We start from the raw sequence: 50,695 nt of genomic DNA on the forward strand, positions 1-50,695 counted from the left end.
GAAAACAACGTGCACAGAGTCTTTTAACACGTTTAGGGATGCGTGATCGAATGGGACATTATCCCAATCAGCTTTCGGGGGGGCAGCAGCAACGTGTTTCAATTGCTCGTGCTTTAATGAATGATGCTGATATTATTCTTGCAGATGAACCAACCGGTGCTTTAGACAAAAAAAGTGGTCAAGAAGTTTTGCATATTTTAGATGAGCTTCATCAAGAGGGAAGGACTATTATCATTGTAACTCATGATATGCAGGTGGCCGAAAGGGCAGATCGTATTATTGAAATCAGTGATGGAGAGATTATTTCTGATAACGTTTCAAAAATTAAAAAAATAAACAGTAAGGAAAAATTTCTTCACAAAGAAGATAATCTAAAAAGCACTCAACAGTTGGGAATTTTCCGTGCTTTTATAGGACGTTTTTGTGAAGCGTTTGTTATGGCTTTATTGGCTATGAATGCCCATCGAATGAGAACTTTTTTAACAATGCTTGGGGTAATTATCGGTATTGCTTCAGTTGTTGCGATGATTGCTTTGGGAAATGGTACCCAGAAAAAGATTCTTGAAAATTTAAATAGTTTAGGGGTCAATACATTAACAATTATGCCAGGTAAAAGCTTTTCTGATCCACAGTCAGGCAAAATAACCAGTTTAGTGGAGGCAGATGCGGAAGCACTATCTGAATTACCTTATGTTGCTGGTGTTACTTCTCAGATTTCAGTAAGTTCGATGGTGTATTATAATGCAATTGAAACAAAGGCTGTTGTTGTTGGTGTAGGAGAACAATTTTTTCAAATACAAGGGCTAAAAGTAATTAAAGGAAGGTTATTTGATCAATCAAGTGTGCGTGATCGAGCCGTTGATTTGATAATAGAAAAAGAGGCACTTTCTGTTCTTTTTCCTCATAGTCAAGAAGATCCCATTGGAAAAATTGTGCGTGTGGGTAATGTGCCAGCTCGTATTATTGGTGTTGTGGATTCGCAAAACAACGGAGGCGTATCAGATACAATACAGATTTATTTGCCTTATACGGCGGTGCAAATGCGCTTTCTTGGTAGGACAGATGTTCGTTCTATTATTCTTAAAGTTGCTGATAATGTCGATTCGCAATTGGCAGAAACTATGATTCGGCGTTTGTTAATTATGCGGCATGGACAAGAAGATTTTTTTATTAGAAATTCAGAATTGTTTCGTGCAAAAATTATGAATAGTACAGAAATTTTATCGCTTTTAGTGACTTCGATTGCGGCAATTTCGCTCATTGTAGGCGGAATTGGAGTGATGAATATTATGTTAGTCACTGTTTCTGAGCGGATTAATGAAATTGGAGTACGTATGGCGATTGGTGCACGCCAGAGTGATATTTTGCAACAATTTTTAATTGAATCGATTTTGGTTTGTGTGATTGGTGGAAGTTTAGGGGTTCTCTTTGGACTTGCCATTGGAGGTTTATTTATATTGGGGAATTCTCCTATACAATTGATTTATACTGTTCGTTCAATCATAATGACTGTTCTTTTTGCAGCTTTTATTGGGGTGTGTTTTGGTTTTTTTCCAGCACGAAAAGCTTCACGCCTTGATCCTGTTGTTGCTCTTGCACGTGATTAAGAATCCTTATTCAAAAGGATGATGTCTCTTTTCGTGATTGTGAGACTAAAGGGCGATATCGTTCAGAATGAAAGATCAGATTATTGAGTAGTTTTTGGGATGTTAAGAGTTAACAATATCTATGATTCAGGGGAATATGGAAAAAAGATTAATTGTCTAAAGTCAAAAGACATTTGAAATTTTTTTACAAAGAAGACAGTATTATTCTTATTTTTACACTAATATTTTTGACATATTCAAGGGCAAGAAGACGTATTTGATTGGCTTGTTTTATCCAGCTATCCGCAACATCTTGTTTTATAGGATAGGCAATAAAATTGACGTTAGGCATTAAATATTTAAACTCAAGTAAAGAACGGATCATATGATAATCATGAGTAACGATATAAAGTGTTTTATAGCGATGCTTGTTGATCCAATGAGCACTTTCTTTAGCATTCCCTTGAGTGTTGACTGCTTGATGATCAATATCAACACAACAAGAAAAGAGTCGAGGATTGATATTCATTATACGGACCAGTTTATGAGGATGTGTTGTTGTGTTTACTCCGCTGATTAATAGCCGCGAACCAAGCTTTTTTTGTAAAAGCTCTAATCCTGTTTCTATTCTGTTTTTCCCTCCTGTAAGGACAATAATTGCATCGACTTTCGGTAAGGGATGCGGAGGGATAAGTTGCCCAACTTTTTCAGTAAAAGCAACAAAAGTAAAACAAAAAATTAGAATGATGATCAAAATAAAGAGGACTGTTGGTGGCAAATAGTAAAAAAATCGTTTACGCTTTTTCGTAACACTTATTTTGTGCTCAAGAAGAGAGTTTTGCTGCCTATCATGGGCAAAATTGGAATCAGGGGTGTTTTGGGTCATAAAATTAGAATAGGCCGTTTTCGCATTGATCGATTTTTTTAAGTTGTGCTAGAATAGTAGTTCGATTGGTTAGCGTCGTGACGATAGCGACACAAAAAATAAGAATGAGAATTTTTCCATAGGTGCTGAAACTAATGGAAAAGTGTCCAAATAAAGCGGTAATTTGACGCGTTTTTTCTAACCCTAAATTGTAATTTGTCCAAAGGATAAAAGCATTAAAGAGCAGTGTACTTATCACACCGCCGTACAATGCACCGCGGAATGCAGTTTTAAAAAAATGCCAATCAAACTGTTGGGCAATGAAAACGGTTTCAGTACCGAGAAAATATAAGACATTAATGATATGCCTATTTTCTGCTAGTGCGTTACGTGTAGCAAAAATAATTGTAAGGATCAGTGAGCCAAGAATGAGGGCTAGAATTGTAAAACCAATAAAAACGGTTGTTTGTGCCATAGTGATAAATCGCTTTACCCAAAAGCTGTGATCATCAAATTGACCACCTGGAATTTGTGTTTTAATAGCGTGACTGATTGCTTGAAAGTCAGCTTTTTCATTTTCTTTCAAAGTGACAATGATGAGTCGGGGAATGGGAAATTCTTTGAAGGATATACCTGTTCCAAGCCATGGTTCAAGTAATTTTTCAGTGGCTATTTGATCAATAATTTTGGCGTTTTGTACACCTTGAAATGTTTTCACCAATTTAACAGCATCAGAGAGAGCTTTTTCAATATCAACATTTTCAATTGGACGAATTTGAATTGTTGCTTCATAGCTAATTTCGCTGCTCCAATTATTTGCAGCGTGTTGTACTAGATCAACGCTGATTAATGTTAAGCTTGAAAGGAATGTCATGATAGCAATGACTGCAACTAATGCTTGCCCAGAGATATTATTACTCGGAATAATAGGCGTTCTTTTTTCTTGATTAACTGTAAAAATGCGTTTTGGAATGTAGAACATGAGCGAAGATTTATTCATAAATTGTCATCCGTCCCTGGTGAAGAATTAGACGCCGCGCTGCAACTTGCTCCATCAATGAGATATCGTGGGTGGCAATGATGACAGCTGTGCCAAAACGATTTAATTCAATAAATAAACGAAGTAAACGCGATGCTAAAGATGGATCAACGTTTCCTGTAGGCTCATCTGCGAGAAGAATTTCGGGTTGATCAATAAGAGCACGTGCAATTGCTACTCTTTGTTTTTCTCCACCTGAGAGTACGGGTGGTAAAACGTGAATATAATTTCCAAGACCAACCCATCGCAAAAGATCTTCTACTTCACTGCGATAGGTTGCTTCTTCTTGGCCCTTGATGCGTAAAGGCAAAGAAACATTTTCATAAGTTGTCATATGATCAAGCAGTCGAAAATCTTGAAAAACAACCCCAATACGTCGTCGTAAAGCAGGAAGTTCTTGTCGTTTAAGTAATGCTGTATCATTTCTAAATAAATCAATGTGACCACGAGTTGGTTTGATTGCGAGAAACATAAGACGCATCAATGATGTTTTTCCTGATCCAGAAGCTCCAGTTATAAATTGGAACGATCCTTCGGGAATGTGAAAGCTGATATCGTGGAGGACTTCAGGTCCCATTCCATAGCGCAAACCAACATTTTCAAAACGAATCACTTTTAAGTACCACTTCTATTTTGGGAGTGAATATGATAAAAATTCTCTCTTAAATACATAATATTTTTACTTTTTTTTTCAGTATTATTGTTCTATTGAATAATCTCAATTATTTTCTATATTTTGCCGATTGGCAATAAGGTCATCGATGACTTGTGGCTCGGCAAGAGTTGAAATATCTCCTAGGGCATCAAGATTATTTTCGGCAATTTTTCGCAAAACACGTCTCATAATTTTTCCTGATCGTGTTTTGGGCAATTGGGCAGTAAATTGAAGTTTATCTACTGTCGCAATAGCTCCAATTTCTTTTCTTACATGTTGAATAAGACTTTGGTGTAACTTTTCACTTGATGTTATTCCTTCCATTAAAGTTACAAAACTATAAATTCCTTGTCCTTTAATAGAGTGAGGATATCCTACAATAGCCGCTTCTGAAACAGAAGGATGTGAAACAAGGGCTGATTCAAGCTCAGCAGTTCCTAGCCTATGACCGGAAACATTAAGTATATCATCAATTCGTCCTGTAATCCAATAATAGCCATCGCTATCACGTTTACAACCATCGCCTGTAAAATATTTTCCTTTATATGTGGAAAAATATGTTTGGATAAAGCGCTTATGATCATTATAAAGGGTACGCATTTGACCAGGCCATGAATCAGCAATACAAAGATTTCCTTCTGCTTCTCCTTCCAAAACATTTCCTTGAGCATCAATGATTTGTAAATGGATGCCAAAAAATGGATGTGTAACCGATCCCGGTTTGAGTGTTGTAACTCCGGGAAGAGGAGTGATTATATGTCCTCCTGTTTCTGTTTGCCACCATGTATCAATAATGGGACAATGGCTGTTTCCGACAGTATGATAGAACCATTCCCATGCTTCCGGATTGATCGGTTCGCCTACTGTTCCTAAAAGGCGTAGAGATGTTCTTTGAGAGCGTGTGACATATGAATCTCCTGCTCCCATTAAAGTACGAATGGCCGTTGGTGCAGTGTAGAGTGTATTGACTTTGTGTTTATCGACAATATCCCAGAATCTGCCTTTATTAGGGAAAGTTGGTGTGCCTTCGAACATTAAGGTGGTTGCACCATTACATAAAGGCCCATACACCAGATAAGAATGGCCAGTGATCCAGCCAATGTCAGCTGTACACCAATAAATTTCATGGGGATGGTAATCGAAAACATATTGGTGTGTCATCGATACATAGACAAGATATCCGCCTGTTGTATGCAGAACACCTTTTGGCTTTCCTGTTGATCCTGAGGTATATAGAATAAAAAGAGGATCTTCTGCATTCATTTTTTCGGGGAGGCAATCAGTTGAAGCATGAAGGGCCTCTTCATGATACCAGAAGTCACGTTCTGTAACCCAGCTAATTTTTTCATTTGTGCGTTGTATAACCATAACATGGTTGACATGCACATTGTGGTGCGCTGCTATATGAATGGCTTGATCAATATTCTCTTTTAAATTAATTGTCTTTCCTCCACGTAAAGCCTGATCAGCAGTAATGATAAAAGTTGATTCACAATCAATGAGACGTCCTGCAATAGCTTCAGCAGAAAAACCAGCAAAGATAACTGAATGAATAGCTCCAATACGAGCACATGCGAGCATAGCGTAAGCTGCTTCAGGAATCATTGGGAGGTAGATGGTGACTCTATCCCCTTTTTTAATTCCATATTTTTTTAAAATGTTTGCAAAACGACAGACTTTTTCATAAAGGGCGTTATAAGTTATTTTTTGATCAATATTGGGATCATCGCTTTCCCAAATGAGTGCGATTTGATCACCACGATTTTTTAAATGACGATCAATGCAATTATAGGCCACATTTGTAATTCCATCTTCATACCATTTAATCGATACAGAGTCATTAAATGAAGCGTTTTTTGCCTTTGTATAGGGTTTAAACCATTCAATACGTTGACCGTGTTTTGCCCAGAAAGCTTCTGGATTGTTAATGCTTTCTTGGTATTGTTGTTGGTAGACTTCATAATCAATGAAAGCTGTTTTTTTGAGATGCATTGGTACGGGATAAATTTTTTCAGACATTGTTTTCCTCCTCTTTAATTGATGTCAAAAAAGTTGCTGTATTGCTATCTTATTATTTTATTAGGGACCACTTTTTCATGAGTACTTTGATAAGAATGAAAGTATTATGTTCAACGTAGGTTAAGTCGTAAGCTTGAATTGTTAATTTTATGCAATGAATGTCACAAAAAAAGCTTTTTTATATAAGTTCGTAAAAGATGGAAAGGCTAAAAAAAGACAATTCTTAAAAGGAGCGAGCGCCAAATAAAGCTGATCCAATACGAAGAACATTTGCGCCAAATTGGAGAGCAATTTTAAAGTCATTGGACATGCCCATAGAGAGTTTTGGAAGACCAGTTTCTTTTGCAAGTTTTGCTAAAAGAGCAAAATAAGGGCCAGGATTTTCTTGAATAGGGGGGATCGCCATCAGCCCAATGATATCAAGTCCATAATTATTTTTGCATTGAGTAACAAAGGCTTTTACTTCTTGTGGAAAAATGCCACTTTTTTGTGGTTCTAATCCTATATTGACTTGGATATAGCAGGGAAGATGCTTTTTCTGTTTGTGCATTTCTTCTGCTAGGTTTTTAGCTATTTTTTCTCGATCAACAGTTTGAATGACATCGAAGATTTTAACAGCTTCTGCTGTTTTATTGGATTGTAAGGGACCAATGAGATGAAGTTCGATTGTGTTAAATTTTTGTCGTAAGGAAGGCCATTTTTCGGCTGCTTCTTGCACACGATTTTCAGCAAAAAGGAATTGTCCTGCCTGCAGAAGAGGGACAATATTGTTTGCGGAAACAGTTTTTGAAACAGCAATGAGTTGAATATTCTCCATGGGACGATGATAATCCTGACATGTTTTGGCAATGTCTTGTTGAAGGTTTCTCCATGCGTCAATAGAGGAAATATTAGGTGTATTCATAGGGCTATGCTTTCTGTTTTTATGCAGGAATTAGATAATTTTTTATAAAAGCTTTAAAATAATTCATGAAAAGGTTGACGATAAGGTTAATCCGTGGTGAATCTTGATGAGAATTTTAAGGTTAATTTTATAAAGAGTATAACGGGAATGATAAGCGAGCGCTATAATCCACGTACACAGGAAAAAAAATGGCAAGCGATTTGGGATGAAAAGAAAATTTTTCAAGCTGCTGATGATAGTGAGCGGGAAAAATATTATGTTTTAGAAATGTTTCCCTATCCTTCTGGACGCATTCATATGGGGCATGTGCGCAATTATACTATGGGGGATGTTGTTGCGCGATATAAGCGGGCAAAGGGATTTCATGTTCTTCATCCAATGGGATGGGATGCTTTTGGAATGCCTGCTGAAAATGCTGCCATGCAAAGTAAAGTACATCCTAAAGTATGGACCTATGAAAATATCACGGTAATGCGAAAGCAGTTGCAAAAACTGGGTTTTTCTTTGGATTGGTCCCGTGAATTTGCCACATGTGATGTAGAATATTATCATCGTCAACAAATGCTGTTTCTGGACTTCTATCAGAGGGGGCTTATTTCACGTCAGGTGGCTAAGGTCAATTGGGATCCTGTTGATCAAACAGTTTTAGCTAATGAACAGGTTATTGATGGTCGTGGTTGGCGTTCTGGTGCATTGGTTGAACAACGCGAATTAACACAGTGGTTTTTTAAAATTAGTGATTTTAGTAACGACTTATTGGCAGGACTTGAAAAGCTTGATCAGTGGCCGGAAAAAGTACGCATTATGCAAAAAAATTGGATTGGCAAATCACAAGGACTTCTTATTCGTTGGTCTTTGCATAAAACCAATACGGAGGATGATGTACGTGATGCATTTGATGAAATTGTTTGTTATTCGACTCGTCCTGAGACTCTCTTTGGTGCTTCTTTTTTAGCACTTTCTTTTGATCATCCAATTGCGAAAGCTTTAGCACAAAAAGATAAGGCTCTTGATACTTTTATTGAAAGCTGTCGGTGTAATGGTACTACAGAAGCGGCGTTTGAGACAGTGGAAAAAAAAGGATTTCGTACGTCACTTTTTGCTATTCATCCTTTTGATCCGACACTGCATCTTCCTGTTTATATCGCTAATTTTGTTCTCATGAATCACGGCACAGGGGCTATTTTTGGATGCCCTGCTCATGATCAGAGAGATTTGGATTTTGCTCGAAAATATAATCTTGCTGTGCGTCCAGTAATTGTACCAACAAAAAGTGATGCTGAGAATTTTGTCATTGCTGAAACAGCTTATATGGGCGATGGCGTGATGATTAATTCAGGCTTTTTAGATGGTTTGACAGTGCAGGAAGCTTTTCAAATGGTTGCTGAACGGCTTGAGAAACAATTGCTCAAGGATCAGCCTCAGGCACAAAAAACAGTGCAATTTCGATTACGTGATTGGGGAATTTCGCGTCAGCGTTATTGGGGCTGTCCGATCCCTATGATCCATTGTACGGATTGTGGTGTTGTGCCTGTCCCACGTGCTGATTTGCCCGTTGTGTTACCCGATGATGTTACTTTTGATCAGCCTGGTAATCCACTTGCGTGCCATGATGAGTGGCAAACAGTAGTTTGTCCTTGTTGTGGTCAATTGGCAAAACGTGAAACCGATACAATGGACACTTTTGTTGATTCTTCTTGGTATTATGCACGCTTTACTACACCTCATGCTCAAGAACCAATAGATCAGAAAATAGCAGCACAATGGTTACCTATTCAGCAATATATTGGTGGTATTGAGCATGCAATTTTGCATCTTTTATATGCACGTTTTTTCACACGTGCGATGAAGATGATAGGCTATGTTTCGGTAGATGAGCCTTTCGAAGGTTTATTTACGCAGGGTATGGTTGTTCATGAAACTTATCAAGATGAAAAAGGGTGGGTTTCGCCAGCAGATGTCGTAATTGTTGAAAAGGATGGAAAGCGTTGCGCTTATAAGCTCACCGATCAAAGTGAAGTGATGATTGGTTCAATTGAAAAAATGTCAAAATCAAAAAAGAATGTCGTTGATCCTGATGATATTATTGCTTCCTATGGAGCGGATACTGTACGCTGGTTTATGTTGTCAGACTCTCCTCCTGAGCGTGATGTCATTTGGACGGAATCTGGAATTGAAGGTGCGCACCGTTTTGTGCAGCGTGTTTGGCGTTTAGTGGCTTTAAGTGCCCCAGTTTTAAAGGAGGTAAAGCCATGTGCAGGACAGCAAGGAGCTGCTTTAAAGCTTTCCAAAGTAGCTCATCGCACACTTTGTGCTGTAGAAGATGATTTAGAAAAACTTGCCTTTAATCGAGCTGTTGCGCGCCTTTATGAATTATTGAATGTGATAGCTTCCTCGCTAAATAATATAGAAAATGCTGAAGATGAAATGAAGTCTGCACTGCGTCAAGCAGTGGATTTTTTCATCGCAATGATTGCCCCTATGATGCCTCATTTAGCAGAAGAATGTCATGCTGCTTTGGGCGGGAATACACTGATGTCGCAGTGTCCTTGGCCTTCTTATGATTCTGCATTAACGGTTGAAGAATATATTACTTTACCGGTGCAAATTAATGGTAAAAAGCGGGGTAATGTAACTCTTGCTGCGGTCGCTGATAATGTGGCAATTGAAGAAGCGGTTTGTGCTCTTGATTTTGTGCAAGCACACTTGGCTGGAAAATCTATTAAGAAAATGATTATTGTTCCAAAAAGGATTGTTAATGTCATTATTTAATGGATTTATTGCTACTGTTTTTTCTTGTTTGTTTGCTTTTCTTAGTGGATGTACCATTGAACCACTTTATCGTCAGGTCTCACAGGGATCGACATCCACGATTTCTCTTTTGCATACAGGAACATCAGAAAAGATTTCTAGAGGGCTTTCTGAGAAATTTGCAGCTATTGTGATTGAAGAACCCTCTGATCATTTCAGTCAAATGGTCCGTAATCATTTATTGTTTCTCCTTTATGGGCGTGGAGGAAAGCCTTCTATGCCAATTTATCAATTGTCACTGCAAACATCGGTTTTTACACGAACATCTTTCGAGATAGACGGTGACCTGGAAGAGGATGGAATAGGATACCCTTCTGTTGGAACAATCGTGAGTAAAGCTTCTTATATTTTAAAGAATATGAAAAATGAACTTATTGCGAAAGGGACAGGAACAATGAGTGCTTCTTTTGATCGACTTCGTCAAGAATATGCAACAGTGCAAGCTGAAAAAAATGCGCAAAAACGCGTTGCTGAAGAATTGGCTGAACGCATTTTTATGCTGCTTGCAAAAGATCTTGCAAAAAATTCTCCTTTTTAAAAGCTCATATTCTTCGAATATTAAAATAAGTTGCATATTTTTATGAAGAAGTTTTGGATATGATATAGCCCAGTGAGAGTAAAATTTTATTTTATTAAATTTATATCTCTTGTCTGTTTAGAATCATCTTAGTTGAGATGTTTGAAGAAGAAGTACCCTATTTGTAGGGTTTGAAATACTTTTTAAGCGATATTTTGTCCCGTTTTTGCCCAGTCTGCCGCAAATGTCTCTAAGCCTTGGTCAGTTAGAGGATGTTTAACCAGATTTTTTAAGATTTCTGGGGGAACAGTTGCAACATCTGCACCGCTCAATGCTGCTTCTTTAACATGATTGACAGAGCGTATAGAGGCAGCCAAAATTTGAGTCTTGAAATTATATTGGTCATAAAGAGTGCGAATTTCGTGAAGCAGTTCGATACCATTGTATCCACAATCATCAATTCTTCCGATAAAAGGTGAAATAAATGTTGCACGCGCTTTTGCAGCTAACAAAGCTTGATTAGCTGAAAAACAAAGGGTAAGGTTTGTTTTTAGTCCTTGTTCAGTGAGGGCTTTACAAGCTTTTAATCCATCAAGTGTTAAGGGGAGCTTGATGCAAATATTGTCAGCAATTTTTGCTAAAACAGCCGCTTCTTTCATCATATTATTGAAGTCAGTTGCGACAACTTCAGCGGACACTGGTCCGTTGACGAGAGCACAAATTTCTTTGATGGTTTCTAGAATATTACGTCCAGATTTGAGAATGAGAGAAGGATTGGTTGTGACACCATCGATCAATCCTAAATTTTGTAATTCTTGGATATCTTTTTTATGCGCACTATCCACAAAAAATTTCATTTCAAATCTCCTTGGGTTTCTAAAAGTTTGTTTTTTAATACTTCTCTTGGTTCTTCTTGTATATGTTATGCGCTATTCTTTATAGCAAAAGCAAGGGACCAATTGATGGATAGAGGAATGGTACAAAAAGTCTTGAGAAGAAGGCAAGTAAATGAAAAAAGTATATTATTGCATTGTTTCATTCTGGGATAGTTATTGTATTGGTTATATAAAGAACAGGCCAGAGAAAAATGGGGTACAAGAATAGAAAAATGCAACAATAAGACCAAAGCACTATCGATAAAAAGGTGACGTCAATTGTGACAGAAATGCAAATTGTTTCGGTTGTGGTACCGATCCCAGTTTTTCAGGCTTATAGCTATGGGGTAGAGCCGCATATAGAGATAAAAGTTGGTTCTTTTGTACGTGTTCCTGTTGCAGGACGCGAGATTTGTGGTTTTGTGGTCGCTATTGGTGAGCCGATATCTGAGGAAGAACAAAGAGAGAGTTTAAAGAGAGTAACCGCTGTTCCTGTGGCGCGTGATAAATTGCGCTTTGTGACGCATGTTTTTGATTGTCCGCCATTAAAAGCTGAGATGATCGCATTTTTGCGTTTTTTCAGTCAGTATACCATGACGCCTTTCGGTCTTGTTGCAGGGTTGGTTTTACGTGTGCCGACAGCTTTAGATCCAGAAGAGAAGATGGTGGGGTTGCGTTATTGTGGAGGGAACGTAGAACGATTAACACCAGCGCGATCGCGCGTTTTAGACTTGGCACGTGATGGAATTATTCGGACTCGTTCTGATCTTGCTCATGCTGCGAAAACTTCTTCTTCAGTGATAGATCTTTTAAAATCACTTGGAGTTTTTGAAGAGGTTTTGGTTCCAGTCCAGGCAGTGGTTGCTCTGCCTGATCCTGATTTTTGTCCACCTGTTTTAGAAGGAGCACAGAAATCGGCAGCAAATTTGTTGCGAGAAGGCGTTTTGTCTTCTCAATTTCAGGTTTTTTTGCTTGATGGAGTCACGGGATCTGGAAAAACAGAAGTTTATTTTGAAGCAGTTGCTCAAGCACTAAGGGGCAACAAACAGGTTTTGATTTTATTGCCAGAAATTGCTTTAACACAGCAATTTTTAGACCGTTTTCATGCACGTTTTGGAGCTTCAGCAGCTGAATGGCATTCTGATTTAACACCACGTTGTCGTGAACGTGTGTGGCGGCAAGTTGTAGAAGGAAAGGTGCGGGTTGTTGCAGGAGCGCGTTCAGCGCTTTTTTTACCTTTTCTGGATCTTGGCTTAATCGTTGTTGATGAAGAGCATGATGGTGCTTATAAACAAGAAGAACGTATTTTTTATCATGCGCGGGATATGGCTGTGGCGCGGGGATCTTTTGAGTGTTGTCCTGTTATTTTATCGTCAGCGACTCCTTCAATTGAAAGTCAGGTGAATGTTCTATGGGGGCGTTATCAGCGGGTGCATTTGCCTTCACGGTTTCAAGCAGTAGCGTTGCCGCATTTGCACGTGATTGATATGCGTAAAGGGGGCGTAGAAAAAGGACGCTTTATTTCTCCTGTTCTTGAACACGCTTTGAAAAAAAATTTAGAAAAGGGTGAGCAGGCGCTTTTGTTTCTCAATCGGCGTGGATATGCGCCTTTAACACTTTGTCGGGTGTGTGGATATCGCTTTCATTGTACGGATTGTTCGAGTTGGTTGGTTGAGCATCGTTTGCGAGGACAGCTTAAATGTCATCATTGTGGTTATTATGAACCTTTGCCAGAAGCTTGTCCAGAATGTGGGACATTGGATCATTTAGTGGCTTGTGGGCCAGGGGTGGAAAGAATTGCTGAGGAAACACAGATACTTTTTCCACAGGCACGGTTGCTTATTCTATCTACTGATTTAAAAGGAAGAATTAGTCAATTACGACGAGAATTAGAAGCAATTGCAAGGGGGGATGTGGATATTATTATTGGAACACAGTTAGTTGCTAAGGGGCATCATTTCCCTAGATTGTCTTTGGTTGGGGTGATTGATGCTGATTTGGGTCTTGCCAATGGTGATTTACGTGCAAGTGAACGCACCTTTCAGCTTTTGTCTCAAGTCACAGGGCGAGCCGGGCGTATGGGATTAGAAAGTTTAGGATTGTTGCAAACTTATCAACCAGATCATCCGGTTATAAAAGCTTTACTTTCACAACAGCGTGAGGATTTTTATGAACGTGAGATTGCAATGCGTCAGCATGATGTTTTGCCTCCTTATGGACGATTTGCAGCTTTGATTGTTTCTTCAGAAAAACGTCAAGTTGCAGAAAATTATGCTCGTGCATTGCGCCAAGTTGCACCATCGGTGAAGGGTGTATCAGTGATGGGACCTGCAGAAGCACAGTTGGCACTTGTGCGGGGTCGTTATCGTTTTCGGCTGTTATTTCATGGGCAGCGTTCTTTTGATTTGCAAGGATTTATTCGTGTCATCCTATCTCGTGCACCAAAGAAGCCTAGTTCGGTTCGGGTTCAGATTGATATTGATCCGCAAAGTTTTCTTTGAAAAGGCAATGAAAAGGCAAATAGAGACATTTGTTTGTTAAAAGCATATTTTAAAAGGGGAGTAGTTTTGAAAAAGATTGGATTTATCATTTTTATTTTTACTTGGTTTATCGGGACAGGAGCACAAGCATCGATTTCTGATGTGATTAAAAACAATGAAAAAAAGGAAATGCAAAGCATCGATGCGACTGTTTTTATTTTTACTTATCGCTTAATGAGAGAAGTGGAAAAATTTTTTCAGCCAATCATTGCTTCTCCACAACAAGCAATGCGGTCTCTTTGTGGTTTTCCAGTTATGCATTCCCGCCAGTTGGTTTATGCTTATGCAGTCTTTTATGATGATATAATTTTGCAAGATATTATGGCCTTTAATAAGGCATTGAATATTTATCATAGGACTGTCATTGGACCATTGACAGCACAGATTTTGCAGCATTTACAAAATCATCGCAAATTGATGGAAAAAGCACGTATATTGGATCTTTCGGTAGATGTTGTGGCAGCTCTTTTGATGGATGAAAGTTTTAAAATGGATATTTTATTATCTAGAGTTGGAAAAGAAGTTTCCTCTTCAGTGTTTGATACATTTCATGAAGGCGATATGAAAAAATTAAATCAGGTATCAGCTAATATCAAAAATGGACTCAAAAAAAATTGTGTTCCTCATCCGTCAATTGAAAAGCCATTTTAGTTATTTTATCTAAAAAATTTCAAAAAGCATTGCTTTGTGGTGTTGCGAGTCGATTATGTCTATGCTAGAGATTGGGAAATTTTTTGTTCTGAGTTTCAAGAAAAAGATTTTTGCAATTTGAAATATGTGATCCATTTTTTCTGATCAAAATCAGAGGATCCCTTAAGGAAAAGAGGCGGTATTTCGTGTCAGATTCAGTTTCTCTTGTCCCATTGCCGCTAGTGAGCCAGCGTTATGCAAAAGCATTTTTTGATTTGGTTCAAGAAGCAGGTTGTATTGAACATGTTGAAAAGGAAGTGGCATCTTTCTTGAATATTTTGGAGCGAAATGAGGATTTAAAGTGCTTTGTGCATAATCCGTTTTTTTCAGTAAAAGAGCAGAAGAAAGCGTTAAATGTTCTTTGTGAAAGTATAGAGTTTGTTCATGGAGAGGCAGGCCGCATTTTTCGCAATTTTTTAGGTGTTATTGCAGCTAATCGTAGGCTTTTTGCATTGCCCAGTATTTTGCGTGCTTTTCAGCGTCATCTTGCTCTTTTCCGTAGAGAGTTTTTTGTGCAAATTATTTCTGCACATCCGTTAAATGCTTATCAGAAAGAAATGTTGCGTGTGGCATTGGAGAGTGTTGTCAGAGGAAAAATTATGTTACAACTTTCCGTTGATCCAATAATTCTTGGTGGGTTTATCATTCGTTTAGGGTCATGTCAAATTGATGCGTCCCTTATGACAAAATTATCTTCACTTAAGCTTGCATTGAAAAAAGAGGTCAGCTGATGGATATTAGACCGTCTGAAATTTCAAAAATTCTAAAGGAACAAATCAAAAACTTTGATCAAAAAGCTGAAATTTCAGAAGTTGGTTGGGTTTTATCTGTGGGTGATGGAATTGCTCGCGTTTATGGTTTGGATAATGTCCAGGCAGGTGAAATGGTCGCTTTTCCCAATGGTGTGCAGGGGATGGCGCTGAATTTGGAAACGGATAATGTTGGGATTGTGATTTTTGGATCAGATCGTGATATTCGTGAGGGCGATACCGTTAAACGGCTCGGGGCTATTGTGGATGTCCCTGTAGGACCTGCTTTGCTTGGTCGTGTTGTAGATGCACTAGGTAATCCCATTGATGGAAAAGGTCCTATTAAGACAAAAGAGCGTCGCCGTGTTGATGTTAAGGCTCCTGGTATCATCCCACGTCAGTCTGTGCATGAGCCAATGTCAACTGGATTAAAGGTTATTGATGCCTTAATTCCCATTGGACGTGGACAACGTGAATTGGTGATCGGTGATCGTCAAACAGGAAAAACAGCGATTTTGCTCGATACATTTTTAAATCAGAAGCGTTTTCATGAAAATGGCACTGGGCAAGATCAAGACAAAATATATTGTATCTATGTGGCAATCGGTCAAAAACGTTCAACGGTTGCGCAATTTGTTAAAATTTTGGAAGAACGTGGAGCGCTTGACTATTCAATTATTGTTGCAGCTACAGCGTCTGATCCTGCTCCGATGCAATTTATTGCTCCCCTTGCTGGTTGTGCAATGGGAGAATATTTTCGTGATAATGGTCAACATGCGTTGATTGGTTATGATGATCTTTCCAAACAGGCTGTTGCTTATCGTCAGATGTCTCTTTTGTTGCGCCGTCCTCCTGGTCGTGAAGCTTATCCAGGAGATGTTTTTTATCTGCACTCTCGTCTTTTGGAGCGGGCTGCAAAGCTTAATGCTGATAATGGTTCTGGATCTTTAACAGCACTGCCAGTGATTGAAACACAAGCCAATGATGTCTCTGCTTATATTCCAACCAATGTGATTTCGATTACCGATGGTCAGATTTTTCTGGAAACAAATTTATTCTATCAAGGGATTCGTCCTGCAGTGAATGTTGGTCTTTCTGTTTCACGTGTTGGTTCTGCTGCCCAAATTAAGGCAATGAAGCAAGTTGCTGGTTCTATCAAGGGTGAATTAGCCCAATATCGAGAAATGGCAGCTTTTGCGCAATTTGGTTCAGATTTAGATGCGTCAACGCAGCATCTTTTAAATCGTGGGGCACGTTTGACAGAGCTTTTAAAGCAGCTGCAATTCTCACCACTTAAAGTAGAAGAACAAGTTGTTGTTATTTTTGCTGGTGTAAATGGTTATCTTGATTCATTAGCTGTTTCTGATGTTGGGCGATTTGAACAAGGGCTTTTAACACTCCTACGCAGTAATCATGAAGAGCTCTTAAATGCGATCGCTGAACAGAAACAAATAACGGATCAAATTAAAACTCAGATGGTTGTTATTCTTGATAATTATGCAAAGAATTTTTCTTAATTGATTGGTGGAATGCTTAAATGGCGTCGCTAAAGGATCTTAGAGACCGTATTGCCTCGGTTAAGGCAACGCAGAAGATTACCAAAGCTATGCAAATGGTTGCAGCAGCGAAGTTGCACCGTGCGCAAGAAGCAGCTAAATCTGCGCGACCTTATGCTCAGCATATGGCTACTCTTTTAGCACATGTGTCTGCTGATCTTGATCCAGTGGATGCCCCACCTTTAATGTGCGGTACAGGGCGAGATGATAAGCATCTTTTGGTTGTGTGTACAGCTGAACGTGGTTTGTGTGGTGCTTTTAATACGCAGATTGTTCGTCGTGCGCGTGAGCATATTAATGACCTTCTTTCTACAGGTAAAACGGTTAAAATTTTAACTGTTGGAAAAAAGGGAGCAGATATTTTACTGCGTGATTTTAAAGCTCTAATGATTGATCATATTGATTTGCGCTCTGTAAAACAGATCAGTTTTGCAGAAGCAGCTAAAGTGAGTCAATGTATTATTGATCTTTTCAATGAAGGGGTGTTTGATGTTTGTACGCTTTTTTATTCTGAATTTGTATCAGTCGTTAATCAGTGTCCAAAGGCTATCAATTTAATTCCAGTAGATACTCAAAAGGAGTTTTCTGATGAGGTTGGTGGTATTAGAAAAGAAAAAGAAAGTGAGATTGTACAATCGGCTGTTTATGATTATGAACCGGATGCAGTTTCTCTTGTGGATGAACTTGTTTCGCGTAATCTCTCTATACAAGTCTTCCATGCTTTGCTTGAAAATGTTGCAGGTGAAATGGGCGCAAAAATGAGCGCTATGGATAATGCATCACGTAATGCCGGTGAAATGATTAATAAATTGACTGTAAGGTATAATCGTCAGCGTCAGGCACAGATTACAACGGAATTGATTGAAATTATTGCGGGCGCTGAAGCGCTTTAAAGTGAGAAGGTAAAGATTAATGATGAAAGCAGAAACGTCCAAAAAAAGAGCAGAAAAAGGTGAAGAAAAAAAATCAGTTGCTCGTTCAGGCGTAAAAAAGATTTCCTCAGCAAAGTCGGTGAAAGGTACACAAAAATCTTCTAGTTTTGCGGATGTTGATTCTAAAACTGTCCGTCCAAAGGGATCTGTTGGTGAAATTAGGCAGGTTATAGGAGCTGTTGTTGATGTGCATTTTGAAGGAGAATTACCTAATATTCTTAATGCGTTGGAAACAGAAAATTTGGGAAATCGACTTGTTCTAGAAGTAGCTCAACATTTAGGTGAAAATACAGTTCGTACCATTGCGATGGATACAACAGAGGGTCTTGTTCGTGGTCAAAAGGTTTATGATACGGGGGCGCAAATTTGTGTGCCTGTTGGAGAAGCAACTCTTGGTCGTATTATGAATGTGATTGGGGAACCCGTTGACGAATTTGGACCAATTATGGCGACTAAAAAACGTTCAATTCATCAAGAAGCTCCTACATATATAGAACAATCAACCGAATCAGAAATTCTTGTTACAGGGATTAAAGTGATTGATTTGCTCGCACCTTATTCTAAGGGAGGAAAGGTTGGGTTGTTTGGAGGAGCTGGTGTCGGTAAGACCGTTTTAATTATGGAGCTTATCAACAATATCGCAAAAGCACATGGAGGTTATTCAGTGTTTGCCGGTGTAGGAGAGCGTACACGTGAAGGCAATGATTTATATTATGAAATGATTGAAAGTCGTGTGAATGTAGATCCGAGAGAGCATGATTCAACTGCAGGTTCAAAATGTGCACTTGTTTATGGACAGATGAATGAGCCACCAGGGGCACGTGCACGTGTAGCGCTTTCAGGTTTGACGATTGCAGAAAGTTTTCGTGATGAAGGGCAAGATGTGCTTTTCTTTGTGGATAATATTTTTCGTTTTACACAAGCTGGTGCGGAAGTTTCAGCTCTTTTGGGACGTATTCCTTCTGCCGTGGGGTATCAACCAACCTTGGCGACGGATATGGGAGCTTTGCAAGAACGTATTACAAGTACCAAAACGGGTTCTATTACGTCTGTTCAAGCTATTTATGTTCCCGCTGATGATTTAACTGATCCAGCGCCTGCTACGTCTTTTGCGCATTTAGATGCAACAACGGTTCTTTCTCGCTCAATTGCGGAAAAAGGAATTTATCCAGCAGTGGATCCGCTCGATTCTTTTTCGCGAATGCTGGATCCATTGATCGTGGGTGAGGAGCATTATGCTGTTGCTTGTCAGGTTCAAAATATTTTGCAACGTTATAAATCTTTGCAAGATATTATCGCTATTCTTGGTATGGATGAATTATCTGAAGAAGATAAATTGTTGGTTGCGCGGGCGCGTAAAATTGAACGTTTTCTTTCGCAACCTTTCCATGTAGCAGAAGCTTTTACTGGTGCTCCTGGAAAGTTGGTTTCTTTAGAAGAAACTATTGAAGGATTTAAAGGGTTGTGCGCCGGCGAGTATGATGATTTACCAGAAGCAGCTTTTTACATGGTTGGTTCGATTGATGAAGCAATTGAAAAAGGAAAACGTTTGATTGTAGAAGCTTCTTCATAAAAGGTGCTCTGTAATGAATGTTTGTCTTAGAAAGACAAGGGGTTCCCGTGGAAAATAAAAGAACAGAATCTTTCTTGTTTGAGCTTGTATCACCTGAAAAACTTGTCTTTTCAGAAAAAGTGATATCTGTTGTTTTGCCTTCAGTATCGGGATATTTAACGGTTATGGCTAATCATGCTCCTTTAGTGGTGAATCTCGCTCCAGGTGTTATTAGGGTTATATCTTCCTCGGGAGAAAAGGTATTTGCTCTTTTGGGAGGTGTTGCAGACATCACATCTTCGGGATGCTCTCTTTTGGCTGAAACTGTTGTTGCCGTTAACCATTTATCTCTTCATGATCTTGAGCAGCGCATGGCAGAAGTTCGAGTCATGGTGGAAGAAAATTCAAGCGGTAAGACTCATCATAAAATGGAAGAGTTGTTTCAGAAACTAATATCTGTGGATGGTTCCTCAACAGTAGCATAATGAAAAATGCGGGAATAGAAAAGATGAGTAACGAAGGGAATGATGCGGTATCTGCTGCAGAAGTTGGGCCTTTCCCTCATACGGATGCTATTTTTTCCGGACCTTTGCCAAAGTGCTTCACTTATATTTTTGCTTCTTTTATTTTACAATGGGCTTATGGTTTAGGTGCCAATATGGTTCAATCCAATATTATCGAGCTCACAGGAGATTTCAACACAACGCTTATTGAAACTACATGGTTGGTCGCTGCTTATATGGCACCCAATGTAAGTATTACAATCATGTTGATTAAGATTCGTTATCAATTTGGCTTACGGAATTTTGCTGAACTATCGATTCTAGGATTTGTTGTAGTGTGTGTTTTGCACTTGTTTGTTACAGATTTACGTTCGGCTTTGATTATTCGTTTTTTCGCTGGTATCGCTGCTGCACCAATGGCTTCTCTAGCCTTTCTTTATATGATGGAAGCTTTTGCACCGTCAAAGAAATATACTATTGGTCTCAGTTTAAATTATATGAATGCGGCTTTAGCAGTTCCTTTGTCTCGTTTGATTTCACCAAATCTTCTTGAAAATGGTGGATTTTCTAGCCTTTCAGCAATGGAAATGGGGCTTGTTTTGATTGGTTTAGGATGTATTTTTTCTCTTCCACTTAAGCCAATTGTTTACGACAAGGTGATTAAGAAATTAGATTGGGTAAGCTATAGTTTGATTGCGCTTGGACTTGGTTTAAATGCTATCGTGATGTCTATTGGCAAATGGTATTGGTGGACTGAAACGTTATGGATTGGTTGGGGACTTACACTTGCGGTTTTTTCTTTGACGATTGCCATTATAATTGAGCTGAATAGAGCAACTCCGTTGGTTGATTTACGTTGGCTTTTTAGCAAAGAAATGATCCAGGTTGTTTTGGTTTTATTGGTATTTCGAATTCTCTTGTTAGAGCAATCAATTTTAGCTGCAGACTTCTTTAATCTTTTTGGTTTGTTGAATCGTGATATGGCTCCTATGTATCTTGCAGTTACTTTCGGTACCTTTTTAGGGGGTGGTATTTGTGTATTTTTTTTACGAATGGGTCGTGAAGATTATTTTTATCTTTTATCTTTGGGCTGTTTAGCACTGGGATCTTATTTAGATAGTCATGTGAGCCAGTTAACCCGTCCGGTGGATATGATTATAAGTCAAGGGTTGATCGGTTTTGGTTATGCTCTTTTTTTGCCTCCTGCTTTATGTAATGGTTTTGTTAAAGCGAGTGCACGAGGACCTAATTATATTTTAAGTTTTATTGCGATTTTTTTATTGGCACAAGTTACAGGAGGGCTTGTGAGTGCAGCTCTTTTTGGCAGTTTACAATTTTTTTTCGCATGTCATCATTTTGAAGATTTAACACAAGAAATTACAACGACAAGCACACTTGTTTTCGATAAGATAAGTAACTTATCTTCTCCTTATAGTGCTTTAGTATCTGATAATTTGAAGGGTGAGAAAACGATACTAAGTCTAACAGATCAGTTGAAATTGACAGCAAATATTTTGGCTTATAACGATGTTTTTCGGCTTTATTGTTATATGTCAATGGTTGTTTTAATTATTTTTCTTCTCAAAATATTTTATAAATCATATTTTTATAAGAATTCTATGATGCTTTTCAAAAGTAAAGTATGATCAGTAAGGGTGAGTAAAAAGCAATGATCAAATTTTTGCGATCAAAATCAACAATTGTTGCATTCTTATCCGGTATAATGGGCATTGTATTGATTTTATGGGCTTGGCAATTGCCGCCATTTATGAGCACCCTTCAAAAAACCGATAATGCTTTAATTAAGGGAAATATTACTCTGATAAGCCCGCAAATTTCTGGTATAGTGACACGGGTTTATGTTCAAGATTATCAAAAAGTTGAAAAGGGAACGGTTTTATTTGAACTGGATGACACCCTTTTCCGGCACCAGCTTGTGCAGGCGCAAGCAATTCTTGAGGCAAAAAAGGCGAAACTCGCGAGCGTTTTGTTACAGATTCAACTTTTAGAAAAGGAAATTGATACGTTAAGAACTGAAATGGTTCATTCTCAGAAATTATCTAAGAATGAATTGTCTCACTCTAAGAATTTAAATTCTCAAGAAGCTTTGCCATTATCTTCATCTTCTGCTTCTCCACATTTATCAGAAACATTTGAAACAAAAAGCCAGTTGCAGAAGAAATTGGAATTTGAACGACAAGGTTTGCAATCGGATATTGCGGGAGCAAAGGCGGGTGTTGAAGTAGCTGAGCTGAATTTAGCGCACACTAAAATTATCTCTCCTACTGTAGGACATATTGGATCGGTTGGCGTACAAATAGGCCAATATGTAGTGCCTGGTATGCGGTTGGTTGCTGTTGTTCCTGAGGATATTTGGATTATTGCTCATTATAAGGAAACACAGATTGCTGATATGCGTATTGGACAACCTGTTATTTTTTACGCTGATGCTTTAAACAATCAAAAATTAACAGGCCGTGTGGTACGTTTTGCTCCTGCGACGAGATCAGAATTTTCATTATTAGGGACAGAAACTGCAAATGGTAATTTTATCAAAATTGCGCAACGTATCTCTATTCGTATTGCCATAGATCAAGGGCAGGAAGGAGTTAAGAAACTTATTCCTGGAATGTCGGTAGTGACGTATGTTGATACAGCATCGCACCATTCTAGGGATTGAAATGTTCTCTTTATTTTGCGATCAGCGGATTTTTAGTTTAGAGGATTTTGTTGGGTTTATTTTTTCATTCTTATGGTTTTTTGTTTTCAAGAATGGTGTAGGATTCTTATCTTATTTCAAGAGAAGATGACAGAATGCTGATTTTGGGTGGGCGGTAAAAATGATTCAATGAATCATGCCAAAAGCGATATTGGTGCGTTGTTAGTTTTTGCGCATTAGAAAATAGCTGGTTAAAACGAGTCCAGCAGTTAATAAGAGAGTTGTTTTAGGGTTGTCTTTTGCTTTCTTTTTTAGCTCTTCGGCATGGTTGTTGATGTGGTAAAGAGCCCGGTGTCCTTTTAGTTTCCATTTTTTCAGCATTTTGGAGATGCTATCAAAATGATGGTTCTGAAGGGGCTGACGGTTGATAGTTGTGAGCTCTTCTTGTAATTGCGCAATGCGTTTTTTGATGTTATCATTTTTTTTGCAAGGGCTTTGAAATATATACATGGGTTTACTCCTTCTTATTTTTAATGTTTTATAGTAAATGTGCAAGATGGGAATTGTCTGTGGAGTTTGGTATAATGGATTGAAAATTGAAAGGTTGCATTTTTCTTTCTTAACTTCTGTTTATCATTGATTTTTGATGTTTAAAAATAGAGACTCTTGAAAAAATTTTCTAATCAATTCATTCTTTTGAATTGTGCTATGGTGAATATTACCATAAGGCTAAATAAGCTCAGGTTTTGAAAGTTTTGAGGAGCTGATGGATGTAGCACATTATTTATCTAAACCTTTAGAGCGTCACCGGTCTGTTGCTGTTGCAGTTGGTGATGTTATGATTGGGGGCGAGAATCCAATTGTTATTCAGTCTATGACGAATACGGATACGGCTGATGTTGATGCGACGGTCGCTCAAGTTGCTGCTCTTTGGCGTGCAGGATCTCAATTGGTTCGAATAACTGTTGATCGGAATGAAGCAGCAGCGGCTGTTCCTAAGATACGAGAGCGGTTGGAACGGTTGGGTATTTTTGTGCCATTGGTAGGGGATTTTCATTATATTGGTCATACGCTTTTGGCTGATTATCCTGCATGTGCAGAAGCGCTTTCAAAATATCGCATTAATCCTGGCAATGTTGGTTTTGGTGCAAAAAAGGATAAGCAATTTATTCAAATTATTCAGATGGCATGCCATTATCGTAAACCTATACGGATTGGGGTGAATTGGGGATCACTAGATCATGTGTTATTAACACGGCTTATGGATGAAAATGCTCAGCAGGAAAAGCCTTTATCTGTTACTGAAGTTATTCGGGAGGCTGTAGTTCAATCGGCACTTCATTCAGCTCTTTTGGCTGAAGAAACTGGTTTAGGACGGGAATACATTATTCTCTCTGTTAAAATGAGTGATGTACAAGATCTCATTTCTGTTTATACCATGTTGGCAAAACGGTGTAATTATGCTCTTCATCTCGGATTGACAGAGGCAGGTATGGGGACAAAGGGAATTGTTGCTTCTTCTGTGGCTTTGGGAATTTTATTACAGCAAGGAATTGGTGATACAATTCGTATTTCATTAACACCTGAACCCGGCGGTGATCGAACGCGAGAAGTAAAAGTATGTCAAGAACTTTTGCAAGTTATGGGGTTTCGGCAATTTGTTCCTGTGGTTGCTGCGTGTCCAGGATGTGGTCGGACAACTTCGACGTTTTTTCAACAGTTAGCGCAAAAAATCGAAGCAGATTTGTGCAAAAATATGCCAGTTTGGCGTAATAAATATCCTGGTGTTGAAGGTTTAAAAGTTGCTGTCATGGGGTGTATTGTCAATGGACCAGGGGAATCAAAACATGCTGATATTGGAATTTCATTACCTGGGGTGGGGGAAAATCCAGCAGCTCCTGTTTTTATTGATGGGAAGAAAGTAAAGACTTTGCGCGGTCCTCACATTGCCGAAGAGTTTGAAGCAATTTTAGGAGAGTATATTCACACACGTTTTGGGACATAATTGATACAAGAGGGTTATGTTGTTCTCTCTTCTTTGTTCTCTATGTTGCTAAGATACTTAAGGAAATTGTAGAAGAATATATTTATGCCCATTTTGTGTGGGTGATACAAAAGAATTATTTCATTCTACCTGCTTTTATTTTATTTATGCCCCAAAAGAATGGGAAGTTTTAATTTTTACGTGTTGCAATAAAGTGTGCTGCTTGTTTCAATGGGATCGCTTTAGCCCCGAAAGGAAGAAGAAGTTCTTCTGCTTTTGTGATGAGTTCATCTCGTTTTTTTTTAACTTCGTCAAGACCATAAAGATTGATGAGTGTTGCTTTATTAGCTATTTGATCTTTCCCTACAGTTTTTCCAAGAATTTTTGTATGAGAAGTAAGGTCAAGAAGGTCATCTGTCAATTGAAAAGCTAAGCCGATCTGTGTACCAAAGGAGGCAAGTTTGTCGGTTAATGTTTTGGAGGCTTGACCCATAATAGCACCTGCTTGACAGGCAAAACGTATAAGAGCAGCTGTTTTCATCTGTTGTAAAGTGATCGTCGCACTTTCATTTTGTGATTTTTTTTCAGCTTCTAAATCGAGCATTTGTCCACCGATCATGCCACCAAGGCCTGCAGCTTGCGTGAGAGCTGTAATCAGATCAATTTTTGTTTTTGGAGAAAAGAAACAGGCTTTGTGGGCAATGATTTCAAAGGCAAAAGTGAGAAGTGCATTACCTGCTAAAATTGCAGTGCCTTCATCAAAGGCTATGTGAACAGTGGGCTTGCCACGTCGGAGTGTATCATTATCTAGAGCAGGAAGATCATCATGAATGAGTGAATAACAGTGAAGACATTCCAGTGCTACGCCAATATCAAGAGAGTGTTCAGGAGGGATATCAAAAAGAGCCGCACTTTGAATAACCAGGAAAGGACGTAAGCGTTTGCCACCATTCAAAACACCATGGCGCATAGCATTGATGAGGATTTCAGGTCGGGTAATTTCATTATTTTGGGCTTTATGACTTAGAAGTATGTCAAGTCGCTTCTCAACATTATGAGCGTGTTTTGCAAGAAGAGTCGTGAATTCATGCATCATTTCTTCCTTTCTTCTTTGCAAAATGGTAAGGTTCTTTTTATGATAAAAAGATGAAGAATAAAACGGTTATTTTCATGCTCTTAAATTTTGTAAAAAAATAAAAAGAGAGGAAAAGGTGGCGATAAGGGTAATGCGTTATGTGATCAGTTGTCTCGTGTTTTTATTTTTGTGTCCAATTATTTTGTTATTGATTTATCGTTTGGATTTTGTTCGCCCTGTTTCTACTTTAATGATGCGTGATTGGGTGAGTGACAAAAGATATAAACGTGAATGGGTTGCACTGCCTGATATTGCATTTTCAGTGCCGACTGGAGTTATTATGTCCGAAGATGGGCGATTTTGTCATCATTCTGGTGTTGATTGGGCTATGTTGATCGATATCTTAAGAACGGATTCAAAATCTTTGCGAGGAGGATCAACAATCAATATGCAAATGATCAAAAATCTTTTCTTATGGCCTAATAGATCTTATATCCGCAAGATTATTGAAATTCCTTATTCTATTATGGCTGATATTATTTTATCAAAAAAACGGATTATAGAAATTTATTTGAATATTGCAGAATGGGGTCCTGGAATTTATGGAATAGAAGCTGCCGCTTTTTATTATTTTCAGAAGCCTGCACGAAATTTATCTGTGCAACAAGCTGCAGCTCTTGTGGCAAGTTTACCCAATCCTTATTGGCGCAATCCATATCAACCAGCCGATAATTTTATAGCTTTAACCCGTCTTATTGAAAAACGAATTCATTTTTCACGTGCTTATACACACTGTATTCATTGAAGAATAGCTAGAATTATTGAAAAGAAAAACAAAAAATTATACGAAAGTCTAGTCAAAAGATTATAATCAGTGTATAAAGAAACGAAATTTTATTCTAATTGTTGACAGAAGTTGTCATTTTGGGCGTTAGTGCTTCTGTGTTGATGAGTGTGGAGTATCCTTTTATGGCTGTACCTAAACGAAAAACCTCTCCATCGAAACGAGGTATGCGCCGTTCGGCTGATGCCCTTAAAGCCCCTACTTATATTGAGGATAAAAGTTCCGGCGAGTTGCGTCGCCCTCATCATATTGATTTGAAAACAGGGATGTATCGTGGGCGTTCAGTTTTGCCCGCTAAAGAATGAGCTATCTACCAGATATCAAACAGTTTATTGCTGCAGATTTGGATTTAGTAGGCAAAAAAACTTTGCTATACTCTTATAGTTGGTTGCTTTTTCTTTTGACAAGGAGGGCTTTAGGGGAAGGCTTTTTATTGTTGGAGCAATTATAACTTAATAAAAATTCCGGTGAATTGCGTTACTCTCATCATATTATTTTGAAATAGGCATATATCGTGCGCGTCCAATTTTACCTGTTAAAAAAATAAATTGTTTATCAGACGCCAATAATCAAATTGATTACAAATTCTGGAATTTGGATTAAATAAGTGGGAGGCTTTTTCACAATTTATACGATTAACTGTTTTTATGATAAAAGCCTTTGTTGTACTTATAATTTATTCTATAAAGCAATCATCTTTCTCTTTTAGAAGAGATGATTGTCTGCATGCGAAATTGATATATTAAAAGAGGTTCCTCGGCTCGCAATAAAGATTTTTTCCTAAACCTAAGGAAACAAAGCCTAAGGAACAGGTCAGTTAATAATTAAAAACTAATTTTTGCTCGTTTATCCTGTTATAACGCAAAATTTTACGGTAAATTACGCAGCGTAAACAGCATTACTCCCTTCATCAATTTCATTTTTAAATTCGCATTTTGATTTTTTAGTCAGGTATTTTTCTATTAAGTTTATCGCTTCCGTTTCGGTAAGGTTATTGATAGCAGCAATTTCACGGGCCATGCGATCGAGAGCAATGGTGTAGAGTTGACGCTCTGAATAAGATTGTTCAGGTTGTAGATCTGAACGGAAAAGATCGCGAACTACTTCAGCAATAGAAATGATATCTCCTGAATTAATTTTAGTATCATATTCTTGAGCTCGCCGTGACCACATAGTGCGTTTAATTCGTGCTCTTCCTTGAAGGATTTTAAAAGCGCGATTCACAGAATCAACCGTAGATAATTTGCGCATTCCAGTAGAAAGGGCTTTTGCAATAGGCACTTTTACATCCATTTTATCTTTAGCAAAGTGAATTACAAAAAGTTTTAATTTATGCCCTGCAACTTCTTGTTCTTCAATCGCCATAATTTGCCCTACTCCATGGGTAGGATAAACGATATACTCAGAGGTTGCAAAATCTTTAGCACTAGAAGAGGTATTTCGCGGGGGTGCCATATTTTAATTTACTCCCTTTGTGACTAATAATGATATTGGCAAACAAATTAAATGCTTTAAAGCTAAATATCTTTGAACTGAACACTGAAGCTAAGTACTTTAAGACTAAATCAAAAATACTTTAGTAAAAAAAGCAAAAAAAATACTTAGCAAAATAGCCATGTTAAAACTTTGTTAACATAAAAATTCAAAAGAATCAATCATTTCTCTTAAGAATTTTGTGTGCACATTAAATGATTTAAACTTTTGGAAAGATCTCTTGTTCATAAAACGAGGTATTATTCACCACTTCCTGGATTTTCTGAAAAATACTTTTCTAATTTATTGGGAATACCATCCATTTCTTTTGCTTGGGGGAGTGGATCTTTTTTTGTCGTTAAATTAGGCCACTTATTTGCATAGTCTAGATTGAGCTCCAGCCATTTTTCTAGTCCTGGTTCAGTATCTGGTTTAATAGCTTCAGCTGGGCATTCTGGCTCACAGACACCACAATCGATACATTCATCAGGGTGAATAACAAGCATATTCTCGCCTTCATAAAAACAGTCAACAGGACAAACTTCAACGCAATCAGTATATTTGCACTGAATGCAATTGTCAGTCACAACATAAGTCAAGATCAAACTCCATTTTCCATTTTAGGGTCTTAAAAGGGTTTATAAGCGTGCATCCTTATCACGTTTAAGTTGATCACGGAGCACAGCCAATTTGGCAAAAGGTGAATTAGAATCATGATTTTGTGTTTGCAATGATTTCTTGTGTAAGGAAGCAGTTTTCTTTTTATTATACTTATAAGAATGTTGAGCTTTTAAAGGTTTTTCTTGAGAGGTGTTATAGTGTGTATTGCTTCCTTGTGTGAAAGTTTTTTTGTACTTCTCTTGCCGTTTTTGTTTGGAGTTATCACGGTTCCGATAATGTTGTGTTTGTTGAGAATGATAACGCCACAATAAAACAGTTTTATTTTCTGCTGTATTTTGCATGTGTTTGGCAAGATCCCCAACAGGCTCAGCTTTTGGTAAACAATCTGTGGCACAGGGGGTTTGTTCAAGAGAAGAAGTCGTTTTTATTTCTGCTTGAGGTGTGTTGAATTGTTGTATTGTTTTCCAGAGATCACCGACACATTCTGCTTCAGGAAACAATGCCGTTGTTATTGAGGTATTATGAGAAGAGTGTTCGTAGGCAAGATTTTTTGTAGGCACAGAATTATCATGACGATGTGACCGATAACCAAGTCCTTTAAGAATTTCGTTCATATCAGTCTCATTGGCACCAAGATTAGACATCATCGCTGGAGTGACAAAAAAACTTTTACCATCATAGGCGCCGTCTGGTTTTGGTTCTAATCCTGGTTTCCAATGCAGTGTAGGGCGAATAAGATTGGCAAGACGTTCTAGAATATCAATACGTACAGCACGTTTTCCTAGAATTTGATAACCCGCTAAACGATAGAGTGTTGGGTTATGAGTCGGGTCAGCAACAAATGAGGTTCGCCCATTGTTCAAAGCAGCTAATATTTCATTTAACCCGGTTTGATCACTGTCTTTATTTTTGAGACACCAAAGAAGTATGAGTGCTTGAATTGGTGCTGGTTTGAGCATTCCCATAACATAAATATTAAAAGCACCGAAGCGAATGCCCAGCTGACGAAGATTCCTCCGTGCTTCTTGGTCAAGATTTTTAACTATTTGGGCGACACTACGACGGGGTAAAATGCCTAAAGAATTGACAAGTTGTGAAGCAAGTTCAGCTGTTGAATCTGTCAAATTATCAGCATTATGTAAATCTAAGAGGGGTTTTAAAGTTGTTTCAAAATGAAAGATTACAAAACGCTCTAATCGAGCTATTACTTGGTCACGAGATTCGCTTGTTAATTGTACATCTGCTAAGAGAAGAACTTTGGGTTTTAAAATGTCTGTTGTTGCAACTAGTTGTCCGACAGGTTGACCAATCCAGCGAATAATTCCATCAGAACTGAGTGTAAAATCCCCATTAGCGGCAGCACAAAAACGTGTTGCACGTTTCGTAAAGGCAGCAATCAAACTTTCGTTATCGATACTATTTTGTTCATCAGTTTCTTTATCTGTGTTGCCTTTATTGATATAAAAACGAAACCCTTCAAATCTGCCACTTCCACTTTTTTCAATAAGAACATCATCTTTTTGAATAATTTTGCTCTCCATGATCATCTTCTTTCTCAAAGTATGGGGTAAAGGTTGTTCTTGATAACATTATTTCGCATTCTTTTGGGCATTTTAGCACGTTTATTGTGCTTGCTTCAATGTGTTCTTATTGTCTTTTTGCAGGTATTCAAATTTTGGAGATTTTATTTCATTTTTGAAATTTTCTTATCAATATATCATACAACTTTTAATTGTAATTATAGGGTTAAATTTAAAGTGAAACTTTTATTTCACAGTTAAAGTAAGAGATAGAAGACACTTATTTCTATTTCATTTATCCTTTTTGATCTATTTCATTTATCCTTTTTGATCTATTTCATTTATCCTTTTTGGTTTTTTATTTTTATTTGATTGCGTTGTTAAAAAAACAAGCATTTTCAGGCATTTTATATGTGAAAGCCTCTGTGTAAAGAAATAAATTTTATTTTTTTTAAATAAGTTTTGGGGTCAAAGTAAAAAAACAATTGCGATTGTAAAAATACACGTTAAAGTAGTTATTTGTAAAGTAAACAACTTTAGAGTTTGTTAGAGCGAATAATGATGTCGTTGTCAAAACAACTTGGAAAATAATTTTAATCGCAAGGGATTATTATGAGTAGTCATTCACATGTTGTGTATAAAAGCAGTAAAAATTCTAATAATATTGATACAAGTTTAGGACGTAATATGATGCGTTCTGCAATGCGGGCGCCGTATCTTGAACGAAAAAAAGAGCATGATTTAGCACTGCGATGGAAAGACAAACGTGATGATGATGCTATGCATCAGATTGCAGCTGCTCATATGCGTTTGGTTATTTCAATTGCTAGTCGTTTTAAACGTTTTAAAATGCCGTTAGGGGATTTAGTTCAAGAAGGATATGTTGGGCTCTTAGAAGCGGCTGCACGTTTTGATCCTGATCGTGAGGTGCGTTTTTCAACCTATGCAACTTGGTGGATAAGGGCTTCTATTCAAGATTATATTTTACGGAATTGGTCAATTGTTCGAGGAGGAACGAGTTCTTCGCAAAAAGCACTCTTCTTTAATCTTCGGCGTTTGCGCGCTAAATTAGCGCAAGATGATAATACTTTGACCAAACAAGAAATTTTTTGTGCTATTTCTGAAAAGCTTGGAGTTTCAGTGACTGATGTTGAAAAAATGGATTTTCGTTTTTCTGGGACGGATAATTCATTAAGTGTTTCTATTTCTGAGAGTGGTGAAACTCCAATTACTAAAATGGATTCTTTAATAGATGATCATCCTCTTCCCGATGCTGTGATTGAACAAGTAATTGATGGGCAGCGGCGGACACAATGGCTTTATGAGGCTTTAAAAATCCTCAATGAACGAGAACTCGAAATTATTCGTTTCCGCCGCTTAAATGAAGAGGGTGCAACCTTAGAAGTACTCGGTGAAAAATTGGGGATTTCAAAAGAACGTGTACGCCAAATTGAAGCGCGGGCTTTGCAAAAGCTTCGTTGTGCTTTGTTAACAGTGAATTCTGCAGAAGTTTATCAAGTATAGGTATTGAATACTTCTTTGAAGAAATCAAAATGATTATTGTTTAATGAGGAGGCAAAAAATATTTTTATGTATTCATTCAGAAATGATTTTAACACGTGATCCTTCAAGAAGAGCTTGCGTTGGTGAAAGCCCATTAATCAGGCGAAAGAGTTTTTCTTTGTGTGGTGTATCTTGCATTTTATCTGAAAGGCTTAAAACTGTGTCTCTCTGTTTAACAGAGACAATACGGATTCTTAAAGGGGGTAAATTTCTCAGTTCTTGAGGAGAAAGGAAGTGAAAACTTTGGGCTGTATTTTTGGCGATAGCTTCAAAATTTTTAGAATGATGAGGGGCTGCTGTTAGAAAGCGGAAAACACGATTTTTGATGGGAATAACAGCGATATAAAACTGCCATTGTTCGTTAGTTGCATAGGCATGGGCTGCAGGGAGGCCTTGAATTGTTATAGGATGGACAGAGGCTTCATCAAGTCCAGCTACCCAGCCGCTTTTCAAGTAATCGCTTGCAGATATGTTCATGGAAAAAGGGATGGCATCAAAACGAATTGCAATTTTATCTGGACCACTTGCAATGACAGCTGGGGAAGAATTGTTTATGGTAAAATTGGTTGGGACAGAGAAAGTGATGCCCCATTTTGGATGAACAAATTTATTTTCTCGGATATATCCTGTATCAGAGTTGCCGCCAAAGATCATGTTATCGATGCCATTAAGAAAGGTATCGCGATCAATATTTTCAATTTGAGGATCAGGTGCGCTTATTTTACGGGCTTTATTGATAGCAAGGCGAATTCGCTGCGGGGTTGTAGGATGATGTGCTAAAAAGTCTAATGAATCATTTGTAGCTCCTGAAATGTTGCGAAAAGCTTTATAGGCTTCCATTGATTGCAAAAAGCGTGGAAAAGCAAATGAATCATATCCAGCACGGTGGAGCATTTCAATTCCAATGGTGTCAGCTTCAAGTTCCTGATCCCTTGAAAATTGAGCTAGAGTTTGTTGATTTTTTACAATGTTGTCCGATTCTCCTTCAGAGGATAATTTAACACGTGAGGAAGTGCTATTCATGTGTTTTAATTCTACTTTTTTTTGTAAGCGCAAGATACCATGGTTAGCTGTAATATGCGCTATTTCATGCGCTAACACAGCCGCGACTTCTGAAGAGTCATTAGCGAGTGCTAGCATTCCACGGGTTACATAAATATAACCACCAGGTAAAGCAAATGCATTCACATGGGCTGAGTTTAAAATTGTAACATGATAGGTTTGATTAGGGTTATGTGAAACGGCAACGAGTTTTCCTATAATTTTTGCTAACATACGCTCAAGTTTGGGATTATTATATTCATTGCCATAGGTTTTTAAGATGCGGGGATGTTGTGCAGCACCTAATGTAGCATAAACATCGTTGTTGCTGGAATCAGCAGTTTTTATAGGGAAGTCTGAAGGATGTAAGGGATTATTCCATTTAAATTCTGTTTGGCATGCTACAAGGAAAAGCAAGAAACTTACGAGAAATATTCTATAGATTATATGGTAGGAAAAGAAATTTTTTTGAAAAGATCTAAAGCTTTGAATCATTGCTTTTCTCATTTTTTATTATTTTAGCTTTAAGATTTTGTGTGCATTTTATATTTAAGAATTTTTATAAAGGATTCTTTAGATGTCTTCATGATTATAATCTATAGCAGTAATATATTAAAGGGCGTTTTATAAAAGGCATAATATAGTATGAAAACATTTACAATATTATTAAATGGGGACATTTGCGTGACTCAACGTTTGTGTGACCAAATTCATAATAGTCGCATAATTGCTGCTGATGGTGGGATACGTCATGCTGAAGCATTATGCGTTGTGCCCGAATTATGGTTAGGGGATTTTGATTCTTCTGATCAAGATTTACTGCAGAAATATAGTCATATTGCACAGGAATTTTTCCCTCCTGATAAAGATGCAACCGATAGCGCATTGGCTTGTGAGCGTGCTTTGCAGGAAGGCGCTCAACGGCTTATTTTATGTGGTGCTTTTGGAGGAGAGAGAAGTGATCATATTTTGTCTCATATGACTCAAGCAATTGCAATGGCAGAGAAAGGTATTTCAGTGTTATTAACCAGTGGTTATGAAGAAGGATGGCCAATTATACCACAATCCTTTTCTTGTGATTTGCCGAATGGGTGTCTTTTCAGTATTATTGGATTTTCTGATTTACAGGGTTTAACAATGTCAGGGGTTAAATGGCCGTTATTAGATAAAAATGTGCCTTTTGGGTCTTCTTTAACACTCTCTAACCATATTTGTGGAACTTTTTGTTGTCATTTGTGTTCTGGTAAAGCTATATTATTGGCGTCTGTACCTGCATCATAGAGTTTTTTTGTGTGTATAAAATGAAATGAAAAGATAGGAACAGGAAAAGCAAGAGGATTAATATAATAGTATAACGTGATTTTAATCTTTAAAGTAGAGAAAGAAAGGGTTTAATATGTTAAAACCAGTTTTAACAATGGCAGTTATTGCAGTTGTTGGGTTAAGTTCGACAGCGTGTACAGTTTCTGAACGAAAAATTTCAGAATATGGTGTTGGTGGTGCTGCATTAGGTGCTTTAGCAGGTTCAGCAATTGGTGGTGGAACACTTGGATCAGTCACGACAGGTGCAGCTGTTGGTGCTATTGCAGGAACAGTAACAGGTGCTGCTGCAGTTCAGAGAAAAAATCAAAAGAAAATGATACAGCAAAGAGTAATTCAACAGTCTGGCTTATGCACTTATAGTGATGGAAAAGGTTATGTGTATAAAGCACCTTGTGCTTCTCAGACACCACAATTGTGCACTTATACTGATCAAAGAGGGAAACGTTATCAGGCCCCTTGCCATTAATAATTTGAATGGCTATCCCACTTCTGCGGCTTGATCGTATTTTCTTAACCTTTGGAGGACATCCTTTACTCAATCAGGTGAGTTTATCAGTTGGTCAAGGTGAGCGTATAGCTCTTGTGGGCCGGAATGGGTGTGGAAAATCGACACTTTTAAAAATTGCTGCTGGATTATTAGAACCGAGTGGAGGCGAAGTTTTTCGCCACCCTCTGGCGACACTACATTATGTGTCGCAAAATCCTGATTTTTCAGGATTTGATGATGTTAATGCTTATATACAAGCTGGTTTAAATGATACCCACGATAGACAATGGGTGAAAACTCTTTTGGGAAATTTTGGTTTTTCGGGTACAGAAAAGGGAGAAACGCTTTCTGGAGGAGAAAAACGCCGTCTCTCGTTATTACAAGCAATTGCAGTGCAACCAGATATTTTATTGTTGGATGAACCGACCAATCATCTTGATTTACCAACGATTGAGTGGCTGGAGGGTATGTTATGTTCTTTACGGTCAGCGATTGTAGTTATTTCGCATGATCGGAGGTTTTTGGAAACGGTGACGCGCTCAACAGTTTGGATTGATAGAGGCACTGCTAAAAGGGTTGAAAAGCCTTTTTCTGAATTTGAAAAGTGGCGTGATAAAGTGCTCGAGGAGGAAGCACGTGATCAGCATAAATTGAATCGTCAGATTGAACGAGAAGAACAATGGTTGCGTTATGGAGTTACTGCACGACGCAAGCGCAATGTGCGGCGGTTGGGAGCGTTAAAGGAATTGCGTCAGCGTTCTCAGAATTATAAAGGGCCTCTAGGAAATGCATCGTTTGAGGCATCTAAAAATCAAGAATCTGGGCAACTTGTGTTGGAAGCTAGGAAGATTTCAAAGTCTTATGGTGATCGTATCCTCGTTAAGGATTTTTCATGGCGCCTGCAACGAGGGGATAGGGTAGGCTTAGTTGGTCGAAATGGTGTTGGAAAAACAACATTGCTTTCTGTTTTGATAGGGCAGGAGGTTGCAGATCATGGAATCATAAAGCGGGGATATAATTTATCGATAGCTCTGCTTGATCAACAGCGTACTGTCAATGAAGAAGAAACGTTAGCGCAGTATTTAACGGGAGGCAGAGGGGATACTCTTTTGATTAATGGGCAAGAGAAACATGTTGTTTCTTATATGAAAGATTTTTTGTTTTTACCAGAACAAGCACGCACACCGTTGAAGGAATTATCAGGCGGTGAAAGAGCCCGTTTAATGTTGGCACGTCTTTTATCCCAGCCTGCAAATTTTTTAATTTTAGATGAACCCACCAATGATCTTGATATGGAAACCCTTGATCTTTTGCAAGAATTTATTGCTGATTTTCCTGGAACAGTTTTGTTAGTAAGTCACGATAGAGATTTTTTAGATCGAACTGTATCTCATATATTGGCCCCTCAGGGAGATGGTCACTGGGTTTTATACGCTGGGGGGTATAGTGATATGGAGGTGCAAATAAAAAAAGCTGCGCTTTCTTTGCGTAAAGAGACCCAAAAACTAACAACTTTAGGACAGAAAAAACAAGCATCATTGCGTACAAAAACAGCACCACGTAAATTATCCTATAAGCAAACATATGCTTTGGAAAAATTACCAGAACAGATTGCTGCTTTGCAAAATGAAATCAAGAAAATTGAAGATTCTCTCACTGATCCAGCACTTTATTGTTATAATAAAAATCGTTTTGAAGATTTAACCATAGCACTGGAAGAGAAGAAAAAACTCTGTGCGCAAAAAGAAGAAGAATGGCTAGAACTTGAACTTTTACGTGAAGAAATAGAACAAAAGCGTATCACCGATTAAGTCATTCCCAAGGCGTTTTTATAAAGCTGGATTATTGCTTCTTCTTCAATGCGTTCATGATCTTCTTTTTTGCGGAGTCTTATGATGCTCCGGACTGCTTTACTATCGAAACCAGATCCTTTAAGCTCCGTATACACATCTTTGATGTCATCAGAAATTGTTTTTTTTTCTTCTTCTAACCGTTCAATCCGTTCGATAAAACTACGCAGTTGATTGACGGATATAGCTTGTGTGGTATCAAGCACATCGCTCATCGCATTCTCTCCGAATATGAATATATTGTTTGTTGGACTTTTGATAATAAACCATTATTGGAGATGCCTTAAGAAGGGGGAGAGAGTCAAGCTCTACGTTTTTTTTTTACACATTGACTTTAATTTTTTTGTATAAACGAGCTGTCTACGTTGACGAAAAGATGTCAGGAAGTGGAAAAAAGATGGAAAAGGATATATAGGGCGCTATAATTGTGAAAAAAGAGAAAAAATGGATATTTTATTTTAAATATTTACCTTGTGAAATTGAACTTCTGAATTTTAAAATGACTACAAGGAGCAAGAGCTGTGCTAAAAGAGCTTAGAATTTTATTCTTAAATATTCTTTTTTTGTTCTCTGCTTTTGAGTATGCAAAAGCTGATTTTCGAGTTTGCAATACAACGCAAGAGTCTGTTGGTATTGCTATTGGCTATCGTACGGTTTCAAATTGGGTGAGTGAAGGGTGGTGGATTGTTCCAACAACAGAGTGTAAAACTTTAATCGATGGTCCCCTTGAATCACGATTTTATTATTTATATGTCGAAAACACTCGAAAAAAAGGGGGTAGGATAGGGAAAGTTATGATGTGTGTGCAAGATAGTCAATTTACGATTGAAGGAATTCATAATTGTTTTGTAAGAGGGTTTCAAAGAGTTGAGTTTGAAGAAATTGATACCGGTGATCAAACCAATTGGATGGTGCAGTTAACCGATGAACCTGTATTGCACGATTCAACTGCACCCAAATCCGCCTCTATATCTAAGGTTACATCTACACCCATATTAGCACCTTCTGCTAAGCCTCTTTCTCTACCTAACTCTGATCCTGCTCCTATATTTGTGCCTTCAAAATCGTCATCGTAAAATATATTATTGCATAAAGTGGAAATCGTTTTTCTTCTTGATGATATTTTGAGCACTTTTAATCTTAATGAGTGATAAATTTTTTAAAGCTGGGATAAAAAGCTTAATTCTTAATGTAAGAAAGTGTTGAAGGAAGCAAAGACTTTTCTTTTGGTCGAGAGGAGGTTCACTGGATCTGCCTTGTTTTCACTGGGTTCCTTGTTTATGTGCTGGCGCAGTTCTTTAAGGATCAGGACAAGCTTGTATTTATCTTTATTCCTGTAGAGAAGTCTTATCTTTATTTTCTTTGAGCAATTGATGGGTGATCTTTTCAATTCTTTTCGTTGTTTCTATGACAATTTTATCCATCATGCGGTCTCTTGTTTCATTTTTTTGGAGAAGAGCTTTATAACTTTCTTGTAATTTTTTATTTTCTCGTTTTATTTCTTCCATTTCATCCATGATCATAATACCAGCCATAAGGGAGAGACGCTGATCACCAATTTCACCAAAGTTTTTTTTAAGATGTACAATATATTGGTCCAATTTAGCAGCGAGCTGAGTGAGGTACTCTTCTTGCCCTGCATCACAGGCCATACGATAAATTTTGCCATCAATTGTGACAGAAACGGTTTCCATTTGTTTACACCTTTATCGATCAACTACAATACGAATTGTTTCCATAACTTTAATCAGTCGTTTGGAAATATCTTTATTGACTAGGATCAACCGTTCTGTTTGTGCTTCGGCTTTATCAAGTTCTTGAGCAAGACGACTACGATCAGCATTCATTCGTTGAATTTCCTCTTCCCATTCGTTATTTTTGTCAATAATAGTACTGTGATTGATAACAGCGACTTCTAAATTTCTGAGTGCTTTTTCCAATTGTTCTAGAGCTTGTGGTAAAATAACAGTCTCTTGGTTCATAATGAGTGTATTCCTTAACAGTCATTTATGCAAAAACGAATCACTTATATTTTTTGTACCTTCTTCATTTTTAAAGATATAGGCTGTTTTAGCAAGCAAAGCAGAAGATTGATGTGAATTAAAAGCTGGATTATTTGACATTATAGGCAGAAGTGTGGTGTGCATAAGGGTTATAGAGAAAGATGATATTTTGGTTTATATGAGGTATATGTGTGGAGTGTACGCGTATTTTAATAATTAATAGCATAAGAACGGCATAAAGAATGATTAAAATAAGAGTAAATTTTTAAAAAAAGTGGTCTATCATTTATGACAAATAACGAAAAACAAAATCAGATGGCTCATGCTATTCGTTTTCTTGCTATTGATGCAATTGAAGCAGCCAATTCTGGTCATCCGGGTTTACCAATGGGAGCTGCGGATATTGTTACTGTTCTTTACACAAAATTTTTAGCCTATGATCCCAAAAATCCGCGTTGGCCTAATCGTGATCGCTTTGTCTTATCAGCAGGGCATGGTTCAATGTTGCTGTATGCTTTATTGTATCTTTCTGGTTATGAGGATATCTCTTGTGATGATTTGCGCAATTTTCGCCAAATAGGATCTAAACTCGCTGGTCATCCAGAATATGGGCATGTCGCTGGGGTTGAAACAACGACTGGTCCTCTTGGTCAAGGGCTTGCTAATGCTGTGGGAATGGCACTGGGAGAACGCTTACTTAATGCTCGTTTTGGGGAGTTGATTTGCCATTATACTTACGCTCTCGTAGGAGATGGGTGTTTGATGGAAGGGATTTCTCAAGAGGCGATAAGCTTAGCAGGACATTTAAAACTCAATAAGCTGATTGTGTTTTGGGATGATAACGATATTTCGATCGATGGGGCTATTTCATTAACTGATAGTACAGATCAAATAGCACGTTTTAAAGCATCTGGCTGGAATACTATCAAAGTGAATGGGCATAACCAAACTGCTTTAATGCGAGCTATTGAGGCTGCACAAGTTTCTGATAAACCAACATTAATTGCCTGTAAAACAACGATTGGTTTTGGAGCTCCTAATAAAGGAGGAACGAATAAGGTTCATGGATCTCCTTTGGGGGCAAAAGAAATTGATGCAACCCGTAAAGCTTTGCAGTGGGAAGAAGAACCATTCGTCGTTCCGGCTGATATTCTTGATAGTTGGCGTTTGGCTGGTTTGAATGCTGCAAAAAAACGAAAAAAATGGGAAGAGAAATTGCTTGCTTTATCTGTTGCAGAGCGGGCTGAGTTTGATCGATTGATGCGGGGGGATCTAATCGGAAATTTTGAGAATGTTGTTGATGATTATAAACAAAAATTGGTTGTTGATCGCCCTGCTGTTGCAACCCGTAAAGCCTCTGAAATGGCGTTGGAAGTTATCAATGAGGTTGTTGAGGAAACAATTGGCGGTTCTGCTGATCTCACGGGATCTAATAATACAAAAACAAGTCAGATGAAGGCTATCTCTGCAGATGATTTTTCGGGCCGCTACCTCCATTATGGAATTCGTGAACATGCTATGAGTGCGATGATGAATGGTCTTGCGCTTTATGGTGGGTTCATTCCTTATGGTGGAACCTTTTTATGTTTTTCAGACTATATGCGTCCTGCGATGCGTCTGTCATCTCTTATGGGGGTGCGGGTTATTTATGTAATGACCCATGATTCAATTGGGTTGGGTGAGGATGGTCCTACCCATCAGCCGGTAGAGCATTTAGCAACATTACGTGCGCTTCCGAATCATTTTGTTTTCCGGCCAGCAGATGCTGTTGAAACACTCGAATGTTGGCAATTAGCTTTAAAGGCAAAAAAGACACCTTCTACTTTGGCTTTAAGTCGGCAAAATTTACCTCTTGTACGTCAAGAATATATAAAAGAAAATCTCTGTATGTTTGGGGCATATGAATTATTAACAGCCAGTGATGATGCTCAAGTTACACTATTTGCTTCTGGTTCAGAGGTGCATGTTGTTGTCAAAGCACACTCTGTTTTAGAAGAAAGTGGGATTCCAACACGGGTGGTTTCTGTCCCTTGTTTTGAATTATTTGCACAACAATCTGCCGCATATCAAAAAGCGTTAATTGGTGAGGCTCCAATTAAAATTGCCGTTGAAGCAGCTGTTCAGCAAGGGTGGGAGCGCTTTATTGGTTGTGACGGAGTATTTATTGGAATGAAGGGATTTGGAGTAAGTGGACCAAGTGATGCCCTCTATAGTCATTTCGGTATTACCTATGAAGCTGTTGTGGCGATTGTTAAAGAAAAGCTTGAAAAGATTAATAAGGAAGTAATGATATGAGTGTTCGCGTTGCAATTAATGGATTTGGACGGATTGGACGTAATATTTTACGAGCCATCGTTGAAAAAAAACGCCAAGATATTCAGATTGTAGCACTTAATGATTTAGGATCAGTGGAAGCAAATGCTCACTTATTGCGCTACGATTCAGTTCATGGGCGTTTTCCTGCTCCTGTTAAGGTTGTGGGGGATAGTTTAGATGTTGGGTGTGGTGCGATTAAAGTTATCGCTGAACGTGATCCGACACAATTACCGTGGAAGTCTTTAGATATTGATATCGTTCTCGAATGTACAGGGCTTTTTACAGCGCGTGATAAGGCATGTCTTCATTTAGAAGCAGGAGCAAAGCGTGTTTTGGTTTCTGCCCCTTCTGAAGGGGCTGATTTAACCGTGGTATACGGAGTCAATCATCAGGCGTTGAGCAAAGAGCACCGTGTTGTTTCTAATGCTTCTTGTACAACGAACTGCTTAGCTCCCGTTGCACAAGTACTTCATAAAGCAATTGGAATCGAAAAAGGGTTTATGACAACGATTCATTCCTATACCGGGGATCAACCTGTTTTAGATACAATGCATAAGGATCTTTATCGTGCGCGTGCAGCAGCTCTTTCTATGATTCCCACATCAACAGGAGCTGCTAAAGCAGTGGGACTGGTTTTGCCAGAATTAAATGGTTTGTTAGATGGAGTGTCGATTCGGGTTCCAACACCGAATGTTTCTGTTGTGGATTTGACGTTTACTGCTAAGCGTTCCACGACTGTTGAAGAAATTAATACGGCCATTCGTGCGGCTGCTAAAGGGTATCTAAAAGGGATTTTGGATTATACAGAAGAAAAACTTGTCAGCAGTGACTTTAATCATGATCCACATTCAGCAATTTTTCAGAATGATCAAACCAAAGTGATTGATGGGAAATTGTGTCGCATTTTGGTTTGGTACGACAATGAGTGGGGGTTTTCAAATCGGATGAGTGATACTGCTGTAGCTTTTGCCAAGACATTGTAAAAGCAGGATTTTTGATCCTTTTTATGTCCCATAAAATAAAGAGGGTGTTTTAGAAAAAAGAAATCTGATGTTTTTTAAAAGCATCAAAAAATATTTTAAAGCAAGAAAAATAGTGAAAAAGCGCTATGAAGGTTTTGAAAATATAAAGGACTGATGACAGTGAGCTAAAAGTGTCCGTCGTAGGGAAGAAGAGTGTTTTCAAGGATAAAGAAGAAGAGAAAATAGGGATGAAATTTCAGACACTCGATGATGTTGATGTAACAGGAAAACGCGTATTAGTGCGGGTGGATTTTAATGTTCCAATATTGAAGGGGAAAGTGTGCGATGCAACACGGATTGAACGCAATAAAGACACAATTGTCGAACTTCAAAAGCGTGGGGCTAAGGTTATTATCCTGTCTCATTGTGGTCGTCCCAAAGGACAATTTGTTCCAGAATTTACAGTGCGTCCTGTCATTGAGGCCCTCGAAAAAATCATAGAGCAACCGGTTTTGTTTGCAAGTGATTGTATAGGGGATGTCGCTCAGAGAGCAGTGAATACAGTACAGGAGGGGCAAATTCTTTTGCTAGAAAATGTGCGGTTTTATCCGGGAGAAGAAAAAAATGATCATTCTTTTGCTAAAGCTTTAGCGCACAATGGGGACCTTTATGTGAATGACGCTTTTTCTGTTTCTCATCGTGCTCATGCTTCAATAGAAGGGATTACACATTTGTTACCTTCTTACGCAGGGAGGGCATTACAGAAAGAATTGCAAGCCTTAGAGAAGGGGCTTGATTGTCCAACGCATCCAGTAATAGCAGTTGTTGGAGGGGCTAAGGTTTCTAGTAAGCTTTTTGTTCTTAATCATTTGGTTGAAAAGGTTGATTATTTGGTGATTGGCGGTGGTATGGCCAATAGTTTTCTAGCAGCACAAGGTGTTTCTGTTGGTAAATCATTGTGCGAAAAAACGCTGATGGCAACAATAAAAGAAATCATTGAAAAAGCACAGAAGAATCACTGTACACTCCTTTTACCTTTGGATGTCATTGTTGGATTTCATTTTGAAAAAGAAACACCGCATCGGTGTTATGCTCTCGAGGAAATTCCTGAGGAAGGAATAATTTTGGATATTGGTCCTCGTTCTCTTGCGCATATTCAAGCAGCAATTGATAAGGCAAAAACTCTTGTCTGGAATGGTCCGCTTGGCGTTTTTGAAATGTCTCCCTTTGATCAGGGAACGGTGGCGGTAGCACGGTATGTCGCAAAACGCAGTCAGCAGGGACAATTGGTCTCCATTGCTGGAGGCGGAGATACAGTTTTTGCGTTGAATCATGCAGGTGTTGCCAATGATTTTACCTATCTTTCAACGGCAGGTGGGGCGTTTTTAGAATGGATGGAAGGGAAAGGTCTTCCTGGGATTCTTGCTCTTCATCATGTGTGAAGGGAAAAAGCATCCAATGACTTTGGCAAATGTGCTAGTCAGTCATTGATTTTAGAGCGTAGAAAAAAGAGGAGCTTTATATGAGTGAGCGTCTTGAAGATATTGCAGTATCTCTAGTTCGTCCGGGAAAAGGCATTTTAGCAGCCGATGAAAGTACAGCAACGATTGGAAAACGGTTCGAAACCATTGGTGTAGAATCTACCGAAGATAATCGTCGGGCTTATCGTGAAATGTTGTTTTCAGCAAAAGAAGCAATGGAAATGGCTATTTCTGGTGTGATTTTATTTGATGAAACTATTCGTCAAAAAGCATCAACAGGGCAAATGTTAACAGATCTCATTCGTAATACTGGTGCTGTGCCAGGCATTAAAGTTGATACAGGTGCTAAGCCTTTATCTGCTTTTCCTCAGGAGACAATTACAGAAGGATTGGATGGTTTACGTGAGCGGTTGAAGGATTATTATGCTTTGGGTGCGCGTTTTGCTAAGTGGCGTGCGGTAATTGCAATTGATGCACACTCTTTACCAACAAAAGGTGCAATCAATCAAAATGCTCAAGCTTTGGCGCGCTATGCTGCTTTATGTCAGGAAGTTGGTCTCGTACCAATTGTGGAGCCTGAAGTTTTGATGGATGGTCAGTCGCGTCAGCATTCAATTGCTCGCTGTTTTGAAGTAACACAAACAGTTTTAAAAAGAGTCTTTGAAGAATTATTTCAAGCACGTGTTATTTTGGAAGGCATGATTTTAAAACCTAATATGGTTATTGATGGCAAAGACGCACGCAAGGCTTCTGTTGATGAAGTAGCTGAAAAGACAGTTTGTGTTCTTAAACAGACTGTTCCTGCTGCTGTTCCAGGGATTGCTTTTCTTTCTGGAGGGCAATCCGATGAAGAAGCAACAGCGCATTTGTCTGCCATGAATAGTTTAGGTTTCTTACCTTGGAAATTGACTTTTTCTTATGGACGTGCATTACAAGCTGCAGCTTTGAAAGCATGGGGTGGAAAAGCTGAACAGAGTGCTGCGGCACAAAAAGCTTTTTATCATCGCGCGCGAATGAACCATTTGGCGGCTTTAGGACAGTGGACAAAAGAACAAGAACAGTCTTGTGTATAAATCAAAAATAAAAAAACAGATTGTACATTTTCTTCGACTCCTGTCTGTTATGATGGAAATGATAGACAGGGATCCTTAGATGCATAAAGCTTTTTTCTTTTTCTCAAGAGATTTATACTTCAGCAAATAATGTTCTTCGTAATCTGGACAGTATTGATTGGGAGAATTTGTTTGACCGAAACAACCTTAATATAGCCTGTTGAGTATGAAGAGAAGGCTGCAGACCATAAGAAGAATCTTGCGAGTTTAAAAGAGAAGAGTATCTTTATCCTTTTTTATTGTGTATTGAGGAGAGGAGACCATGCCGGATCAGAGGCATCATTTGGGGTGCGCAAGAGACGTTCATTGCGTCCGGTAATATCAATTGTGTAAATTTTTGACCCTTCTCCTGGATTTTGACGAAAGAACATCAGTACTCGGCCATTGGGTGCCCATGTAGGACCTTCATTATGGAAACCTGTTGTTAAAATTCGCTCGCCTTTTCCATCAGGATGCATCACACCAATGGAAAATTGACCCTGAAATTGTTTTGTGAACGCGATATAATCCCCGCGCGGAGACCAAATAGGAGTAGAATAGCTTCCTTCATTAGAAGAAATACGTTGGAGATCACTGCCATCTACGTTCATTGTATAAATTTGTGGTTTTCCACTACGATCAGAGGAAAAAACAATTTTAGTGCCATCTGGTGAATAAGAGGCTGACGTATCAATAGCCTTGGTTGCGGTTAAACGGGTCATTTGCCGTGTGCGTAAATCCATCGTATATAAATTGGCACTTCCATCGTTTTGTAACAAACTCATAATAACCTTTTGTCCATTAGGAGAAAAGCGGGGGGCAATGGTCATGTTATCGAAGGTTCCGATCAATTCTCTTTGTCCTACTTCCATTTGATGAAGGTAAACATGAGGTGTTTTGTTTTTATCATAAGCCATATAAGTGATTTCTTGTCGCGTAGGAGAAAAGCGTGGCGTAAGGACAAGTTCATTACCATCAGAAAGATAGATTAAATTTGCTCCATCTTGATCCATAATCGCTAAACGTTTGATACGCGCATTATGTGGTCCTGTTTCATCAATAAATACAATGCGGGTATCAAAATAGCCTTTTTCACCTGTCATTTTGCTATAGATTTCATCTGCAATCATATGTGCAACACGGCGCCAGCGTTCCGTTGCTGTATAAAAGCGTTGTCCTTTGATTTGTCGCTTCCCTACAACATCCCATAAACGGAAATCAACTTTAAGCCGTCCATCTGTTTCTCTGTAAACTTTTCCTGTGACTAACCCTTGAGCGTTTATTTTTTTCCAATCAGAAAAGTTTGGTTGTTTATCGGGATTAGGAGATATTTCAGGAAAAGAAGATTTCTGTAAGGGAAAGAAAAGTCCTGATCTTTCCAGATCTGCTGCAATGACGGCAGCAATTTTTATGCCTAATGAATCGTGAGAAAGAAAATCCGCAACGGCAATAGGGATGGGGTTAAAATCAGCTTTTGCAATCGTTCCTTTCAGTTGTGCATATGAGGATGAAAAACCGAAAAACCATAAATATACAATGAAAAAAAACAAGGAAGAAATTGTACGTTTTATCACAGTCATGTGGTATTCATCCTTTCTTTTATATAGAAAAAACTGTTGTTTTATGGTGCTGTTTCTTGAAAAGGATCAACATTAAAATCAAAACCTTGCCCCCATAAATTATATTGATCACGGGGAAGATTTTCATAGGGTTGGCATGAAAAAACAGCAGCATAAACTTGTTGTGTCATGATGGCAAGCTGACTTTCTTCACCTTTCAGAGGATCAATCTTTGGCTCACCTATCACATTTCCGTTATTATTTAAACGAAATTGTAAACGCACAACAGGGCGGTTGCTCAAATTACCTCCAATAGCAACAAGTTTGAGCTTTTGTTGAATACAGGTTCCTACGATATTAACCAGTGTTTGCGCTTTTTTTGCGGAGTCACCAATATTTTTTCGCGCACCTAGAGCTTCTGGTTTGTTGGAACGTTTTGCACCACCCCCTTGGGTGCGTGCACGATTAATAAGATGTGTTTCTTCCATTGCCAAAATATCTTCAATCGTTTGTTCTCCTTTGGAAGGAGATTTTTGTGTCTTTTCAAAATTAGAAGATTTAACTGGCTTTTCCTTTGGTTTGAAAGATGGGAAAGGAATCTTGTCTGGAAGCGTCATTGTTGGTGTCGATTCGTTAGGTTTTTCTTGAGTAAGTTCTTCTAGCGTTTTCTGAAGAGGATCTTCGGGTTCTATTTGTTCTAAAGCTGTCAGAGGAACTGTTTGGTCTGTTAATTCTGGTTTTTTTGGCGGTGTTTTCATTTCATTTTTTGTGAGTTCTGACTCTGTGTGGAGGAGGGCTTCTGTTTCTGTTTTTGTAAATTTTTGTGTTTTCAGGGATGATTCAGGGATGTCCGATGCCTCTTGTTGTCCAAAAGAAGAAGGTGTTACATCCATATGTTGCAATTTTTCTTTTGGCTGAAAGGGAGCTTGAAGATCCATCGTTCCTTCACCAAAATGACGAGCATCTTCTTTTTCTTGTGGTTGTGTCGTTGGTTTGGGAGCAGAGTCTTCAAGAGGGGGAGCATTTGATGATCCTTCTTGGAAAGCAAGCTCTTGATCAAGAGAAGATAAAGTAATCGGAGCGATTTCTAAGGGCTGTTGCATGAAAGAAGAAGAGGGAGTGAAGTGCATTATTCCCCAGCTGAAAAGAATGAAATGCAGTGCAAATGATAAAGCCAAACTTTTCTTCATGCTGTGATGAGGGCCTTTTTCCATTTGTATGCCTTGCTGTTTTGTTTTTTACTCTTGCAGAGAGTTTTGAGATATATGCTGTAACAGTTTATGGAGAATTTATTGTCCTAGACTGGCTAAAGCAACCTGCGAAAAACCTGCTTTTTGAATATGCGCTAAAAGTTGCAAAACTTGTTGATATTCAACAGTTTTGGCGGCACGGACAAAAATGCGTTTGTTCTTCTGCGTAGGATCCTCGGTTAAGAGGGCCTTGAGATGGTCAATCAAAGCTTCTTTTGTGTCATAGTAGTTTTGATTGATGGCTAAACGCCCTTGGGCATCAAGTGAAACGGTTAAGGGTGTACTGTCTGTTTGCACTGGTCCTGCTTGACTATGGGGAAGATCAAGGGGAACACCATTGACCAAAAGAGGAGCGGATACCATAAAAATAATCAACAAAACTAAAATAACATCTACAAAAGGTGTGACGTTAATTTCGCTCATTAAAGGAGTGCGCGAACGGCGTTGTCTACGCGTACTTTTGTGAGCAGAAGAAGCAACAGATAATCCCATAGCACACCTCTTTATAAGGATGAATTGCTGGATGTTGTTTCATCAATTCGTCGTGACAAAATTGTCGAAAATTCATCAGCAAAATTTTCTATTTTGGCTATAATCTGCGCACTTTCACTTGTCAATTTGTTGTAAGCAATAACAGCGGGAATGGCTGCAAATAAACCAATCGCAGTGGCTAAAAGTGCTTCTGCAATGCCCGGAGCTACGATCGCTAGCGAGGTATTTTGAGAGGCAGAAATAGAAAGAAATGAATTCATAATTCCAACAACAGTTCCAAATAAACCAATAAAGGGCCCTGCAGATCCAAGAGTTGCTAAAAAACCTAATCGTGATTCTATTTTTACACTTTCACGCCCTAAGGTTAAGTCCATCGCTTTATCAATTCTAGATTGGAGGTTTAAGGGTGTGGGCGATCCTTTTGAGAGTGATTTTTTCCATTCCGCCATTGCGGCAAGGAAAACAATTGATATACTGTTGCTTCGTTGACTATTATAGGTGGCATAAAGATCTTCTAAAGATTGTCCTGACCAAAAATTTCGCTCAAAATGGTGGATATTACGCCGTATTCGACGATAAGAAATGAGCTTATCAAAAATAATAGCCCAGCTCCATATAGAAGCAAAAATCAACCCAATCATAACAGCCTTTACAATCCAATTGGCTTGCATAAATAGGCTTAATATTCCTATCATTTCTGGACTTGCAAATTCTATTTGTGCCATGATCTTTTAACCTCTTCAATGAAAGATTCATTCTTTTACAGTCCATTACAGCATATTGTTTTATAGTTTCTAAATTTGACAAAACAAAGTTGAGTTTTTTTACAAAATGTCCCAAAGGTTTCTTTATTATTCTCTTTTAAGAGCATTTTATCCTTTAAGCACTTCTGATCCAATATCGCTTTTTAAAAGAGCAGAGGAGAAGAGATTCTTCGGTAAACGGCGCGGTTTTGCTTCTTGATTAATGAGAGCAATTTCAACTTTTGCTTTAATTAAGATAATTTCATCGCGCAAAATGATCTGGTTCATGAAAAAGCGTGCTCCTTGAACATGTTGCAAGGATGTTTTGATGGTTAAAAGATCATCAAGGGTGGCTGGTTTGGAAAAGGTAATGTCCATATGACGGACAACGAAAAATAATTTCTCACCTTGGCTATCCGAGATTAGTTCATTGTTGCTCAATCCCATATCACGGAGAAATTCTGAACGTCCTCTTTCTAAAAATTCAAGATAACGTGCGTGGTAGACAACACCAGAAAAATCAGTATCAGCCACATAAATGCGTGCTTGAAGATCATGAGAAAAGGAAGAAGGTGATTGAGTAAAGGGTGTGGTTTTATTCATTTTCTAGCTCCCAGAAAGAAGACTGAGAATCAGTCCCCGCCGATGAAGAAACCTTTTTTATTGACTCTGCCGTTGTAGGGGGACAAAGTTTTAAATGTGTCCAAGCTTTTTCTGTTAAAATCCTCCCACGCGCTGTTCGTTGAATAAAACCTTGTTGAAGCAAATAAGGTTCAATAATATCTTCAATTGCATCACGGGGTTCTGAAAGAGCAGCAGCAATTGTTTCAATACCGACGGGTCCTCCTAAAAAAGTTTGAGCAATGAGGATAAGATAACGGCGGTCTAAAGGATCAAGGCCAAGATGATCAACTTCAAGACGTGAAAGAGCTTCATCAGCAATTGTATGATCAATTTTCTCAGCCTTTTTAACTAAAGCAAAATCACAGACACGTCGTAAAAGACGCCCTGCAATTCTGGGGGTTCCACGGGAACGGCGCGCAATTTCATGAGCGCCATCATCATTGATTTGAACTGAAAAAAGACGGGCGTTGCGCTGAACAATGTATTCTAATTCTTCTATGGTATAAAAATTTAACCGGATGGGAATGCCAAAACGATCCCGTAAAGGAGTGGTCAGTAATCCTAAACGCGTTGTCGCTGCAACTAAGGTGAATTTGGCTAAGTCAATTTTGACTGAACGAGCCGCAGGACCTTCACCAATGATAAGATCAAGTTGATAATCTTCCATGGCCGGATACAGAATCTCTTCGATAGCCGGATTTAAACGATGAATTTCATCAATAAAAAGAACATCTCGCTCTTCCAGATTGGTTAAAAGAGCAGCTAAATCACCCGCTTTGGCAATGACAGGTCCTGAGGTTGAACGAAAATTAACGCCTAATTCCTTTGCCATAATTTGCGAAAGTGTTGTTTTTCCTAAACCAGGAGGTCCAACAAAGAGGACATGATCTAAGGCTTCATGTCGTGTCCGTGCTGCTTCAATAAAGATTTTTAAATTCGCACGGGCAGCTTCTTGACCAATAAAGTCATCTAGGGTTTGAGGTCTTAAGGAACGATCCGGATCGTTAGGAAGGGGAATAGCTCCAAGAAGGCGCTGAGGATCATCTTTATGCATTATCCATTGTTTCCTTGATTGTGTGAGGAAAGAAGCCTGAGACTATGGCGAACAAGGAGTGCTGAGGAAACCGTTTCTCCTTTAAGGGCAGAAAGGGCTGAAGCCAAAGCAGTGGCTGCTTTGTCATGATCAAAACCAAGCTTGATGAGAGCTAAAAGAGCATCGTGAGTTGGTTGATGCTTCTTTTCTGAAGAAAAATTCAAAGAAGAGGACAAAGCAGGATTCTTATTATCTTCTTTAGAAAGAAGAGTTTTGCTTTTGAGTTCGCTTACAATTCTTTCGCTGACTTTTTTGCCAACACCTGGAGCACGACTGATCATCGCAATATCGTTGAGGGTAATTGCTTGGCTGAGGTCACTAACTGATAAGGATCCTAAAATTGCCAATGCAACTTTTGCACCAACACCTGGAACATTCTGCAAAAGGCAAAACCATTCTTGTTCAGACTTTGTTGCAAAGCCAAAAAGACGAATCGCTTCTTCACGTACATGGGTTTCGATGAATAAGCTAAGACTTTCACCTATGGCTGGTAAAGAAGAATGAAGGCGGTTAGGGATAAAAATAATATATCCAACACCCTGCACATCGAGAATAATGTGATCATCAAAAACATGTTCAAGAATGCCTTTGAGTTTTCCAATCATGCGCTTGCCTTTAGACGGTAAGAGGAACTCGTACGGTGAGCGCTATGGCAAATTGCAAAGGCTAGAGCATCTGCTGCATCACTGCTGTCAAATTCAGCGCGTATCATGTAATGATTAAAAACATGTTCAAGAATGCCTTTGAGTTTTCCAATCATGCGCTTGCCTTTAGACGGTAAGAGGAACTCGTACGGTGAGCGCTATGGCAAATTGCAAAGGCTAGAGCATCTGCTGCATCACTGCTGT

47 protein-coding genes (1 of these 47 running past the window's edge) are annotated in these 50,695 nt (G+C 38.5%); 24 read left to right on the forward strand and 23 right to left on the reverse strand.

The features are described from left to right. A protein-coding gene (locus M4Z11_RS00730; protein WP_249674449.1) for a MacB family efflux pump subunit crosses the window boundary here: on the forward strand, positions 1–1,607 show its 3' portion. 376 nt of this gene lie to the left of the window's left edge; only the last 1,607 of its 1,983 coding nucleotides appear in the window; its start codon lies beyond the left edge, outside the window; its stop codon occupies positions 1,605–1,607. 184 nt (positions 1,608–1,791) lie between these two features. Here the strand turns inward: M4Z11_RS00730 and M4Z11_RS00735 are convergent, their stop codons facing one another. From M4Z11_RS00735 to M4Z11_RS00755, 5 genes are all read right to left on the reverse strand, one after another. Next, positions 1,792–2,472 carry a YdcF family protein gene (locus tag M4Z11_RS00735; RefSeq protein ID WP_249674452.1) on the reverse strand — a complete coding sequence of 227 codons (681 nt, stop codon included), beginning with the start codon at positions 2,470–2,472 and terminating at the stop codon, positions 1,792–1,794. A gap of 4 nt (positions 2,473–2,476) precedes the next feature. Continuing rightward, positions 2,477–3,451: a cell division protein FtsX gene (locus M4Z11_RS00740; protein WP_249674454.1), complete on the reverse strand. Its 975-nt coding sequence runs from the start codon at positions 3,449–3,451 to the stop codon at positions 2,477–2,479. Then, positions 3,444–4,103, reverse strand: a complete 660-nt coding sequence (gene ftsE / locus M4Z11_RS00745; RefSeq protein ID WP_249674456.1) for a cell division ATP-binding protein FtsE — start codon at positions 4,101–4,103, stop codon at positions 3,444–3,446. Before ftsE ends, M4Z11_RS00740 begins: the two co-directional genes overlap by 8 nt. 105 nt (positions 4,104–4,208) lie before the next feature. After that, positions 4,209–6,164 (reverse strand): acetate--CoA ligase, encoded by a 1,956-nt coding sequence (gene acs / locus M4Z11_RS00750; protein WP_249674458.1) that lies wholly within the window; start codon positions 6,162–6,164, stop codon positions 4,209–4,211. 223 nt (positions 6,165–6,387) lie between these two features. After that, positions 6,388–7,068 (reverse strand): YggS family pyridoxal phosphate-dependent enzyme, encoded by a 681-nt coding sequence (locus M4Z11_RS00755; RefSeq protein WP_249674461.1) that lies wholly within the window; start codon positions 7,066–7,068, stop codon positions 6,388–6,390. A gap of 147 nt (positions 7,069–7,215) precedes the next feature. Here M4Z11_RS00755 and leuS point away from each other — a divergent pair, with 147 nt between their 5' ends. Next, a complete protein-coding gene (gene leuS, locus M4Z11_RS00760; protein WP_249675014.1) occupies positions 7,216–9,840 on the forward strand; it encodes a leucine--tRNA ligase in 2,625 nt (874 codons plus the stop codon). Then, positions 9,827–10,417, forward strand: a complete 591-nt coding sequence (locus M4Z11_RS00765; protein WP_249674463.1) for a hypothetical protein — start codon at positions 9,827–9,829, stop codon at positions 10,415–10,417. Before leuS ends, M4Z11_RS00765 begins: the two co-directional genes overlap by 14 nt. Before the next feature lie 182 nt (positions 10,418–10,599). On the opposite strand, the gene fsa is transcribed toward M4Z11_RS00765, so the two are convergent. Continuing rightward, complete coding sequence (fsa, locus tag M4Z11_RS00770; protein ID WP_249674465.1) at positions 10,600–11,253, reverse strand: fructose-6-phosphate aldolase; 654 nt, start codon at positions 11,251–11,253, stop codon at positions 10,600–10,602. Between the two features lie 287 nt (positions 11,254–11,540). Between fsa and M4Z11_RS00775 the strand changes: the two genes are divergently transcribed. The 9 genes from M4Z11_RS00775 (at position 11,541) to M4Z11_RS00815 (ending at position 22,473) form a co-directional block, all read left to right on the forward strand. Beyond that, positions 11,541–13,772, forward strand: coding sequence for a primosomal protein N' (locus M4Z11_RS00775; RefSeq protein ID WP_409337870.1), 2,232 nt, complete (start codon positions 11,541–11,543; stop codon positions 13,770–13,772). Between the two features lie 66 nt (positions 13,773–13,838). Further along, positions 13,839–14,462 (forward strand): hypothetical protein, encoded by a 624-nt coding sequence (locus M4Z11_RS00780; protein ID WP_249674467.1) that lies wholly within the window; start codon positions 13,839–13,841, stop codon positions 14,460–14,462. Between the two features lie 185 nt (positions 14,463–14,647). Continuing rightward, positions 14,648–15,232: an ATP synthase F1 subunit delta gene (gene atpH, locus M4Z11_RS00785; protein WP_249674470.1), complete on the forward strand. Its 585-nt coding sequence runs from the start codon at positions 14,648–14,650 to the stop codon at positions 15,230–15,232. After that, positions 15,232–16,767, forward strand: coding sequence for a F0F1 ATP synthase subunit alpha (gene atpA, locus M4Z11_RS00790; RefSeq protein WP_249674473.1), 1,536 nt, complete (start codon positions 15,232–15,234; stop codon positions 16,765–16,767). Before atpH ends, atpA begins: the two co-directional genes overlap by 1 nt. A 20-nt stretch (positions 16,768–16,787) precedes the next feature. Then, positions 16,788–17,699: a F0F1 ATP synthase subunit gamma gene (locus M4Z11_RS00795; RefSeq protein WP_249674475.1), complete on the forward strand. Its 912-nt coding sequence runs from the start codon at positions 16,788–16,790 to the stop codon at positions 17,697–17,699. 19 nt (positions 17,700–17,718) lie between these two features. Then, a complete protein-coding gene (atpD, locus tag M4Z11_RS00800) occupies positions 17,719–19,311 on the forward strand; it encodes a F0F1 ATP synthase subunit beta (protein ID WP_249674479.1) in 1,593 nt (530 codons plus the stop codon). A gap of 47 nt (positions 19,312–19,358) precedes the next feature. Next, the gene (gene atpC / locus M4Z11_RS00805) at positions 19,359–19,775 is read left to right on the forward strand and encodes an ATP synthase F1 subunit epsilon (RefSeq protein ID WP_249674481.1); all 417 of its coding nucleotides are present in this window, start codon (positions 19,359–19,361) and stop codon (positions 19,773–19,775) included. 23 nt (positions 19,776–19,798) lie between these two features. Continuing rightward, positions 19,799–21,439 carry an MFS transporter gene (locus M4Z11_RS00810; RefSeq protein ID WP_249675045.1) on the forward strand — a complete coding sequence of 547 codons (1,641 nt, stop codon included), beginning with the start codon at positions 19,799–19,801 and terminating at the stop codon, positions 21,437–21,439. A 23-nt stretch (positions 21,440–21,462) separates the two neighbouring features. After that, complete coding sequence (locus M4Z11_RS00815) at positions 21,463–22,473, forward strand: HlyD family secretion protein (protein WP_249674484.1); 1,011 nt, start codon at positions 21,463–21,465, stop codon at positions 22,471–22,473. A gap of 201 nt (positions 22,474–22,674) precedes the next feature. Here M4Z11_RS00815 and M4Z11_RS00820 read toward each other — a convergent pair whose 3' ends face one another. After that, positions 22,675–22,962 carry a hypothetical protein gene (locus M4Z11_RS00820; RefSeq protein ID WP_249674486.1) on the reverse strand — a complete coding sequence of 96 codons (288 nt, stop codon included), beginning with the start codon at positions 22,960–22,962 and terminating at the stop codon, positions 22,675–22,677. 256 nt (positions 22,963–23,218) lie between these two features. On the opposite strand from M4Z11_RS00820, the gene ispG reads away from it, so the two are divergent. Continuing rightward, positions 23,219–24,457 carry a flavodoxin-dependent (E)-4-hydroxy-3-methylbut-2-enyl-diphosphate synthase gene (ispG, locus tag M4Z11_RS00825; protein WP_249674488.1) on the forward strand — a complete coding sequence of 413 codons (1,239 nt, stop codon included), beginning with the start codon at positions 23,219–23,221 and terminating at the stop codon, positions 24,455–24,457. Positions 24,458–24,626: 169 nt separating this feature from the next. Here ispG and M4Z11_RS00830 read toward each other — a convergent pair whose 3' ends face one another. Continuing rightward, positions 24,627–25,529, reverse strand: a complete 903-nt coding sequence (locus tag M4Z11_RS00830) for a polyprenyl synthetase family protein (protein ID WP_249675048.1) — start codon at positions 25,527–25,529, stop codon at positions 24,627–24,629. A gap of 133 nt (positions 25,530–25,662) precedes the next feature. Between M4Z11_RS00830 and mtgA the strand changes: the two genes are divergently transcribed. Together mtgA and rpmF are read left to right on the forward strand one after the other, a co-directional pair. Beyond that, a complete protein-coding gene (mtgA, locus tag M4Z11_RS00835; protein ID WP_249674490.1) occupies positions 25,663–26,316 on the forward strand; it encodes a monofunctional biosynthetic peptidoglycan transglycosylase in 654 nt (217 codons plus the stop codon). A 164-nt stretch (positions 26,317–26,480) separates the two neighbouring features. Next, entirely contained in the window at positions 26,481–26,660 is a 180-nt protein-coding gene (gene rpmF, locus M4Z11_RS00840) for a 50S ribosomal protein L32 (protein ID WP_035006774.1), read from the forward strand. A gap of 574 nt (positions 26,661–27,234) precedes the next feature. Here the strand turns inward: rpmF and M4Z11_RS00845 are convergent. From M4Z11_RS00845 to M4Z11_RS00855, 3 genes are all read right to left on the reverse strand, one after another. Beyond that, positions 27,235–27,810: a CarD family transcriptional regulator gene (locus M4Z11_RS00845; protein ID WP_249674492.1), complete on the reverse strand. Its 576-nt coding sequence runs from the start codon at positions 27,808–27,810 to the stop codon at positions 27,235–27,237. A 278-nt stretch (positions 27,811–28,088) separates the two neighbouring features. Next, on the reverse strand, positions 28,089–28,427 hold the full coding sequence (gene fdxA / locus M4Z11_RS00850; RefSeq protein ID WP_249674495.1) for a ferredoxin FdxA: 339 nt from the start codon (positions 28,425–28,427) through the stop codon (positions 28,089–28,091). Positions 28,428–28,466: 39 nt separating this feature from the next. After that, positions 28,467–29,996, reverse strand: coding sequence for a hypothetical protein (locus M4Z11_RS00855; protein ID WP_249674498.1), 1,530 nt, complete (start codon positions 29,994–29,996; stop codon positions 28,467–28,469). 585 nt (positions 29,997–30,581) lie between these two features. Here M4Z11_RS00855 and M4Z11_RS00860 point away from each other — a divergent pair. After that, positions 30,582–31,493, forward strand: a complete 912-nt coding sequence (locus M4Z11_RS00860) for an RNA polymerase factor sigma-32 (protein ID WP_249674499.1) — start codon at positions 30,582–30,584, stop codon at positions 31,491–31,493. 72 nt (positions 31,494–31,565) lie between these two features. On the opposite strand, the gene M4Z11_RS00865 is transcribed toward M4Z11_RS00860, so the two are convergent. After that, positions 31,566–33,068, reverse strand: coding sequence for a M48 family metalloprotease (locus M4Z11_RS00865; protein WP_409337871.1), 1,503 nt, complete (start codon positions 33,066–33,068; stop codon positions 31,566–31,568). A 150-nt stretch (positions 33,069–33,218) separates the two neighbouring features. On the opposite strand from M4Z11_RS00865, the gene M4Z11_RS00870 reads away from it, so the two are divergent. From M4Z11_RS00870 to M4Z11_RS00880, 3 genes are all read left to right on the forward strand, one after another. Next, a complete protein-coding gene (locus M4Z11_RS00870) occupies positions 33,219–33,854 on the forward strand; it encodes a thiamine diphosphokinase (protein ID WP_249674503.1) in 636 nt (211 codons plus the stop codon). A 115-nt stretch (positions 33,855–33,969) separates the two neighbouring features. Next, on the forward strand, positions 33,970–34,362 hold the full coding sequence (locus tag M4Z11_RS00875; RefSeq protein ID WP_249674505.1) for a YMGG-like glycine zipper-containing protein: 393 nt from the start codon (positions 33,970–33,972) through the stop codon (positions 34,360–34,362). An 8-nt stretch (positions 34,363–34,370) separates the two neighbouring features. Beyond that, positions 34,371–36,194 (forward strand): ABC-F family ATP-binding cassette domain-containing protein, encoded by a 1,824-nt coding sequence (locus M4Z11_RS00880; protein ID WP_249674508.1) that lies wholly within the window; start codon positions 34,371–34,373, stop codon positions 36,192–36,194. On the opposite strand, the gene M4Z11_RS00885 is transcribed toward M4Z11_RS00880, so the two are convergent. Then, positions 36,191–36,448: a DUF2312 domain-containing protein gene (locus M4Z11_RS00885; protein ID WP_078680721.1), complete on the reverse strand. Its 258-nt coding sequence runs from the start codon at positions 36,446–36,448 to the stop codon at positions 36,191–36,193. The genes M4Z11_RS00880 and M4Z11_RS00885 overlap by 4 nt on opposite strands. A 306-nt stretch (positions 36,449–36,754) precedes the next feature. Here M4Z11_RS00885 and M4Z11_RS00890 point away from each other — a divergent pair, with 306 nt between their 5' ends. Beyond that, on the forward strand, positions 36,755–37,309 hold the full coding sequence (locus M4Z11_RS00890; RefSeq protein WP_409337872.1) for a DUF1036 domain-containing protein: 555 nt from the start codon (positions 36,755–36,757) through the stop codon (positions 37,307–37,309). 252 nt (positions 37,310–37,561) lie between these two features. On the opposite strand, the gene M4Z11_RS00895 is transcribed toward M4Z11_RS00890, so the two are convergent. Together M4Z11_RS00895 and M4Z11_RS00900 are read right to left on the reverse strand one after the other, a co-directional pair. Further along, positions 37,562–37,927, reverse strand: coding sequence for a cell division protein ZapA (locus tag M4Z11_RS00895; protein ID WP_249674510.1), 366 nt, complete (start codon positions 37,925–37,927; stop codon positions 37,562–37,564). A 12-nt stretch (positions 37,928–37,939) separates the two neighbouring features. Beyond that, positions 37,940–38,215: a DUF4164 domain-containing protein gene (locus tag M4Z11_RS00900; protein ID WP_249674512.1), complete on the reverse strand. Its 276-nt coding sequence runs from the start codon at positions 38,213–38,215 to the stop codon at positions 37,940–37,942. Positions 38,216–38,524: 309 nt separating this feature from the next. Between M4Z11_RS00900 and tkt the strand changes: the two genes are divergently transcribed. The 4 genes from tkt (at position 38,525) to M4Z11_RS00920 (ending at position 44,068) form a co-directional block, all read left to right on the forward strand. Continuing rightward, a complete protein-coding gene (gene tkt, locus M4Z11_RS00905; protein WP_249674514.1) occupies positions 38,525–40,531 on the forward strand; it encodes a transketolase in 2,007 nt (668 codons plus the stop codon). Beyond that, a complete protein-coding gene (gene gap / locus M4Z11_RS00910) occupies positions 40,528–41,535 on the forward strand; it encodes a type I glyceraldehyde-3-phosphate dehydrogenase (RefSeq protein ID WP_249674516.1) in 1,008 nt (335 codons plus the stop codon). The genes tkt and gap overlap by 4 nt, the downstream gene beginning before the upstream one ends. Before the next feature lie 227 nt (positions 41,536–41,762). After that, positions 41,763–42,956 carry a phosphoglycerate kinase gene (locus M4Z11_RS00915; RefSeq protein WP_249674519.1) on the forward strand — a complete coding sequence of 398 codons (1,194 nt, stop codon included), beginning with the start codon at positions 41,763–41,765 and terminating at the stop codon, positions 42,954–42,956. 80 nt (positions 42,957–43,036) lie between these two features. Then, the gene (locus M4Z11_RS00920) at positions 43,037–44,068 is read left to right on the forward strand and encodes a class I fructose-bisphosphate aldolase (RefSeq protein WP_249674522.1); all 1,032 of its coding nucleotides are present in this window, start codon (positions 43,037–43,039) and stop codon (positions 44,066–44,068) included. A gap of 275 nt (positions 44,069–44,343) precedes the next feature. Here the strand turns inward: M4Z11_RS00920 and tolB are convergent, their stop codons facing one another. The 8 genes from tolB to M4Z11_RS00960 all read right to left on the reverse strand — a co-directional run bounded on the left by tolB (position 44,344) and on the right by M4Z11_RS00960 (position 50,607). Further along, positions 44,344–45,666, reverse strand: a complete 1,323-nt coding sequence (gene tolB, locus M4Z11_RS00925) for a Tol-Pal system beta propeller repeat protein TolB (protein ID WP_249674526.1) — start codon at positions 45,664–45,666, stop codon at positions 44,344–44,346. 41 nt (positions 45,667–45,707) lie between these two features. Next, positions 45,708–46,859, reverse strand: coding sequence for a cell envelope integrity protein TolA (gene tolA, locus M4Z11_RS00930; RefSeq protein WP_249674529.1), 1,152 nt, complete (start codon positions 46,857–46,859; stop codon positions 45,708–45,710). Between the two features lie 75 nt (positions 46,860–46,934). After that, complete coding sequence (gene tolR, locus M4Z11_RS00935) at positions 46,935–47,387, reverse strand: protein TolR (RefSeq protein WP_249674533.1); 453 nt, start codon at positions 47,385–47,387, stop codon at positions 46,935–46,937. 11 nt (positions 47,388–47,398) lie between these two features. Beyond that, a complete protein-coding gene (gene tolQ / locus M4Z11_RS00940) occupies positions 47,399–48,112 on the reverse strand; it encodes a protein TolQ (RefSeq protein WP_249674536.1) in 714 nt (237 codons plus the stop codon). A gap of 147 nt (positions 48,113–48,259) precedes the next feature. Continuing rightward, on the reverse strand, positions 48,260–48,733 hold the full coding sequence (gene ybgC / locus M4Z11_RS00945) for a tol-pal system-associated acyl-CoA thioesterase (protein WP_249674539.1): 474 nt from the start codon (positions 48,731–48,733) through the stop codon (positions 48,260–48,262). Beyond that, a complete protein-coding gene (ruvB, locus tag M4Z11_RS00950) occupies positions 48,726–49,808 on the reverse strand; it encodes a Holliday junction branch migration DNA helicase RuvB (RefSeq protein WP_249674541.1) in 1,083 nt (360 codons plus the stop codon). Before ruvB ends, ybgC begins: the two co-directional genes overlap by 8 nt. Next, positions 49,808–50,452 (reverse strand): Holliday junction branch migration protein RuvA, encoded by a 645-nt coding sequence (gene ruvA / locus M4Z11_RS00955; protein WP_249674544.1) that lies wholly within the window; start codon positions 50,450–50,452, stop codon positions 49,808–49,810. The genes ruvB and ruvA overlap by 1 nt, the downstream gene beginning before the upstream one ends. Further along, positions 50,449–50,607 (reverse strand): hypothetical protein, encoded by a 159-nt coding sequence (locus M4Z11_RS00960; protein ID WP_409337873.1) that lies wholly within the window; start codon positions 50,605–50,607, stop codon positions 50,449–50,451. Before M4Z11_RS00960 ends, ruvA begins: the two co-directional genes overlap by 4 nt. Positions 50,608–50,695: the final 88 nt, after the last annotated feature.

Source organism: Bartonella bilalgolemi, from assembly GCF_023500045.1.
Classification (GTDB): domain Bacteria; phylum Pseudomonadota; class Alphaproteobacteria; order Rhizobiales; family Rhizobiaceae; genus Bartonella; species Bartonella bilalgolemii.

Excerpts from the sequence above, each read along its gene's own strand:
- M4Z11_RS00735 (WP_249674452.1), bottom strand. The coding sequence starts at position 2,472 with ATGACCCAAAACACCCCTGATTCCAATTTTGCCCATGATAGGCAGCAA.
- M4Z11_RS00740 (WP_249674454.1), bottom strand. The coding sequence starts at position 3,451 with ATGAATAAATCTTCGCTCATGTTCTACATTCCAAAACGCATTTTTACA.
- acs (WP_249674458.1), bottom strand. The coding sequence starts at position 6,164 with ATGTCTGAAAAAATTTATCCCGTACCAATGCATCTCAAAAAAACAGCT.
- M4Z11_RS00755 (WP_249674461.1), bottom strand. The coding sequence starts at position 7,068 with ATGAATACACCTAATATTTCCTCTATTGACGCATGGAGAAACCTTCAA.
- leuS (WP_249675014.1), top strand. The coding sequence starts at position 7,216 with ATGATAAGCGAGCGCTATAATCCACGTACACAGGAAAAAAAATGGCAA.
- M4Z11_RS00765 (WP_249674463.1), top strand. The coding sequence starts at position 9,827 with ATGTCATTATTTAATGGATTTATTGCTACTGTTTTTTCTTGTTTGTTT.
- fsa (WP_249674465.1), bottom strand. The coding sequence starts at position 11,253 with ATGAAATTTTTTGTGGATAGTGCGCATAAAAAAGATATCCAAGAATTA.
- atpA (WP_249674473.1), top strand. The coding sequence starts at position 15,232 with ATGGATATTAGACCGTCTGAAATTTCAAAAATTCTAAAGGAACAAATC.
- M4Z11_RS00795 (WP_249674475.1), top strand. The coding sequence starts at position 16,788 with ATGGCGTCGCTAAAGGATCTTAGAGACCGTATTGCCTCGGTTAAGGCA.
- atpD (WP_249674479.1), top strand. The coding sequence starts at position 17,719 with ATGATGAAAGCAGAAACGTCCAAAAAAAGAGCAGAAAAAGGTGAAGAA.
- M4Z11_RS00810 (WP_249675045.1), top strand. The coding sequence starts at position 19,799 with ATGAGTAACGAAGGGAATGATGCGGTATCTGCTGCAGAAGTTGGGCCT.
- M4Z11_RS00815 (WP_249674484.1), top strand. The coding sequence starts at position 21,463 with ATGATCAAATTTTTGCGATCAAAATCAACAATTGTTGCATTCTTATCC.
- M4Z11_RS00820 (WP_249674486.1), bottom strand. The coding sequence starts at position 22,962 with ATGTATATATTTCAAAGCCCTTGCAAAAAAAATGATAACATCAAAAAA.
- ispG (WP_249674488.1), top strand. The coding sequence starts at position 23,219 with ATGGATGTAGCACATTATTTATCTAAACCTTTAGAGCGTCACCGGTCT.
- M4Z11_RS00830 (WP_249675048.1), bottom strand. The coding sequence starts at position 25,529 with ATGCATGAATTCACGACTCTTCTTGCAAAACACGCTCATAATGTTGAG.
- mtgA (WP_249674490.1), top strand. The coding sequence starts at position 25,663 with ATGCGTTATGTGATCAGTTGTCTCGTGTTTTTATTTTTGTGTCCAATT.
- rpmF (WP_035006774.1), top strand. The coding sequence starts at position 26,481 with ATGGCTGTACCTAAACGAAAAACCTCTCCATCGAAACGAGGTATGCGC.
- M4Z11_RS00845 (WP_249674492.1), bottom strand. The coding sequence starts at position 27,810 with ATGGCACCCCCGCGAAATACCTCTTCTAGTGCTAAAGATTTTGCAACC.
- M4Z11_RS00855 (WP_249674498.1), bottom strand. The coding sequence starts at position 29,996 with ATGATCATGGAGAGCAAAATTATTCAAAAAGATGATGTTCTTATTGAA.
- M4Z11_RS00860 (WP_249674499.1), top strand. The coding sequence starts at position 30,582 with ATGAGTAGTCATTCACATGTTGTGTATAAAAGCAGTAAAAATTCTAAT.
- M4Z11_RS00865 (WP_409337871.1), bottom strand. The coding sequence starts at position 33,068 with ATGATTCAAAGCTTTAGATCTTTTCAAAAAAATTTCTTTTCCTACCAT.
- M4Z11_RS00870 (WP_249674503.1), top strand. The coding sequence starts at position 33,219 with ATGAAAACATTTACAATATTATTAAATGGGGACATTTGCGTGACTCAA.
- M4Z11_RS00875 (WP_249674505.1), top strand. The coding sequence starts at position 33,970 with ATGTTAAAACCAGTTTTAACAATGGCAGTTATTGCAGTTGTTGGGTTA.
- M4Z11_RS00880 (WP_249674508.1), top strand. The coding sequence starts at position 34,371 with ATGGCTATCCCACTTCTGCGGCTTGATCGTATTTTCTTAACCTTTGGA.
- M4Z11_RS00885 (WP_078680721.1), bottom strand. The coding sequence starts at position 36,448 with ATGAGCGATGTGCTTGATACCACACAAGCTATATCCGTCAATCAACTG.
- M4Z11_RS00895 (WP_249674510.1), bottom strand. The coding sequence starts at position 37,927 with ATGGAAACCGTTTCTGTCACAATTGATGGCAAAATTTATCGTATGGCC.
- M4Z11_RS00900 (WP_249674512.1), bottom strand. The coding sequence starts at position 38,215 with ATGAACCAAGAGACTGTTATTTTACCACAAGCTCTAGAACAATTGGAA.
- tkt (WP_249674514.1), top strand. The coding sequence starts at position 38,525 with ATGACAAATAACGAAAAACAAAATCAGATGGCTCATGCTATTCGTTTT.
- gap (WP_249674516.1), top strand. The coding sequence starts at position 40,528 with ATGAGTGTTCGCGTTGCAATTAATGGATTTGGACGGATTGGACGTAAT.
- M4Z11_RS00915 (WP_249674519.1), top strand. The coding sequence starts at position 41,763 with ATGAAATTTCAGACACTCGATGATGTTGATGTAACAGGAAAACGCGTA.
- M4Z11_RS00920 (WP_249674522.1), top strand. The coding sequence starts at position 43,037 with ATGAGTGAGCGTCTTGAAGATATTGCAGTATCTCTAGTTCGTCCGGGA.
- tolB (WP_249674526.1), bottom strand. The coding sequence starts at position 45,666 with ATGACTGTGATAAAACGTACAATTTCTTCCTTGTTTTTTTTCATTGTA.
- tolA (WP_249674529.1), bottom strand. The coding sequence starts at position 46,859 with ATGGAAAAAGGCCCTCATCACAGCATGAAGAAAAGTTTGGCTTTATCA.
- tolR (WP_249674533.1), bottom strand. The coding sequence starts at position 47,387 with ATGGGATTATCTGTTGCTTCTTCTGCTCACAAAAGTACGCGTAGACAA.
- tolQ (WP_249674536.1), bottom strand. The coding sequence starts at position 48,112 with ATGGCACAAATAGAATTTGCAAGTCCAGAAATGATAGGAATATTAAGC.
- ybgC (WP_249674539.1), bottom strand. The coding sequence starts at position 48,733 with ATGAATAAAACCACACCCTTTACTCAATCACCTTCTTCCTTTTCTCAT.
- ruvB (WP_249674541.1), bottom strand. The coding sequence starts at position 49,808 with ATGCATAAAGATGATCCTCAGCGCCTTCTTGGAGCTATTCCCCTTCCT.
- ruvA (WP_249674544.1), bottom strand. The coding sequence starts at position 50,452 with ATGATTGGAAAACTCAAAGGCATTCTTGAACATGTTTTTGATGATCAC.
- M4Z11_RS00960 (WP_409337873.1), bottom strand. The coding sequence starts at position 50,607 with ATGATTGGAAAACTCAAAGGCATTCTTGAACATGTTTTTAATCATTAC.